50 protein-coding genes (1 of these 50 only partly in view) are annotated in these 56,895 nt (G+C 70.7%); 33 read left to right on the top strand and 17 right to left on the bottom strand.

The genetic code is table 11. From position 1 onward, the window contains the following. The 4 genes in view from ACFRMN_RS33420 to ACFRMN_RS33405 are tightly spaced (at most 5 nt apart) and all read left to right on the top strand, a layout consistent with a single transcriptional unit that may run on beyond the window. A protein-coding gene (locus ACFRMN_RS33420) for an ABC transporter substrate-binding protein (RefSeq protein ID WP_383026906.1) crosses the window boundary here: on the top strand, positions 1-752 show its 3' portion. The gene continues 571 nt to the left of window position 1, outside the view; the window shows 752 of its 1,323 coding nt (coding positions 572-1,323); its start codon lies off the left edge, out of view; the stop codon is at positions 750-752. Continuing rightward, positions 749-1,735 carry a carbohydrate ABC transporter permease gene (locus ACFRMN_RS33415; protein WP_383026903.1) on the top strand — a complete coding sequence of 329 codons (987 nt, stop codon included), beginning with the start codon at positions 749-751 and terminating at the stop codon, positions 1,733-1,735. Before ACFRMN_RS33420 ends, ACFRMN_RS33415 begins: the two co-directional genes overlap by 4 nt. Continuing rightward, on the top strand, positions 1,735-2,613 hold the full coding sequence (locus ACFRMN_RS33410; RefSeq protein WP_383026900.1) for a carbohydrate ABC transporter permease: 879 nt from the start codon (positions 1,735-1,737) through the stop codon (positions 2,611-2,613). Before ACFRMN_RS33415 ends, ACFRMN_RS33410 begins: the two co-directional genes overlap by 1 nt. Before the next feature lie 5 nt (positions 2,614-2,618). Beyond that, the gene (locus ACFRMN_RS33405) at positions 2,619-3,227 is read left to right on the top strand and encodes a hypothetical protein (protein ID WP_383026897.1); all 609 of its coding nucleotides are present in this window, start codon (positions 2,619-2,621) and stop codon (positions 3,225-3,227) included. 33 nt (positions 3,228-3,260) lie between these two features. Here ACFRMN_RS33405 and ACFRMN_RS33400 read toward each other — a convergent pair whose 3' ends face one another. The 4 genes from ACFRMN_RS33400 to ACFRMN_RS33385 form a co-directional block, all read right to left on the bottom strand. After that, entirely contained in the window at positions 3,261-4,220 is a 960-nt protein-coding gene (locus tag ACFRMN_RS33400; RefSeq protein ID WP_383026894.1) for an ABC transporter substrate-binding protein, read from the bottom strand. Then, the gene (locus ACFRMN_RS33395; protein ID WP_383026891.1) at positions 4,217-5,050 is read right to left on the bottom strand and encodes an ABC transporter permease; all 834 of its coding nucleotides are present in this window, start codon (positions 5,048-5,050) and stop codon (positions 4,217-4,219) included. Before ACFRMN_RS33395 ends, ACFRMN_RS33400 begins: the two co-directional genes overlap by 4 nt. Then, a complete protein-coding gene (locus ACFRMN_RS33390) occupies positions 5,047-5,727 on the bottom strand; it encodes an ABC transporter permease (protein ID WP_383026888.1) in 681 nt (226 codons plus the stop codon). The genes ACFRMN_RS33395 and ACFRMN_RS33390 overlap by 4 nt, the downstream gene beginning before the upstream one ends. Positions 5,728-5,875: 148 nt before the next feature. Then, complete coding sequence (locus ACFRMN_RS33385) at positions 5,876-7,636, bottom strand: coagulation factor 5/8 type domain-containing protein (protein ID WP_383026885.1); 1,761 nt, start codon at positions 7,634-7,636, stop codon at positions 5,876-5,878. Between the two features lie 373 nt (positions 7,637-8,009). Between ACFRMN_RS33385 and ACFRMN_RS33380 the strand changes: the two genes are divergently transcribed. Beyond that, on the top strand, positions 8,010-9,878 hold the full coding sequence (locus ACFRMN_RS33380; protein WP_383026883.1) for a discoidin domain-containing protein: 1,869 nt from the start codon (positions 8,010-8,012) through the stop codon (positions 9,876-9,878). 73 nt (positions 9,879-9,951) lie between these two features. Then, a complete protein-coding gene (locus ACFRMN_RS33375; RefSeq protein WP_383026880.1) occupies positions 9,952-11,004 on the top strand; it encodes a LacI family DNA-binding transcriptional regulator in 1,053 nt (350 codons plus the stop codon). Between the two features lie 6 nt (positions 11,005-11,010). On the opposite strand, the gene ACFRMN_RS33370 is transcribed toward ACFRMN_RS33375, so the two are convergent. The 4 genes from ACFRMN_RS33370 to ACFRMN_RS33355 form a co-directional block, all read right to left on the bottom strand. Then, positions 11,011-11,817 (bottom strand): fibronectin type III domain-containing protein, encoded by an 807-nt coding sequence (locus ACFRMN_RS33370; protein WP_383026877.1) that lies wholly within the window; start codon positions 11,815-11,817, stop codon positions 11,011-11,013. A gap of 11 nt (positions 11,818-11,828) precedes the next feature. Next, positions 11,829-12,431 carry a hypothetical protein gene (locus ACFRMN_RS33365; RefSeq protein WP_383026874.1) on the bottom strand — a complete coding sequence of 201 codons (603 nt, stop codon included), beginning with the start codon at positions 12,429-12,431 and terminating at the stop codon, positions 11,829-11,831. A 185-nt stretch (positions 12,432-12,616) separates the two neighbouring features. Next, positions 12,617-14,023 carry a dihydrolipoyl dehydrogenase gene (gene lpdA, locus ACFRMN_RS33360; protein WP_383026871.1) on the bottom strand — a complete coding sequence of 469 codons (1,407 nt, stop codon included), beginning with the start codon at positions 14,021-14,023 and terminating at the stop codon, positions 12,617-12,619. Positions 14,024-14,148: 125 nt separating this feature from the next. After that, on the bottom strand, positions 14,149-14,562 hold the full coding sequence (locus ACFRMN_RS33355) for a DUF6221 family protein (RefSeq protein ID WP_383026868.1): 414 nt from the start codon (positions 14,560-14,562) through the stop codon (positions 14,149-14,151). 214 nt (positions 14,563-14,776) lie between these two features. Between ACFRMN_RS33355 and ACFRMN_RS33350 the strand changes: the two genes are divergently transcribed. Then, on the top strand, positions 14,777-14,854 hold the full coding sequence (locus ACFRMN_RS33350) for a 50S ribosomal protein bL37 (protein ID WP_372486533.1): 78 nt from the start codon (positions 14,777-14,779) through the stop codon (positions 14,852-14,854). A gap of 136 nt (positions 14,855-14,990) precedes the next feature. On the opposite strand, the gene ACFRMN_RS33345 is transcribed toward ACFRMN_RS33350, so the two are convergent. Further along, a complete protein-coding gene (locus tag ACFRMN_RS33345) occupies positions 14,991-16,772 on the bottom strand; it encodes a PucR family transcriptional regulator (protein ID WP_383026866.1) in 1,782 nt (593 codons plus the stop codon). Between the two features lie 250 nt (positions 16,773-17,022). Between ACFRMN_RS33345 and dnaK the strand changes: the two genes are divergently transcribed. From dnaK to ACFRMN_RS33310, 7 genes are all read left to right on the top strand, one after another. Further along, on the top strand, positions 17,023-18,912 hold the full coding sequence (gene dnaK, locus ACFRMN_RS33340; protein WP_383026863.1) for a molecular chaperone DnaK: 1,890 nt from the start codon (positions 17,023-17,025) through the stop codon (positions 18,910-18,912). Between the two features lie 9 nt (positions 18,913-18,921). Next, on the top strand, positions 18,922-19,446 hold the full coding sequence (locus ACFRMN_RS33335) for a nucleotide exchange factor GrpE (protein ID WP_383026860.1): 525 nt from the start codon (positions 18,922-18,924) through the stop codon (positions 19,444-19,446). Positions 19,447-19,452: 6 nt separating this feature from the next. Further along, positions 19,453-20,388 (top strand): DnaJ C-terminal domain-containing protein, encoded by a 936-nt coding sequence (locus tag ACFRMN_RS33330; protein ID WP_383026857.1) that lies wholly within the window; start codon positions 19,453-19,455, stop codon positions 20,386-20,388. After that, positions 20,385-20,741, top strand: a complete 357-nt coding sequence (locus tag ACFRMN_RS33325; RefSeq protein ID WP_383026854.1) for a chaperone modulator CbpM — start codon at positions 20,385-20,387, stop codon at positions 20,739-20,741. The genes ACFRMN_RS33330 and ACFRMN_RS33325 overlap by 4 nt, the downstream gene beginning before the upstream one ends. Next, complete coding sequence (gene clpB / locus ACFRMN_RS33320; RefSeq protein ID WP_383026851.1) at positions 20,732-23,368, top strand: ATP-dependent chaperone ClpB; 2,637 nt, start codon at positions 20,732-20,734, stop codon at positions 23,366-23,368. The genes ACFRMN_RS33325 and clpB overlap by 10 nt, the downstream gene beginning before the upstream one ends. An 87-nt stretch (positions 23,369-23,455) precedes the next feature. Further along, positions 23,456-23,689 (top strand): UBP-type zinc finger domain-containing protein, encoded by a 234-nt coding sequence (locus ACFRMN_RS33315; protein WP_383026966.1) that lies wholly within the window; start codon positions 23,456-23,458, stop codon positions 23,687-23,689. 109 nt (positions 23,690-23,798) lie between these two features. Further along, entirely contained in the window at positions 23,799-24,044 is a 246-nt protein-coding gene (locus ACFRMN_RS33310) for a hypothetical protein (protein ID WP_383026848.1), read from the top strand. A 62-nt stretch (positions 24,045-24,106) separates the two neighbouring features. On the opposite strand, the gene ACFRMN_RS33305 is transcribed toward ACFRMN_RS33310, so the two are convergent. Next, entirely contained in the window at positions 24,107-26,581 is a 2,475-nt protein-coding gene (locus ACFRMN_RS33305) for a SpoIIE family protein phosphatase (RefSeq protein WP_383026845.1), read from the bottom strand. Positions 26,582-26,665: 84 nt separating this feature from the next. Continuing rightward, complete coding sequence (locus ACFRMN_RS33300; RefSeq protein WP_383026842.1) at positions 26,666-27,424, bottom strand: DeoR/GlpR family DNA-binding transcription regulator; 759 nt, start codon at positions 27,422-27,424, stop codon at positions 26,666-26,668. A gap of 321 nt (positions 27,425-27,745) precedes the next feature. Here ACFRMN_RS33300 and ACFRMN_RS33295 point away from each other — a divergent pair, with 321 nt between their 5' ends. From ACFRMN_RS33295 to ACFRMN_RS33255, 9 genes are all read left to right on the top strand, one after another. After that, positions 27,746-28,036 (top strand): hypothetical protein, encoded by a 291-nt coding sequence (locus ACFRMN_RS33295; protein WP_383026839.1) that lies wholly within the window; start codon positions 27,746-27,748, stop codon positions 28,034-28,036. Positions 28,037-28,245: 209 nt separating this feature from the next. Then, positions 28,246-29,586 carry an ABC transporter substrate-binding protein gene (locus ACFRMN_RS33290; RefSeq protein WP_383026836.1) on the top strand — a complete coding sequence of 447 codons (1,341 nt, stop codon included), beginning with the start codon at positions 28,246-28,248 and terminating at the stop codon, positions 29,584-29,586. Positions 29,587-29,596: 10 nt separating this feature from the next. Then, positions 29,597-30,649 (top strand): carbohydrate ABC transporter permease, encoded by a 1,053-nt coding sequence (locus tag ACFRMN_RS33285; RefSeq protein ID WP_383026833.1) that lies wholly within the window; start codon positions 29,597-29,599, stop codon positions 30,647-30,649. After that, entirely contained in the window at positions 30,646-31,563 is a 918-nt protein-coding gene (locus ACFRMN_RS33280) for a carbohydrate ABC transporter permease (RefSeq protein WP_383026831.1), read from the top strand. The genes ACFRMN_RS33285 and ACFRMN_RS33280 overlap by 4 nt, the downstream gene beginning before the upstream one ends. Positions 31,564-31,630: 67 nt before the next feature. Beyond that, on the top strand, positions 31,631-32,620 hold the full coding sequence (locus tag ACFRMN_RS33275) for a carbohydrate kinase family protein (RefSeq protein ID WP_383026828.1): 990 nt from the start codon (positions 31,631-31,633) through the stop codon (positions 32,618-32,620). Next, positions 32,620-33,948 (top strand): alpha-glucosidase/alpha-galactosidase, encoded by a 1,329-nt coding sequence (locus ACFRMN_RS33270; RefSeq protein WP_383026825.1) that lies wholly within the window; start codon positions 32,620-32,622, stop codon positions 33,946-33,948. The genes ACFRMN_RS33275 and ACFRMN_RS33270 overlap by 1 nt, the downstream gene beginning before the upstream one ends. Before the next feature lie 74 nt (positions 33,949-34,022). Further along, positions 34,023-34,916, top strand: coding sequence for an SIS domain-containing protein (locus ACFRMN_RS33265; RefSeq protein WP_383026822.1), 894 nt, complete (start codon positions 34,023-34,025; stop codon positions 34,914-34,916). 126 nt (positions 34,917-35,042) lie between these two features. Next, entirely contained in the window at positions 35,043-35,894 is an 852-nt protein-coding gene (locus tag ACFRMN_RS33260; RefSeq protein WP_383026821.1) for a ketose-bisphosphate aldolase, read from the top strand. A gap of 84 nt (positions 35,895-35,978) precedes the next feature. Next, positions 35,979-37,322: a Gfo/Idh/MocA family protein gene (locus tag ACFRMN_RS33255; protein ID WP_383026819.1), complete on the top strand. Its 1,344-nt coding sequence runs from the start codon at positions 35,979-35,981 to the stop codon at positions 37,320-37,322. Here ACFRMN_RS33255 and ACFRMN_RS33250 read toward each other — a convergent pair. Then, on the bottom strand, positions 37,270-37,674 hold the full coding sequence (locus ACFRMN_RS33250) for a DUF5997 family protein (RefSeq protein WP_383026816.1): 405 nt from the start codon (positions 37,672-37,674) through the stop codon (positions 37,270-37,272). The two genes, ACFRMN_RS33255 and ACFRMN_RS33250, sit on opposite strands and share 53 nt — an antisense overlap. Before the next feature lie 58 nt (positions 37,675-37,732). On the opposite strand from ACFRMN_RS33250, the gene ACFRMN_RS33245 reads away from it, so the two are divergent. The 8 genes from ACFRMN_RS33245 to argB all read left to right on the top strand — a co-directional run bounded on the left by ACFRMN_RS33245 (position 37,733) and on the right by argB (position 47,482). Continuing rightward, positions 37,733-38,527: a LysR substrate-binding domain-containing protein gene (locus ACFRMN_RS33245; protein WP_383026813.1), complete on the top strand. Its 795-nt coding sequence runs from the start codon at positions 37,733-37,735 to the stop codon at positions 38,525-38,527. A gap of 126 nt (positions 38,528-38,653) precedes the next feature. Further along, positions 38,654-39,898 carry an MFS transporter gene (locus tag ACFRMN_RS33240; protein WP_383026810.1) on the top strand — a complete coding sequence of 415 codons (1,245 nt, stop codon included), beginning with the start codon at positions 38,654-38,656 and terminating at the stop codon, positions 39,896-39,898. Positions 39,899-40,041: 143 nt separating this feature from the next. Beyond that, entirely contained in the window at positions 40,042-41,274 is a 1,233-nt protein-coding gene (locus ACFRMN_RS33235) for a styrene monooxygenase/indole monooxygenase family protein (protein ID WP_383026807.1), read from the top strand. 251 nt (positions 41,275-41,525) lie between these two features. After that, positions 41,526-42,044 (top strand): HdeD family acid-resistance protein, encoded by a 519-nt coding sequence (locus tag ACFRMN_RS33230; RefSeq protein WP_383026805.1) that lies wholly within the window; start codon positions 41,526-41,528, stop codon positions 42,042-42,044. Positions 42,045-42,288: 244 nt separating this feature from the next. Continuing rightward, a complete protein-coding gene (locus ACFRMN_RS33225) occupies positions 42,289-43,074 on the top strand; it encodes an ABC transporter ATP-binding protein (protein WP_383026963.1) in 786 nt (261 codons plus the stop codon). A gap of 8 nt (positions 43,075-43,082) precedes the next feature. Further along, entirely contained in the window at positions 43,083-44,057 is a 975-nt protein-coding gene (locus ACFRMN_RS33220; protein ID WP_383026802.1) for an ABC transporter substrate-binding protein, read from the top strand. Positions 44,058-44,059: 2 nt separating this feature from the next. After that, the gene (locus tag ACFRMN_RS33215; protein WP_383026799.1) at positions 44,060-46,183 is read left to right on the top strand and encodes an iron ABC transporter permease; all 2,124 of its coding nucleotides are present in this window, start codon (positions 44,060-44,062) and stop codon (positions 46,181-46,183) included. A gap of 432 nt (positions 46,184-46,615) precedes the next feature. Continuing rightward, positions 46,616-47,482, top strand: a complete 867-nt coding sequence (gene argB / locus ACFRMN_RS33210; protein WP_383026961.1) for an acetylglutamate kinase — start codon at positions 46,616-46,618, stop codon at positions 47,480-47,482. 70 nt (positions 47,483-47,552) lie between these two features. On the opposite strand, the gene ACFRMN_RS33205 is transcribed toward argB, so the two are convergent. The 5 genes from ACFRMN_RS33205 to ACFRMN_RS33185 all read right to left on the bottom strand — a co-directional run bounded on the left by ACFRMN_RS33205 (position 47,553) and on the right by ACFRMN_RS33185 (position 52,909). Next, positions 47,553-48,092: a GNAT family N-acetyltransferase gene (locus ACFRMN_RS33205; RefSeq protein WP_383026796.1), complete on the bottom strand. Its 540-nt coding sequence runs from the start codon at positions 48,090-48,092 to the stop codon at positions 47,553-47,555. A gap of 173 nt (positions 48,093-48,265) precedes the next feature. Then, on the bottom strand, positions 48,266-49,846 hold the full coding sequence (locus ACFRMN_RS33200) for an amidohydrolase (protein ID WP_383026958.1): 1,581 nt from the start codon (positions 49,844-49,846) through the stop codon (positions 48,266-48,268). A 20-nt stretch (positions 49,847-49,866) separates the two neighbouring features. Continuing rightward, complete coding sequence (locus tag ACFRMN_RS33195) at positions 49,867-50,745, bottom strand: ABC transporter ATP-binding protein (RefSeq protein WP_383026793.1); 879 nt, start codon at positions 50,743-50,745, stop codon at positions 49,867-49,869. Beyond that, positions 50,742-51,845, bottom strand: coding sequence for a FecCD family ABC transporter permease (locus tag ACFRMN_RS33190; RefSeq protein WP_383026790.1), 1,104 nt, complete (start codon positions 51,843-51,845; stop codon positions 50,742-50,744). Before ACFRMN_RS33190 ends, ACFRMN_RS33195 begins: the two co-directional genes overlap by 4 nt. Then, positions 51,842-52,909, bottom strand: coding sequence for a FecCD family ABC transporter permease (locus ACFRMN_RS33185; protein ID WP_383026788.1), 1,068 nt, complete (start codon positions 52,907-52,909; stop codon positions 51,842-51,844). The genes ACFRMN_RS33190 and ACFRMN_RS33185 overlap by 4 nt, the downstream gene beginning before the upstream one ends. Positions 52,910-53,190: 281 nt before the next feature. Here ACFRMN_RS33185 and ACFRMN_RS33180 point away from each other — a divergent pair, with 281 nt between their 5' ends. Together ACFRMN_RS33180 and ACFRMN_RS33175 are read left to right on the top strand one after the other, a co-directional pair. Next, positions 53,191-54,888 (top strand): ABC transporter ATP-binding protein, encoded by a 1,698-nt coding sequence (locus ACFRMN_RS33180; protein ID WP_383026785.1) that lies wholly within the window; start codon positions 53,191-53,193, stop codon positions 54,886-54,888. An 83-nt stretch (positions 54,889-54,971) separates the two neighbouring features. Further along, entirely contained in the window at positions 54,972-56,762 is a 1,791-nt protein-coding gene (locus tag ACFRMN_RS33175; protein ID WP_383026782.1) for an ABC transporter ATP-binding protein, read from the top strand. Positions 56,763-56,895 lie beyond the last annotated feature (133 nt).

Raw genomic sequence — 56,895 nt, 5'->3', positions numbered from 1 at the left:
TCAGCGCGCTCGGGCTGAAGGGCCCGGACGGACGTCCGTACACCGGTCTCACCGACATCGGGGTGAACGAGGACGCGTTCGAGAACTGGCTGCGCGGGCACGGCAAGAAGCTCTACGCCTCCCAGCACCGGCTGGGCTTCACCGCCGAGGATCTCACCGAGTTCTGGACCTTCACCAACGGTCTGCGCGAGGAGGGCACGGCCTCGCACGCCAAGGACACCTCCCAGATCGGCGGAGCGATCGAGGACGGCCCGATGGGGCGCGGTCTGGCCGCCACCGACTTCAACTGGGACGGGCCGTTCCTCGGCTATGCGCCGCTGATGGGCGACGACGTCCATCTCGCTCCCGTCCCCACGGTGGACGGCAGGGCGGGACAGTACTTCAAGCCCTCCGTCCTGATCGGGGCAGGCGCCAACACCGAACACCCCAAGGAGGCGGCGGCGTTGACGGACTTCCTGCTCAATGACCCCGAGGCCGGGAAGATCCTCGGGGTCACCCGCTCCACCCCGCCCAACCGCGATATCGCGCGGTCGATCGGCACGGACCTGCGGGGGCCGGAGAAGGAGGCCTTCGACTACGGCAAGAAGATCGCCGCGTACGGTGTCGATCCCCCGCCGATGGCACCACCCCGGGGTGATGTGGTGCTCCAGGTCTCCTTCACCCGGGTCTACCAGCAGGTGATCCACGGCATGCGGAGTCCCGCCGAGGCGGCCCGGGAGTTCGTCGCCGAGGCGGAGAGGGAGCTGCGATGAGCCTCACCGGAGATCCACGGCGGACCGTGTCCTCGGTTCCGCCCCCGGCCACCGCGCGCGAGCCCCGGCGTACCACCCGCGAGCCCCGGCGTGCCCCGCGCCGTGAACGCCAGGGCCCCGCCTATGTCTTCCTCTCCCCCTGGATCCTCGGCGTCGTCCTGCTGACGCTCGCGCCGATGGCCGTTTCGCTCTATCTCTCCTTCACGGACTACAACCTCTTCGACGCCCCCACATGGGTCGGGCTGCGCAACTACACGGACATGCTCTTCGAGGATCCCCGCTACTGGCGTTCGGTCGGCACCACGCTGGTCTTCGTGGTGGTGGCGGTCCCGCTGAAGCTGGCCCTCGCCCTCGGGGTCGCGCTGCTGCTCAGGAACATGCGCTCCGGCAAGGGCTTTTACCGCTCCGCCTTCTACGCCCCGTCCCTGCTCGGTGCCAGTATGTCGATCGCGCTGGTGTGGCGGGCGCTGTACAACGACGGCGGTACGGTCGACGATCTGCTCTCCCGGATCGGTATCCACACCGGGGGCTGGGTCGCCGACCCCGATCTGTCGGTCCTCGTCGTGGCGCTGCTGGCCGTCTGGCAGTTCGGCGCGCCGATGGTGATCTTCCTGGCCGGGCTCCAGCAGATACCGGGCGATCTCTATGAGGCGGCGGCGCTCGACGGCGCCGGGCGGTGGCGGCAGTTCGTCTCCGTCACCCTGCCCATGCTCTCCCCGGTCCTCTTCTTCAATCTGGTGCTGGAGACCATCCAGTCGTTCCAGGTCTTCACCCCCGCCTTCGCGATCAGCGGGGGCAAGGGCGGCCCCGCCGACTCGACCATGTTCTACACGCTCTATCTGTACGAACGCGGCTTCTCCGCCTCGCACATGGGCTATGCCTCCGCCATGGCGTGGGCGCTGCTGCTCGGGATCGGAGCGGTGACCGTCGTGCTCTTCAGGACGTCACGCTCCTGGGTCTTCTACGCCAACGAGGGGGCCTGATGTCCACCGCCGCCATCGGCAAGCGGAGCGCCCGTACCGGTACCGGTCACCGCGGCCGCCGTATCGCCCCGCATCTGGCCGCAGCCCTGATTCTGCTGGTCCTGCTCTATCCGCTGGTGTGGCTGCTCGCCACCTCGCTCAAACCGGCCGACGAGGTCCTGACCAGTCTGAAACTGCTGCCGAGCCGGCTGGAGTGGAGCAACTACAGCACCGCCCTGGACGGGGTGAGCGGGGTGAAGGTCTCCACTCTCCTCACCAACTCGCTGCTGATCTCAGCGGGTTCGGTGCTCGGCAATGTCATCTCGTGCTCGCTGGCCGCGTACGCCTTCGCCCGGCTGCGGTTCCGGATGCGTGGTGTCATGTTCGGCTTCATGGTCGCCACGATGATGCTTCCGCACCACGCGGTGCTGATCCCGCAGTACATCATCTTCAACCAGCTCGGCATGGTGGACACCTACTGGCCGCTGGTACTGCCGAAGTTCCTGGCCACGGAGGCGTTCTTCGTCTTCCTGATCGTGCAGTTCATGCGAGGGCTGCCCCGCGAGCTGGAGGAGGCGGCCAGGATCGACGGCTGCGGGCCGTTCCGCTCCTTCCGGTCCGTGGTGCTGCCGCTGACCCGTCCGGCGCTGATCACCACGGCGATCTTCACCTTCATCTGGAGCTGGAACGACTTCTTCACCCAGCTGATCTATCTGTTCGACCCGGAGAAGTTCACCATCACCCTGGCTCTGCGGAACTTCGTGGACCAGTCGAGCCAGTCGGCGTTCGGCCCGATGTTCGCGATGTCGGTGATCTCGCTGCTGCCGATCGTGCTCTTCTTCGCCGCGTTCCAGCGCTATCTGGTACAGGGCATGGCGACCTCCGGGCTGAAGGGATGAGCGCCATGGGCATCCGTCCGGCCGCGTCCACGCCGTACGACCGCCGCGAGGCCGGGGAGCTGTTCGGCCCGCGCTTCGCGCTCTTCGCCGACATGCTCGCCGTCGGTCTGTTCACGACGGTGGCGAGTCTGCCGCTCGTCACCGCCCCGGCCGCGCTGGCCGCCGGCTCCCGCGTACTGCGGGACCGCGCCCGTACGGAACGGACGGCGACCGCCGGCCGGTACCGGGACGCGCTCCGGGCACACGGCGTCGCCCGTACGCTCACCGCCGGCGCGGTGGCGCTCGCGCTCGGTGCGCTGTTCCTGCTGGATCTCGCGCTGGCCGGGGCCGGACTGCCGGGGGCCGCCGCCGTCTCGGTCGCGCTGGCCGCCGTCGGGGCGGGGGCGCTGGTCGTGGGGGTACGGGCCGCCGCGCACCCGGCGGCGCGGCGCAGCTGGCCCGCGGCCGTACGGGGCGCCGCCCGCCGCTCGGCCGCCGATCCGGCCGGGTCCGTACTGATCGCGGTGGCTCTGGTGCTCTGCGTCGCGATCGTCTGGGCGCTGCCGCCGCTGGCGCTCCTCGCGCCCGGACCGCTGGCGCTGGCCGCCGTCTCCGTTGAGCTGCGCCGGTCATGAGCCCCGGCCGGGGACAGCCCCCGCGCCGGGGACTCAGTGCGAGGCCGGGATCAGCCTTTTCGATTCCAGATAGGTCCGTGCGACGTCCTCGGGGAGCCGGCGCCAGCTGTCCACCCGCTGGTTCAGCGACGCCAGGTCGTCGGTGGTGAGCACGGTGTTCAGCTTGTCCAGTGCCGTGGTCACGCCCTTGCCGCCGGCCCGCGCGCGGTTGACGACGGGCACGAGGTAATCGGCGTTCTGGAGATGTCTGTCGTCGGCGAGGAGCACCAGGCCGAACTGGTCGAGCGTCGCGTCGGTGGTCGTGGTCAGGACCATCTGGTCCTGACCGTTCTGCACGGCCCGCTTCGCCGGCGTCGTCCCCACCCCCTTGGGGTCGACGGCGGTGATGTCGATGCCGTACGTCTTCTTCAGACCCGGCTCGCAGTAGGGGCGCCGTACGCACTCGTCGCCCGCCGCGAGCCTGACCGGCAGCCGGGAGCGGCCCAGGTCGCTGAGTGTTCTGAGCCGGTGCTTCCTGGCGTAGGCGGTGGTGACGGCGAAGGCGTTCTGGTCGACGGCGCGGCCCGGATCGAGGACGGTCAGCCCGCGCGGCTCGGCGAGGGAGCGCAGCGCCTTCATCGTCGCGCCCAGATCGGGTGAGCCGACGGGTTTCGCGTCGGGGCCGTGGGCCTTGGCGTTCAGCCAGTCGGCGAAGGTCGCCGCGTACTCCGGTACGACATCGATCTGGCCGCTCTCCAGGGCCGGTTCGTAGATCTCCCGGTTGGTGACGGAGAGGATCCGGGTGTGGTACCCCGCGCTGTTCAGCAGGAGCGCGTACATCTGGGCGAGCAGATCGCTCTCGGTGAAGCCGGCCGAGCCGATGGTCAGCTGCTTGCTGTCGCCGGGCGGTGCGGTGACATCGCCCCGGTTCTCCAGGGACGGTCCGGTGGCGCAGCCGGTGGCCAGGAGGAGCGCGGCGACCAGGGCGGCGGCGCCGGTACGCGCCGCTCTCATCCCGCGCCCCTCACCCCACGCGGCCCTGGGCCCTCTCGTCCGGGTCTTGCCGGGCTCGCGTGCCCCGGTGCCGCGCCTCGCCGCGTTGTCGTCGGTCGCCGATGCTCCGCGTCGGCTCCCTTCTCCGCCTTGCGATTCACGGCACCGGACCCCGCTCCCTGATCCGGCCTGATCCAAACGAAAGGCCCCAGCCGCCGCGCCAGCTCGAACACCCCCTCCACCAGCAGCGCGAACAGGGCGACGAGCACCGCGCCCGCGACCACCTGGGGCGTGTCGGCGAGATTGAATCCGGCGGTGATGATCCGGCCGAGCCCGCCGCCGCCCACCAGGGCCGCGAGGGTCGCGGTCGCCACCAGTTGGACGGCGGCGATCTGTACGCCCGTGAGGATCAGCGGCAGGGCGAGCGGCGCCTCGACCCGCCGGAGCAGCTGACTGCCCGTCATCCCCATGCCTCGGGCGGCCTGGACGACATCACGGTCCACCCCGCGCATGCCCACGTAGGCGTTGGTGAGCAGCGGCGGGATCGCGAACAGCACCAGCGCGATGATCGTCGGCCACTGTCCATGTGTGCCGATCGGGGTGAGCAGCAACAGGACGAGAACGGCGAAGGTCGGCACGGCCCGGCCGACATTGGAGATATTGACGGCCAGCGCGCCGCCCCTGCCCAGATGGCCGAGGACCAGCGCGACGGGCAGCGCGATCGCACAGCTGATGACCAGACAGACGACGGTGAGGAACAGATGCTCGCCGAGCCGGTTCCAGACCCCGCCGGACCCGGCCCAGTTCGAGGCGCTGGTGAGCCAGGACCAGGCCGCCGCGAGGGTGTTCACGCGCGGCGCTCCCTCGCCCAGGGGGTGAGCAGCCGCTGGAGTCCGAGCAGCAGCAGATCGGCGGCGACGGCGATGATCACGCAGAGTACGGAGGCGGTGAGCACCTGCGCCTTGAAGAAGGTGTTCATCCCGGCGTAGATGAGATTGCCGAGCCCTCCGTAGCCGACGATCGCCCCGATGGTGACGAGGGAGACGGCGGAGACGGTCGCGATCCGCAGCCCGGCCATGGCGGCGGGGAGAGCGAGTGGCAGCTCGACGGTGAGCAGCATACGGACCGGTCCGTATCCCATCCCCCGGGCGGCCTCCAGGGTCTCCTCGGGAACGGCGCGCAGTCCGGCCAGGATGTTCCGTACGAGCAGGGTCAGCGAGTAGAGGACCAGCCCGGCGACGACGAGCGAGGCGGCCAGTCCGTACAGCGGCAGCAGCAGGGAGAACATCGCGAGCGAGGGGATGGTGTAGAGGATGGTCGTGATGCCGAGCACGGGCCCGACCGCCCAGTTCCAGCGGCGGGCGGCCAGGGCCAGGGGGACGGCGATGACCAGCGCGAGCAGGATGGCGAGGAAGGTCAGATGGAGATGCTGGAGCACCGCGTCCCACAGGATCGTGCGGCGGGTGGAGAGGTAGTCGCCGCAGATCCACTCGTTGCGCGCGAGGCAGTCGTCCGGAGGCGCGGTCACCCGTCCATTGGACGCCCGCGTGCGGTCGGCCGCGCGCGGTGTTGGACCGTACGGATGGCGGACCCGCCGGGGCCCGCCCGCCGGGCGCCGTACCGTGACAGCGCGCGCCGCGAGCGGTCCTGCCGCTCACGGCGCGCGCTGCTCGCCGTCAGGGGAAGGACACCACCGTCGAGGGCACCGTGGTCGTGCCCGAGGTGGCGGCGCCGATGGCGTTGATGACGTGGTCGTACTGCCCATTGCCGCTGAGCGAGACGACGAGCAGGCCGTGGAACTTCACGCCCGGGACCGCGGGCGCGGCGAAGCCGTGGGCCTGGCGGATGCTCGGGTCGACGTTGTAGTAGCAGTAGCTGCCCAGGCCCCAGCCCTCGTGCGTGGTCACGGTGTCGGCGACCTTGTAGGCGGCGTAGCCCCTGGTGGCGCCGTTCTGGATGGCGGCCTGGTTGGGGGCGTCGTAGGCCTTCTCGTTCTGGAAGAAGATGGTGCGGCCCCGCTGGCCGTTCCACTGGACGTCGTACTTGTTGAAGTGCTCGACGAACAGCCCGGTCGCCAGCACGTCGTCGCCGTTGACGATCACACCGTAGTCGGCCCGGTTGGTCTCCCAGCCCACGCCGTCCCCGTGGTCGGCGCGCCAGACCCAGGTGTGGTCGATGATGGTGTGCCGGCTGTTGACGACCATGCTGGTGGTGGCCTTGCCGGGACCGGCGCCGCCGATCCTGATGAAGACGTCCTGCACGGTGGTCGGGTTGGCGGAGTGGTCGGTGGAGGTGCCCTGCGGCCCGATCTCCAGCAGGGTGGCGGAGTTGACGGTTCCCGCGTCGATCAGGAAGCCCGCGAGCCGTACCCCGTCGACATCGGCGACCCTCATCGCCGTCACCCCGTTGTCCGGCACGAGCGTGGCGTAGCCGAGGCCGAGGACCACCGTGTTCGCGCGCTCGACGCGGACGGTCTGGTCGAGGTGGTAGACGCCGGGCGTGAACAGCAGGTTGAGCCCCTGTGTGAGCGCCTCGTTGAGGGTGGCCGCGGAGACGCCGGGCTTGGCGACGTAGAACTGGGTGAGCGGCAGGGACGTACCCCTGGGCGTGCCGCTTCCCCAGGTGGTGCCGCGCGCGTTGGTGCGCAGCTCCGGCAGGAAGACCTTGTAGTCGGCGCCGTCGAGGTAGAGGAAGGGCTTTTCGCGTGAGACGGGGGTGTTGTTGAGGGTGGTGTAGGGCGGGTTGGGGAAGCTTTGGGCGGGGGCGCCTTCGACGCCGGAGAAGGTCATGTTCCAGACGGCGTTGGTCCAGCCGCCGACGGAGCTGTCGCGGGTGTACCACTGCTGCTGGGAGTAGGGGCCGACGGTGCCGTCGACGCGGCTGTCGGCGATGTAGCCGCCGCTGGCCCAGCCGTATCCGTTGGGTGCGAGGTTGAGGCCGCCCTTGACGTGCATTCGGCGGAAGGGGGCTGCCTGGGCGACGGCCCACCGGTTGGTGCCGCTGACGGGGTTGAGGGCCAGGTTCTCGGCGGAGCGCCAGAAGTTCTGGGTGGCGTTGCCGTTGAACCAGCCGGCGTCCACGGTCACATCACCGTTGAAGGTGGTGTCGTCGGGCGAGAGCCCGAGTCCGGAGATCGAGGTGTAGAAGCCGAGCTGCGCGTTGATGTTGTTGTACGTGCCGGGCTTGAACAGCAGCTGGTAGCGGCCCGGGCCGAACTGCGCCGACTCCTGCTGCCGGAAGATCTCGTCCAGCCTGCCCTGGATGTTCGGCGTCGACGGATCGAAGACCAGCACGTTCGGCCCCAGATCACCACCGCCGGGCAGGGCCGCGGCGCCGGTACGCGCGGACGCGGGCGAGGACAGGGCGAGCACGCTCGGCGCGGACGCGGCGGCTGCCATGACGCCAAGAACCGTACGGCGTGTGGGGGGAGTAGGCATGGCGGCTCTCCTTGTTCAGAATGTGAACGGTGGGGGTGGTGGGGAGCGCTCTCTCACTCAGGCATGTTCACGGCATGTGAACAGCTCGTCAAGGGAGATGACCGGTTCCGCAACGCGTCGGCTCCCAACCCGCCCTGGAATAGCGGGATATGAAGGGCTATCAGGGCTGATCGAGCATGCTTCCCGGTGTGCGGGGTTGTATTCACGAAGTGACGATTCCACTGGACGGGAATCTGCGTGCCGCGGGTGCCTTGACACCTTACGGGGCTGCTTCTACGTTCCACGAGAGCGCTCTCTCGCTGTGGTCTCCTCAGCCCCGCCTCTTCCCCGCGGGCTGTGTTCCGAGCTCCCTCACCCCTCTCGAAGGAGAGCCATGCGCCCACGTCTTCTCTTCGCCTCCGCCGCCGCTGTCGTCGCCGCGTTGACGGCGGCGACGGCTCCGAGCGCGACCGGCGCCCCCCGGGCCGCGGCCGCGGCCTGGGACAGTGACCTCGCGGCCGAGGCCCAGAGCGCGAACCCGGCCGCCGCCACCGCGTCCGGCAGTGAGAGCGCCGACCTGGGGCCCGGCGCCGCCTTCGACGGCAACGGCGCGACCCGCTGGTCGAGCAACGCGGCCGACGACGCCTGGATCCGGGTCGATCTGGGCCAGACCCTCCGTATCGACCGGGTCACCCTCGACTGGGAGGCCGCCTACGGCAAGAAGTACGTGCTGGAGGTGTCGGGCGACGGCACCAGCTGGCGGCCCTTCTACACCGAGGACGCGGGCACGGGCGGGACCGTCACCGCCCACACCTATCCGCAGGAGATCAGGGGCCGGTACGTACGTCTGCGCGGCGTCGAACGCGCCACGCCCTATGGCTACTCGCTGTACTCCTTCAAGATCTACGGCGGCACCCCGGCAGCCGCCTCCACCACCCGCGCCAATCTCGCGCTCCACCATCCGGCGTACAGCAACCTCTACCAGCACGCGGGCAATTCGCCGGCGTTCGTCACCGACGGCGGCTGGCCCGCCGCCCTCAAGGGCGACCAGACCCGGTGGGCGAGCGACTGGAACGCCGATCGCTGGGTCTCCGTCGACCTCGGCGCGTCCTCCACCATCAACAGCGTTGACCTGTACTGGGAAGCCGCGTACGCCGTCGACTTCGAGATCCAGGTCTCCGACGACAACAGGACCTGGCGCACCGTCCACCGCCCGTCCGCCGCCGAGGTCGCCGCGCGCCGCGCCGACATCAAGTCCCCGGCCGAGGCGGCCGGGCGCCATGACACCGTCACGCTCTCCACACCCGCCACCGGGCGCTATGTACGTATGCTCGGCAAGGAGCGGCGTTCCTTCTACAACCCGGCGCCCGCCACGGCCCAATTCGGTTACTCGCTCTACGAGTTCCAGGTGTGGGGCACCGGCGGCAGCGCGGCGGCGGCCTATCCCGCGCTCCCCGGCGAGCAGGGGGGCACGTACCGTACGACGTTCTTCGACGACTTCACGGGAGCCTCGCTCGACCGCTCCAAGTGGCGGGTCGTCAGGACCGGCCAGGAGATGGGCTCGGTCAACGGTGAGGCCCAGGCGTATGTCGACTCCCCCGACAACATCCGTACCGCGAACGGCAGTCTGATCCTGACCCCGAAGTACTGCAAGGGCTGCACCCAGGCGGGCGGCGGTACGTACGACTTCACCTCGGGGCGTATCGACACCAACACCAAGTTCGACTTCACGTACGGCAAGGTCAGCGCCCGTCTGAAGCTCCCGGTGGGCGACGGCTACTGGCCCGCCTTCTGGCTGCTCGGCAGCAATGTCGACGATCCGGCCGTGTCCTGGCCCGCCTCGGGCGAGACGGACATCATGGAGAACATCGGCTACGGCAACTGGACCAGCAGCGCCCTGCACGGGCCGGGCTACTCCGCCGACGGCAACATCGGCGCGCAGCAGTACTACCCCGGCGGGGGAAGCGCGGACCAGTGGCACACGTACGCGGTCGAGTGGACGCCCACCACCATGCGGTTCTTCGTGGATGACCGGATCGTCCAGGAGACGACCCGCAACAAGCTGGAGTCCACGCGCGGCCAGTGGGTCTTCGACCACAACCAGTACGTGATTCTCAACCTCGCTCTCGGCGGCGCCTATCCGGCCGGCTGGAACAAGGTCACCACGCCGTACTGGGGTCTGCCGCAGTCCAGCGTCGACCGCGTCGCCCAGGGCGGCGTCCAGGCCGAGATCGACTGGGTGCGGGTCGAGCAGAAGGGCTGACGCGGAAGGGCCGATACGGACGGCCACTGCCCGCCGGTGCGCCGACGAGAAGGGCGCGGATATAAAAGACTCCATGGATGCCGACTCCCCGCGCCCTTCCCGCCCGGTGACACTGGAGGACGTGGCCCGCGTCGCCGGTGTGTCCCGGGCCACGGTGTCCCGGGTCATCAATGAGACCCCCACGGTGGACCGGACGCTCCGGCACGCCGTGGAGAACGCCGTGGCCGCCACCGGGTACGTACCCAACCGCGCGGCCCGCTCGCTCGTGACCCGGCGGACGGGTTCGGTGGCGCTCGTGGTCTCGGAACAGGAGAAGCGCCACGCCGCCGCCCCCTTCCTCGGCCGGGTGTTCACCGACCCGCACTTCGGGCGCGTCGTCAGCGGACTGGTCGATGTGCTGCGGCCCGCGGGCGTCCATCTCGTCCTGATGCTGGTCGACGACGAGGCCTCCCGTCTCCAGACCCTCTCGTATCTGCGTCAAGGACATGTGGACGGGGTGGTGTTGATCTCGTCGCATGTGGACGACCCGCTGCCGCGGCTGCTCGCCGACACCCGGCTGCCCGCCGTTCTGTCGGGGCGTCCGCGGCGCGATTCCTCGCTCGCGTTCGTGGAGGCCGACCAGCGCGCGGGAGCCCGGCTGGCCGCCGACCATCTGGTGTCGCTGGGCCGCACCCGGATCGGCTCGGTGGCCGGACCGCAGGACATGCCCGCGGCACGGGAGCGCCTGGAGGGGTTCCGCGCGGCTCTGGCGGAGCGCGGCATCGATGAGGTCCCCTGGGCGGAGGGCGACTTCACCCACACGGGGGGCGCCTCGGCCGTACGGGAGCTGCTCGCTCGGCGGCCGGATCTGGACGGACTGTTCGTGGCGTCCGACCTCATGGCGCTCGGCGCGCTGCCGGTCCTGCAGCGCGCGGGCAGGGACGTGCCGCGGGACGTGGCGGTGGTGGGCTTCGACGACAGCCATGCCGCCCAGTCCTGCGACCCGCCGCTGACCACCGTGCGGCAGCCGGTCGAGGAGATGGCCTCCGCGACGGCCCAGCTCCTGCTGCGCAGGATCGCCCGGCCGGGCCAGGCCGTACGGTCGGAGCTGTTCGCGCCCGAGCTGGTGGTCAGGGCGTCCGCCTGACAGCATCTAACGCTGATCCGCCGCCGGCTCTCCGGTTGTCAGCCGGGGGACGTTCGACCGCGCGCCGTAGGTGAACGCGCGGACGCGGTACGAGGCCCGTTTCTCGGTGGGGAGCGTGATCAGACCGCAGGAGTTGATGTCGGGGTCGAGGACGGCGACCGGCGCGTAAGCGGAACCGCCCCGGGTGCGTGCCTCCAGCAGGAACCCCTCTTCGTCCGTGGCGTGATCGGTCCAGGTGAAGAGAATGCCGTTCGCATGCTTGACCACGGCCTTGAGCCCGGAGGGTGCGGCGGCTCCTCCGGCCCGGACGGAACGACCGGTCGCGGACCGTCCGGGGTCCTTGCGCGGAGCCAGCCAGTCGTGGCCGGACTCCTGGTCCTCCGTGGTCAGTTCGCCCGGCGGCAGGGCGACGTCGACCGGCGCCGACGCCGGACCGTCGAAGGTCCGGAGGCGGTAGAAGAAGGTCGTGCGCGGCATCAGATCGGGGTGACGGTAGCTCGTCACGCCCGGTGGCAGGTACTGGAGGACGGTGTACGGGCCCGCCTCGTCGGTCGCGAACTCCAGCACATGGCCAAAGGCGCCGGGCCCGCCGCCCCGCCAGCTGAGATCGATATCGGTGGGTGTGGTGAGGACCGCGCGGAGCGTGGCGGCCGCTCCGTCGCCGGTCGGCGGCTTTCGCGGGGTGGCGGTGGCCCCGCCCGGGGACGTGGCGGGTCCCCGGGCGGGGCGCTCGGCCGGCGGCTGCGTGGAACACGCCGCTGCCGCGAGCGCGAGCGCGACGGCCGGCACCGCCGCTCGGATCGCTGGACGCACGGGCGGGTCCGCTACTTGCGCCAGAAGCGGACGTCGCTCCAGACCACCGTGGCCGGTCCGTTGCCGCTGTTGGTCCGATAGGCGCCGAACTTGTCGTAGAAGCTGCCGCCGGGGCTGTCGTAGGTGTGCTTGAGCGACCCGTTGATGTACGTGCGGTGCGAGGTGCCGACCTGGTGGACGGTGTTGACGCGGACCGTCGCACCGACGGTGCCCGCGTTCGAGAGCGTGTCGCCGCCGTGGACCGCGTACAGCCGCCCGCCCCGCTCGGCGGCCAGCATGAAATAGGGGCCGGCCGCCGACTCGTTGAACGTCTGCTTGAGGCTGATGCGTGTACCGCTCAGGCTGCTGATGCGGAAGTAGCCCTCGAACTGCCGGGTGCCCCCGGTGTAGGTGGCGTACCTGCGTTCGGCGCGCTGGTCGCCGCTCGCGGTGGAGCAGGTGAGCGTGAACGTCAGACCGTCGACCTGGCCGCACCCTCGCTCCTGGACCGTGAAGGTGGGCGAGACGGAGGTCCACCCGCCGGGCTCCACCTCGGCGGAGGCGTGCGGGGCGGCGAGGAATGAGGAAGCGCCCACTGCGGCGAGAACCGTGAACGTCCGAAGGCGTGTGAACATGTCTCACTTACCTCTCTGGTGGGGGGACGCGATCAGAGCCCGCACTTCACATACATGAACGCTGGCTCAGATTTTGAATGGTTGAGTGGAAGATAGGACTGGACCAACCACCCGTCAAGAGCCCTCCGGCAGAGGGGCGTTGACGATACGGAACCAACCCCTCTGCCCCACCCCCGCCGCTGGGCTCAGAAATTGATCATGTGTCCCGCCAGACCGTGGACAGCCTCCTTGACCGCTTCGCCCAGCGTCGGATGGGCGTGCACATTGCGCGCCACCTCATGGACCGTCAGATCCCACTGCTGGGCGAGCGTCAGCTCCGGCAGCAACTCGGTGACCTCGGGGCCGATCAGATGCGCGCCGAGCAGTTCGCCGTACCGGTTGTCGCTGATCAGCTTCACGAAACCGACCGGGTCGCCCAGACCATGGGCCTTGCCGTTCGCGGTGAAGGGGAACTTCACCACCTTCACGTCATGGCCCTGTTCGCGCGCCTGCTCCTCGGTCCAGCCGAAACTGGCGATCTGCGGCTGACAGTAGGTGGCGCGCGGGATCATCACGAAGTCCAGCTCCATGGTCTCCGCGCCGGCGATCGTCTCGGCCGCGATCACCCCCATGGACTCCGCGGCGTGGGCCAGCATCAGCTTCGCCGTGACATCCCCGATCGCGAAGATGTGCGGCACGCTGGTACGGCCGCGTCCGTCCACGTCGATCGCTCCGCGCTCGGTCAGCCGAACGCCGGTGTTCTCCAGGCCGTAGCCGGCGGTACGTGGCGCGAAACCGATCGCCTGGAGGACCTTGTCGGTCTCCAGCACCTGCCGCTGTCCGTCGCGCGAGACGGTGACCCGTACCTTCGCCGACGGATCGCTGTCGTCGATCGCCTCGACCCGGGTGGAGGTCAGCACCTCGATGCCCAGACGCCGGTAGCGTTTGGCGAGTTCCTTGGAGATCTCGGCGTCCTCCAAGGGCACGAGCCGGTTCAGGAATTCGACGATCGTGACCTTCACCCCGTAGTTGTGCAGCACGTACGCGAACTCGACGCCGATGGCGCCCGCCCCGGCGATGACGATGCTCTCCGGCAGCGTGTCGGAGAGGATCTGCTCCTCGTACGTGACGACCCGCTCGCTCAGGGAGGTCCCCGGCAGCAGCCGGGTCGTGGTCCCCGTCGCGACGACGCAGTGGTCGAACGTCAGGGTCTCCGTACCACCCTCCGACAGCGCCACCTGAAGGGTGCGGTCGTCGATGAACGTGCCGCGGCCGTCGTACTCGGCGATGTCGTTCTTCTTCATCAGATAGTGCACACCGGCCACCCGGCCGTCGGCGACCTTACGGCTGCGCTTGAACGCCTCCGTGTAGTCGAAGCTGACCCGGCCCTCCACCCGGATTCCGAAGGTCTTCGTCTCGTGCGTGAAGATGTGCGCGAGTTCCGCGTTGCGCAACAGCGCCTTCGAGGGGATGCACCCCACGTTCAGACAGACACCGCCCCAGTACTTCGCCTCGACGACTGCCGTCCGCAGCCCGAGTTGCGTCGCGCGGACCGCTGCGGTGTATCCGCCCGGTCCCGCGCCGAGGACCACGACATCAAAGTGTGTACTCATGATCCACACCATAGGCACCGGAAGCGCCGCCCGAGCACATCTCGGGGCAGGCGTGCTGCCCCTCACACAGCACGCCCTGAGGGCTGTCCCGTAATCCCTGGCGGGCGCGGATTACGGGACAGCCCTCAGGCCCTGTCCCAGCGGACGAACCGGGGCAGCCACTTCGCCCGGTAGCCGGGATGGCCCGCGTGTTCCGCCGCCATCTGCCGGACGACGAACCCCAGTCCGACGGCGCGGCCTGACGGGAAGTCGGCCGCCGGACGGTCGGTGTCCAGGTGGGACACCTCCGCGTACTCGTCGAGGAGGACCCTGCTCGTCTCGATCCGCCGGAGGGTGTACTCCGGGTTCTGGAGGGCGATGTGCTCGTCGTAGCCGCGCGTCCGCACCGTGAACGCGATCCCGCCGGTACGGTCGTGGATCTCGCCCGGCATCTCGGGCGGACACCGCCAGCGCTCCCCGCCCGCCTCCCGCGCGCGTCCTGCCTCCTCGTCGAGGCGCGCCCGCACGAACGCCAGCAGGTCCGCGTTGTCGTCAGTCATCAGCTCTCGGTCCTTTACCGTCACGGGCACGGGAGAGAAAGATCTCTGTCCCGGGCACGTTCTACCGTCCAGCTGAGGATGCCGTACACACGGCACGGCGCATGAGGATCACGAGCGTGGGGTAAGCGCTCCGTGGCCGCCGGATGAAAACACGGTAGAACGGTGCGTATCCGCACATATCTGGCAAGGATCACCACTCGCGAGAGGAGACGTCATGTCATCGAAGCGGCGCCGCAAGAAGAAGGCGCGTCGTAAGAACGGCGCCAACCACGGCCGACGCCCCCAGTCCTGAGCGGAAGACTCCTCCGTACGGACTACCGTCCAGTGGCCCCCGCGCGTGCGGCACGCCGCCGTACACCGACCTCGGGGGCCACTACCCCGGCCCCGCGCGGACCGGACGCGAACTCGCCGCGCGGGACGACGAGCGGTCAGGCCTCGCCGCCCAGGACCTTCCACACCCGGGTCGCCACATGCAGATTGAGGCGCGTCTCGACATCGCCCAGGTCGTGCCCCCCGATCTCGCGCAGACGCTGGAGCCGGTAGCGCAGCGTGCTGCGGTGGATGCCGAGGGCGGAGGCCGCGCCGTCGTAGTTTCCGCCCGCCTCGAAGTACTGCGAGAGGGTACGGACCAGATCGCCCCGGTGGGCCGCGTCGTAGTCGAGGAGGGGGCCGAGCCATTCACGGACGTACCCCTCGATCTCCCGGTAGTCGTCGCCCGTACCGATGATCCGGTACAGGCCCAGGTCGTCGAACGAGGTCGCGCCGTGGGGTACGCGCGAGCGCTGCCGTACCTCCAGTGCCCGCAGTGCCTCCTGGTAGGAACGCGGGATCTCGGCCGGGGAGTCGCAGCGGCTGCCGAGCCCGATCGCTCCCGCGCGCGAGCCGAGTTCCTGGGCGACCGCCAGATACAGCTCCTCGCCCTTGGGGCGTCCCTGGACCACCAGGACCGCCCGGCCCGAGCGTCTGGCCACCAGCGACCGGAGCCCCAGGCCGGCCGCCGCACCGGCCACCGCCTGTACGAACGCGTCGTCGGCGGTCAGCCCCGTCCAGGCCACCGCGACCAGGTGCTGTGCGCCGTGCAGATCGTGGCCGACGGCCGCGGAGCGTGCGAAGGCGCTCTCGTCGTCCGTACCGGTGATCAGATCGTCGACCAGCTCGCGGCGCAGCCGTAGCTCCATCTCGGCCAGGCTGCGCAGATGCGCCATCTCCAGGGCCAGCGCGTCGCACGCGTGACCGAGCGCGAACTCCTCCCGCTCCCCCGCGGCGCCCTCGGGGTCGACCAGGGAGACGGTGCCCAGGATCTCGCCGCGGTGGCGGGCGACGGCGGTGAGCCGGTGCCCGACATACACCGGGCGCGGGTCCCGGATCGCGTCGAGGATCAGCTGCTCCTGACGTCCGGGGTCGGGCTTCGGGTACGGGTCGGGGCAGCCGGGGCCGGCCCAGGCCCGCAGATTGCCGAACTGGTCCTCCACCACGGCGGAGAAGCCGGTCAGCCGGTGGACCGTCCACGCGATCCCCGCCTCGGTGTCCCCGGTGGCCGTGGCGCCGCTCAGCGCGTCGTGCACCGACCGCCGGTACGTCAGTTCGGACTCCACGGCGGCCAGCCGCGCACGGGCCGCGCTCCCGTCCTGCCTGGCCCGGTTCAGCTCAGCGGCGTACTCCCGCTCCCGGCGGTGGGCGGCGGCGCCCGCCAGGGCCGCTCCGGTCTGCCGCGCCAGCAGCCCGAGCAGCGCGATGTCGTCGTCGCCAGGCCGTTGTCCGGCGCTCACGACCAGATATCCGGCCGGGGGGTTTCCGGCTCGCCCGCCGGGCTCCCGGAGCGCGAACGCCCATGACCACTCACGGCCGGGGAGCCGGACGGCGCCGTCCCGGCCGCCGAGTCCGTTGACCTGGCTGTCCAGCGCCCGGCTCGGGGCGCAGGAGCGCGGCGGAAGACACGAGTCCGGGGGACGGGAGGAATGCGGGGGCGGGAAGTCCGGGGGCGGGGAGGAGTCCAGCGGGCAGCGGACCAGCCGCCCGTCGGCCGGGAGATAACCGGCCTCGGTACGCCACGGCCCGAGCCGCGCGACGCCGGAGGCGGCCAGCCGCAGCACCTCGCGCCCGTCATGGCCGTCGGACAGGGCGCCCGACAACGCCATCAGACGGTGGAGGCGGGAGGACCGGCTGCCCGGGGTGTCCGGTGCTCCGGCTCTTCCGGCGGCCGTGCTCATCCCCTGGACCGCAACCTTCCCGAAGAGAGTCGCCCCCCAGAACAACTTTACCGAGTGACCGGGGACGCGCATCCGGTCCGCCCCGGGGCGGACCGGCCTGTACCGGCAGGTCCAGTCACCGCCTGGATTTCGACCTCTCAGGCGCAGGAATCAGCACGGCGCCGCCGCCAAGCTGGAGAGGACGTGACCCTGCCCCGAGGGCAGCGGACGGAGCCAGCGAACGAAGGCAGTGGACGCAAGGGAGCACCTCATGGCCAAGGCAGTCGGCATCGACCTGGGCACCACCAATTCGGTGATCGCCGTGTGGGAGGGCGGTGAAGCGACGGTCCTCCCCAACGCCGAGGGCTCCCGCACCACCCCCTCCGTCGTCGGCTTCACCGACTCCGGCGAACGGCTCGTGGGCCAGCTGGCCCGTCGGCAGGCGATTCTCAATCCCAAGGGCACCATCTACTCCGCCAAGCGGTTCATCGGCCGGCACTTCGACGAGGTCGCGGACGAGATCAAGGCGGTGACGTACGACGTCGTACCGGGCGAGAACGGCGTCGCGCGGTTCGACATCCGCGGCAAGCAGTACGCGCCGGAGGAGATCAGCGCACTGGTGCTGCGCAAGCTCGCCGAGGACGCCTCGAAGTCGCTGGGCGAGCGGGTGACGGAGGCCGTCATCACCGTACCGGCGTACTTCAACGACGCCCAGCGCACCGCGACCAAGGACGCCGGGCGGATCGCCGGCCTCGAAGTGCTGCGCATCATCAACGAGCCGACCGCGGCGGCCCTGGCGTACGGCCTGGACAAGAAGGAGCACGAGACGGTGCTCGTCTTCGACCTCGGCGGCGGCACCTTCGACGTGAGCATCCTGGACGTCGGGGACGGTGTGGTGGAGGTACGTTCCACCGCGGGCGACACGCACCTCGGCGGCGACGACTTCGACCGCCGGCTGGTGGACCATCTCGCGGACACGTTCCAGCGGGAGAACGGGATCGACCTGCGCGAGGACACCCAGGCGCTGCAACGGCTGTTCGAGGCGGCGGAGAAGGCCAAGACGGAGCTGAGTTCGGTGACCCGGACTCAGGTCAGCCTGCCGTTCATCACCGCCGACGCCACCGGCCCCAAGCATCTGACGGAATCCGTCATGCGCTCCACCTTCGAGCAGATCACCGCCGATCTGGTGGACCGCTGCCTGGGCCCCGTCCAGCAGGCGCTGTCCGACGCGAAGGTGACCGACAGCGACATCGACGAGGTCATCCTGGTCGGCGGCTCGACCCGGATCCCCGCCGTGCAGGCGCTGGTCCGGCGGCTGACCGGCGGCAAGGACCCGAATATGAGCGTCAACCCGGACGAGGTGGTGGCGCTGGGCGCCGCCGTACAGGCCGGGGTGCTCAAGGGCGAGGTCAAGGACGTACTGCTGCTGGACGTCACCCCGCTCTCGCTGGGTGTGGAGACACGCGGCGGTGTGATGACGAAGATCGTCGAACGGAACACCACGATTCCGGTGCGCCGCACCGAGACCTTCTCCACGGCCGAGGACAACCAGCCCGCCGTCGATGTCGTCGTCCTCCAGGGCGAGCGCGAGCGCGCTGCCGACAACCGGGTCCTCGGCCGCTTCCAGCTCACCGACATCCGGCCCGCGCCGCGCGGGGAGCCGCAGGTCGAGGTCACCTTCGACATCGACGCCAACGGCATCCTGAATGTCACCGCACGCGACAAGGACACCGGCAAGGAACAGGGCATCACCCTCAGCGAGGGTTCCAACCTGGAGCGGTCCGAGGTGGAGCGCATGATCTCCGAGGCGGAGCGCAACCGCGGCGAGGATCAGGCCCTGCGGCAGGCCGTGGACGCCCGCAATGAGCTGGACGCCATCGCCTACCAGGTGGAACGGAGGCTGGGCGAGCTGGGCGAGAACGCGCCCGAACACGAGCGGGCCCGCGCTCAGCTGCTGGTCTCCGATGCCCGCCAGGCGGTGAAGGGCGAGGAGACGCTGGACCGGGTCAGGTCGCTGACCTCCGAACTCCAGCAGGTCTACCAGGCGCTGGCCGCCCGGCCGACCGGTCCCGCCGGCCCGTCGGAGCCCGGTGGCCCGCCTCCGGCGAGCGGCACCGGAGGCGATGACGACGTCGTGGACGCCGATTTCGACCGGAGCTGAGGTCACACCATGGCCACCGAGCCGGAACCGGTACCGCCGCCGGACGAACCGGACGCCGCGCCTCCGCGGGAGGCCCGGACGGACGGTCAGCCGGACGACATCCAGAAGGACCTGGCCGAGGCACAGGACGCCTGGCGGCGCGCGCTCGCCGATCTCGACAACCTGCGCAAGCGCCATGCCCGGGAGCTGGAAGGGGTACGGGAGGCCGAGCGCGCCCGTACCGCCGCCGAATGGCTCCCCGTGATCGACCATCTCGAACTGGCCCTGGCGCACGCCCACGCCGATCCCGCCTCGGTCCTCCAGGGCGTCGAGGCCGTACGGGACCAGGCCGTGGACGTACTGGCGCGGCTCGGCTACCCGCGCCAGGAGGAGAGCGGTGTGCCGTTCGACCCGAGCAGACACGAGGTGGTCCGGGTCGTCGATGATCCGGACACCGAGCCGGGGACCGTCGTGGAGGTCCTGCGTCCCGGATACGGGGATGACGGGCGCCAGCTGCGTCCGATGGCCGTGGCGGTCAGTCAGCGACAGGGGTGACGGCGCATGGCACAGGACTACTACGAGGTCCTTGGCGTCCCCCGCTCGGCGAGCCAGGAGGAGATCCAGCAGGCCTATCGGAAGCTGGCCCGTCGCCACCACCCGGACGTGAACAAGGACCCGAAGGCGGAGGAACGCTTCAAGGACGTCAACGAGGCGTACAGCGTCCTGGCCGACCCGGACACCCGGGCGCGCTACGACCGGTTCGGCCCGGACTTCCGGCAGATCCCCGAGGACTACGACGAGCGGGTGGCCGCGGGGGCCGGGCGCGGCGGTGGGGGCTGGGCCTCCACGGGCGGCGGGGTGCGGTTCGCTCAGGGCGCGGGTGGCGCCTACCAGGACGTGGACTTCGAGGATCTCTTCGGCGGCCTGTTCGGCGGGCGCGGCGGGCCCCGCCGGACCGTTCCGGGCGCCGACCAGGAGGCCGAGGTGGAGCTGTCCGTGGAGGAGGCGTATCGCGGCGGGCGGCGTGGGGTCAGCCTCGCCGGGCCGGACGGCCGGCGCGACTACCAGGTCACCATTCCCCGGGGGGTGCGGGACGGGCAGCGGATCCGGCTGGCGGGCGAGGGCGGCCGGGGCAGTCGTGACGCGCCCGCCGGTGACCTCTATCTGCGGGTACACGTCAAACCCCATGAGCGCTACCGGCTGGAGGGCCGCGACATCCATGTCCAGCTGCCCGTGACGCCCTGGGAGGCGGCGCTCGGCGCGACCGTGCCGCTGGCCACCCCGGGCGGCACCGCCAAGGTCACCGTCCCGCCCGGCTCCTCCAGCGGGCGCCGGCTGCGGCTGCGCGGTGAGGGCATGCCCCATCCGCGCGGCACCGACGGCGACCTCTACGCCGAGCTCCGGGTGATGGTCCCGCCGCACCCCACCGACCGTGAACGCGAGCTGTTCGAAAACCTGGCGGCCGCGTCCGACTTCGACCCGAGGAGGCCGGGATGACGCCCGATCAACGGCAGCGACGGCCGGACGCGCCGGCCGTCCGGGTCTACGAGCTGGCGCCCGTCAGAAGGCTCAGTCTGGAGAGCGTGGCCCGCCGCTCGGGCCTGCACCCGGACATGGTCCGGCGCATGGTGACGCTGGGGCTGGTGGACGCCACCCGTGACCCCGCGGGCCGGCTCTGGTTCGATCTGTCCGCCCCGCGCACGCTGGCCCGTATACAGCGGCTGCGGGCCGGACTCCCCCTCAACTACGCCTCCATCGGGCTGGTACTGGACCTGCTGGACCGGATCAGTCTGCTGGAGACGGCGCTGCGCCGCACCGGCGCGAGGAGTGACGACGTGCCATGGACATGAACCGCCTCACCCAGAAGTCCCAGGAAGCCCTGCAAGAGGCCCAGAGCGCGGCCGTACGCCTCGGGCAGACCGAAGTGGACGGTGAGCATCTGCTGCTCGCGCTGCTCGACCAGCGGGACGGGCTCGTACCCCGGCTGCTCGACCAGGCCGGTGTCGAACCGTCCGCGCTGCGCACGGCGGTGGAGGGCGAGCTGTCGCGCCGGCCCAGGTCGACCGGCCCCGGAGCCGCGCCCGGCCAGGTGTTCGTCACCCAGCGGCTGTCGCGGCTGCTGGAGAGCGCCGAGCAGGAGGCCAAGCGGCTCAAGGACGAGTATGTCTCCGTCGAGCATCTGATGATGGCGCTGGCCGACGAGGGCTCCGCGACCGCCGCGGGGCGTCTGCTCAAGGACCACGGGCTCACCCAGGAGGCGTTCCTCTCGGCGCTCACCCGGGTCCGGGGCAATCAGCGGGTCACCTCCGCGACCCCGGAGGCCGCGTACGAGGCCCTGGAGAAGTACGGCCGCGATCTGGTCGCCGAGGCCCGTAGCGGCAGTCTGGACCCGGTGATCGGCCGGGACGCGGAGATACGGCGGGTGACCCAGATACTCAGCCGCAAGACCAAGAACAACCCGGTGCTGATCGGCGATCCGGGGGTGGGGAAGACCGCGATCGTGGAGGGACTCGCCCAGCGGATCGTCCGCGGCGATGTGCCCGAGGGGCTGCGGGACCGTACCGTCTTCGCGCTCGACATGGCCGCGCTGGTGGCCGGGGCCAAGTACCGCGGTGAGTTCGAGGAACGGCTCAAGGCGGTGCTCGGCGAGGTCAAGGCGGCCGGCGGACGGATCCTGCTCTTCCTCGACGAACTGCACACCGTGGTCGGCGCGGGCGGCGCCGAAGGGGCGGTGGACGCCGGGAACATGCTCAAGCCGATGCTCGCCCGCGGTGAGCTGCACATGATCGGCGCCACCACCCTGGACGAGTACCGCAAGCACATCGAGTCCGACGCCGCGCTGGAGCGCCGCTTCCAGCAGGTCCTGGTGGACGAGCCGAGCGTGGAGGACACCGTCTCCATCCTGCGCGGACTGCGCGAGCGTCTGGAGGTCTTCCACGGCGTGCGGATCCAGGACACGGCGCTGGTCGCCGCGGCGACGCTCAGCCACCGCTATATCTCGGACCGGTTCCTGCCCGACAAGGCGATCGATCTGGTGGACGAGGCCTGCGCCCGGATGCGTACCGAGATCGACTCCATGCCCGCCGAACTGGACGAGCTGACGCGGCGGGTGACCCGGCTGGAGATCGAGGAGGCGGCCCTCGCCAAGGAGACCGACCCGGCCAGCGTGACCAGGCTGGAGGAGCTGCGCAAAGAGCTGGCCGATGTACGGGCCGAGGCCGACGCCCGGCACGCCCAGTGGGAGTCCGAGCGCCAGGCCATCCGCAAGGTCCAGGAGCTGCGCCAGGAACTGGAACGGGTCCGTCAGGAGGCCGACGAGGCCGAACGGGCCTACGACCTCAACCGCGCCGCGGAACTGCGCTACGGGACGCTCACCGATCTGGAACGCCGCCTCGCCGCCGAGGAGGAGCAACTGCGCGCCAAACAGGGCGAGACCCGGCTGCTGCGCGAGGTGGTCACCGAGGACGAGATCGCGGAGATCGTCGCCGCGTGGACCGGCATTCCGGTGAGCCGTCTCCAGGAGGCCGAGCGCGAGAAGCTGCTGCGGCTCGACGAGATCCTTCAGGAGCGGGTGATCGGGCAGGACGAGGCCGTACGGCTGGTGGCCGACGCGATCATCCGGGCCCGGTCCGGGATCCGTGACCCGCGCCGTCCGATCGGGTCGTTCATCTTCCTCGGCCCGACCGGTGTGGGCAAGACGGAGCTGGCGAAGACCCTCGCGGCGGCGCTCTTCGACTCCGAGGAGAGCATGGTCCGCCTCGACATGAGCGAGTACCAGGAGCGGCACACCGTGAGCCGGCTCGTCGGCGCCCCGCCCGGATACGTCGGGTACGAGGAGGGCGGCCAGCTCACCGAGGCCGTTCGCCGCAAGCCGTACTCGGTGGTCCTGTTCGACGAGATCGAGAAGGCCCACGCCGATGTCTTCAACACCTTGCTCCAGGTCCTGGACGACGGCCGGATCACCGACGCCCAGGGGCGGACCGTCGACTTCCGCAACACCGTCGTCATCATGACCTCCAACATCGGCTCCCCGTATCTGCTGGACGCGAGCGCGGACGGCGAGATCAAGCCCGACGCCCGCGCGCAGGTGATGTCCGAACTCCGCGCGCACTTCCGGCCGGAGTTCCTCAACCGGGTGGACGACATCGTGCTCTTCAAGCCGCTCGGCCTGACCCAGATCGAGCGGATCGTCGATCTCCAGTTCGACGAACTGCGCCGGCGTCTCGCGGAGCGCAGGATCACGGTGGAACTCACCGAGCCGGCCCGCGAACTCATCGCCCACCAGGGCTTCGACCCGGTGTACGGGGCCCGGCCGCTGCGTCGCTATATCTCGCACGAGGTCGAGACGCTGGTCGGACGGGCGCTGCTGCGCGGTGAGGCGGCGGACGGATCGCACATCAAGGTGGACGCCCAGAACGGCGAGCTGGTCGTGACGTATCAGGACCCGCCCGGGTCCGAGGCACAGCGGGCAGCGTGAGGAAAGGTGAGGGCCGTGACCGGGAAAGCGGGTTCGGTGACGGGGGAGGTGAGGGCCGTGACCACGGACTCCGACTGGCACCTCTCCATGGTGCGACCCGTCACCCCCCGTACCCCCGACGGATGCGAGGAGTGCCTGCGACTCGGCGCGCCCTGGGAGCAGCTGCGCCTCTGTCTGACCTGCGGCCATGTCGGATGCTGCGACTCCTCCCCGCTACGGCACGCCCGCGCCCACGCCGCCTCCCTCGGTCACCCGCTCGTGGCGTCCCTGGAGCCCGGGGAGGACTGGCGCTGGTGCTATATGCACGACGCGTTCGTCTGACACTCCGCCGCCCGGGACCGTTCCCCGGGTTGCCGTGCGCGCCCGGGCACCGGAGCCTGTCAGAACGGACCGCACACGCCGTTCAACCGTTGAGGCAGAGGTCGACTTCATGGCAGAGAGTGAGAAGCCGCGGTTCGCCTACGCGCCAGTGGTCGTGCTGCCTGTTCAGGAGGGTGAACCGCCCTTCCGGCTGGTGGAGATTCACGGCGAGCTGGCCGGCAAGGCGTTCTCGATCGAGGATGTTTTCGAGTACGCCTTCGCGTTGGGCCTGAAGGGCGCCGATCTGGACGACCCGGAGGTGGTCCGGTGGGTGGGCGGCGACCAGTTCACCTGGACCGTCCGGCACTGGCGCTGAGACCCGGCCCGCACTGAGACCCGGCCCAGTGGAAAAGACACCCCGTGCGCGCGGGGGCGGAGTCACAACAGTTCTTGTTCCGCCCAGATGATCTTGCCTTCGGGTGTGTGCCGGGTGCCCCAGCGGTGGGCGAGCTGGGCGACGAGGAAGAGCCCGCGGCCGCCTTCGTCGGTGGTACGGGCGTGCCGGAGCCGGGGAGAGGTGCTGCTCGCGTCGGCGACCTCGACGATCAGGCGGGACTGGCGCATCAGCCGGAGCCGGATCGGGCCTGTGCCGTACCGGACCGCGTTGGTGACCAGTTCGCTGACGATGAGTTCGGTCGTCATGACAAGCTCGTCCAGGCCCCATTCCTCCAGTTGGCGGGTCGCCAGATTGCGGATGCCCGCGACGGCGGCGGGATCGGACGCCACGTTCCAGGAGACGACATGCTCGACGCTCAGGCCACGGGTACGCGCCAGCAGCAGCGCCACGTCGTCGGGTTGCGTCTCGGCGGTCAGCCGCTCCACGGCGGCGGCGCACAGTGCCGTGAGGGAGAGGCCGGGCTGGGCCAGGGCGTGCGAGAGACGGGACATGCCGAGGTCGATGTCCCGGTCGGCGGCCTCGATGAGGCCATTGGTGTAGAGACCGAGCAGGCTGTTCTCGGCGAGCTCGATCTCGGCCGACTCGAAGGGCAGCCCGCCCAGTCCCAGCGGCGGTCCGGCCGGCAGCTCCAGATAGCTGACGTGCCCGTCCGGAGTGACGACGACGGGCGGCGGATGCCCGGCACGGGCCAGCGTGCAACGCCGGGTGACCGGATCGTAGACGGCGTAGAGACAGGTGGCACCGACCACGGTCGTACGGAACGGGTCGGGCACCTCGTTGGCCGGCTCCTCCTCGCTGAGGCGGAGCACCAGATCGTCGAGGTGGGCCAGCAACTCGTCCGGGGGCACGTCCATGTCGGCGAGTGTCTGCACCGCGGTGCGCAGGCGCCCCATGGTGGCGGCGGCGCTGATGCCGTGCCCGACCACATCGCCCACGACCAGGCCCACGCGGGCGCCGGACAGGGGAATCACATCGAACCAGTCCCCGCCCACACCGTCCCCCGCGCCCGCGGGCAGATAGACGGAGGCCACGTCCACGGCGGCACCGCCGGCCAGGGTGTGCGGCAGCAGGCTGCGCTGAAGCGTCACGGTCGCGTTGTGTTCACGGGTGTAGCGGCGCGCGTTGTCCACACACACCGCCGCGCGCGCGACGACTTCCCGGGCCAGCAGGACATCGTCCGGCTTGAAGGACACCGGGTTCAGTGAGCGGAAGAACGTGGTGACGCCCAGCACGGTGTCCCGCGCCCGCATCGGCACGGAGATGAGCGAGTGGAGTCCGTACTCGCGGATGGCCGTGGTCCTGGCGGGCTGCCGTGTCACCCACTGGGGATCGGTGGGGTCAAGGACCTCGATGAAGATCGGCTCGCCGTTGATCAGGAGGTCAGGGCCGTGCGGCGGGGGGATCGAGTCCACCCGGTCACCGATCCGGGCAATGGCCTCCGGGCACCCTTCCCGTACGGAGCTCATGCCCGCCCGGCGCAGTGTCGCCCGGCTGACCGCCGGTCCCGCGTCGGTCAGCCAGGTCCCCTGCCCCTCGTTGCTGAGGATCGGTTCCAGCAGGTCGACGGTGACGAAGTCGGCGAAGCGGGGCACGGCGAAATCGGCGAGTTCCTGGGCCGTCCGAGTCACGTCCAGGGTGCTGCCGACCATGGCTCCCGCGTCGTTGACCATGGCCAGCAGCTCGCGGGCGTTCCACCGGTCGGTCACATCGAGAACGATGTAGCAGACGCCTGTGACGGCTCCATCGGCACCGACCAGGGGAAAGAACGAGGTGGAGTAGGCGTGCTGCCGATGCGGATCCGCCCAGCTCCAGCCCAGGTACTCGTAGTCGGTGACCGGCACGCCGTTCTGCGACACCTTGCGCATCAGGTCTTCGATGATGTCGGCCTGGAGGCCCGGCAGCAGTTCGCTCAGACGGCGGCCCAGGCGCTGCTCACGGGGCACACCGCCGAACCGTTCCAGGGTGTCGTTGAGCCAGATGTAGCGCAGGTCCGTGTCCATGACCGCCATGCCGACGGGCGACCGGGTCACGAACCCGTCCAGCACGGACTGGCCCATCGTCCATTGGGTCCTCTGCGCCCATGCCGAGATCAGAAAGCACTCATCGCCACCGATACGGAACGAGGCGGAGACGCGCAGGTTCATTTCGAAGCGCCGGCCGTCGCGGTGCAGCAGCGTGACGACCCCGCTCCACCCGGCCCCCGCGCGACAGCGTTCGGCGATGGCCACCGCACGCACCCGGTCGCCCGGATCACCCAGGAGCAGAGCGGCGGACCGGCCCACCACCTCCACGGGTGGGTAGCCAAGGATCTCCTCCGCCCCCCGGGTCCAGGCGACGACCCTGCCCGCCGCGTCCACCACCACGGTCCCGCCATTGGATGCGTCCAAAGGAACCTCCGAACGCGCGGGAGGCTGAGCTCCGGGACTCGGGCTCGACTGCCTGCGCGCCGCTGACATCCGCCTCACCATCCCCTTGTGCCCCCCATAATCCCACCGCGTCACGCGATGCGCACGGACGCGCGATCTTCATGCCCGGACAGGTCAGACCTCCGTCACCGCGACGCCCGCGTCGGCGATGCGTGCCAGGGGGTCGGCCGGGGCTCCCCTGTCGGTGACGAGGTGGTCGATGTCCGTCAGGGGGCAGATCTTCGCGAAGGTGACCTTCCCGATCTTCGAATGGTCCGCCACGACGACGGTCCGGCCGCTGTTGGCGGCGAAGGCGCGGTCCGTCGCCGCTTCGAGCTGGTCGTGGGTCGTGCAGCCGTGGGCCGCGCTGATCCCGTCCACCCCGAGGAATGTCATGTCGGTGTGGTGGTCGGCCAGTGTCTTCTCGGCGATGGGGCCGACGAGTTCGTAGCTCGCGGTACGGGCATAGCCGCCGACGACGACGAGCGTCACATCCCTGTGCGGCACCAGTTCGGCGGCGATGTTGACGGCGTTGGTCACGATGGTGACGGGGCCGCGCGCGGCGAGCACACGCGCGATCTCGGCGACGGTCGTGCCACCGGTCAGGCCGACGACCGCACCCTCCGGCACCAGTTCGGCCGCGGCCCGTGCGATGGCCTGCTTCTCGGGCCGGCAGCGCTCCGTACGGTGGTGGACCGGAAGCTCCGCCGCGACGCTGCCGACCACCGCTCCGCCGTGCGTACGGCGCAGCAGGTTGAGCCGGCTCAGGTGCTGCAAATCGCGCCGGACCGTGGCTCCCGAGACATTCAGCAGCCGCGAGAGTTCATTGACGTCGGAGCCGCCTCGCGCGGAGACATGCTCAAGTATCCGCGCATGGCGCTCAGTTTTCAGCATGAGATGAGCATAGCCCCGCACGGGAACGCGCAGCTCGGGGAATTCTCGGGCCCTCGGAGCACCGAACCCACTGCCCATATGCGCAAAGTGCGCAGCTTCGAACTGTTGACATGCCGAAACTTGCTCGCTTTACTCCATGCAACGCCAGAGTTGAGCACCCGGCGCCAGAGGTACGCCCAGCCGGTAACGCGGCCCACGCGCCGTAAGCCCGGACTGAGTCGCCAGGACCCCCCCGTGGAGATCGCGGAGTCCGAGGCGGGGACGTACCCCCCATCTTCTGGAGCTCAAGATGCCCCTCATGAACCGTGTCCGGTCTCGTCGGTGCGTCACCGCCGCGGCGGCCGTGGCAGCGCCGGTGACCACCCCGCCGCTCGCCTCCTCCACCGCGAGCGCGGCCGCCCGGGCCGTGCCCCTCCTCCGGTACACGCCAACTTCGACTACCAGATCGGCGAGCCCTGCACTCCGCCGGCCGGAGTGAAGGTCGTGATCGAGTACAAGGAGAAATACTTCAAGGAGACGTGCGCGGGCTTCGGTGACCGGCTGAGTGCCGTTCTGCGCGACGTCGACGTCACCGCCCCCGGCAACAGCGCGTACGTCCGCAAGACCTGCTGAACCCGCCCGTCCGATCAGCCCGCCGAGCGGTTCTGACCGGCTCGGCCCACCCCGGTCTCGGGCCGGGGTGCACCGAGCCGCCGCTCCCCGCCCCCACGCGGCGCACTCCTGGACACCACCTCACAGCACACCACTTCACAGCACACCACCCACCGTGCCGAGACGCTCCCCGCATGACGTCCCGTGCCGCGTTTCCCTTGGGGGCTCACATGGCCGCAGCACACCGCATTCCCGGCACTCCCGCCGGGCTCTCGCGCCGTACGGTCCTGCGGCGGGGCACAGGTCTGGCGCTCGGCGCCGCCGCCACGGCGGCCCTGCCCGGATGCGGTACGGACACGAGCGACGGCGTCGGAGCCGACGGACGGGTCCTGGTCGAACTCTGGCACGGACAGACGGACACCGGCCGTGCGGCGATCGAGAAACTGGTCGCGGAGTTCAACCGCACCCATCCCGGTATCCGTGTCGATTCCGGCGGGGGCGTGCTGGCCGACGCGATGTTGCAGAAGATCACCGCGGCGCTCGCGTCCGGCTCCTTCCCCGACGTCGCCTACGTCTTCGGCTCGGACCTGGCCAGCGTCGCGCGCAGCCCCTCCGTGGTGGATCTGACCGACACGGTCCGTTCCGGCCCCCTCCCCTGGAACGACTTCTGGGCTCCCGCCCGCGAGGCCGTCACACTCAACGGACAGGTACGGGCGGCTCCCGCACTGATCGACTCGCTCGCCGTGGTCTGCAACAAGAAGCTCTTCCGCGACGCCGGCCTGCCCCTTCCCGAACCGGGCTGGACCTGGGCGGAGTTCGTGGCGACGGCCAAGAAGCTGACCGATGGAGGGCGTGGCACCTTCGGCACGGGCTGGCCCGGCGTGGGCGACGAGGACACGGTGTGGCGGCTGTGGCCGATGGTGTGGGACCTGGGGGGCGATGTCGTCGGCGCGGACGGGCAGCGGATCGGGTTCGCGGACGTCGGCGTACAAGCCCTGGAGACGGTGGCGGCTCTCGCGAAGGACAAGAGCGTCTACGTCGACCCCAAGCCGGGCAGCGAGCAGATGTACCAGGTCTTTCTCTCGGGCCGGATGGGCATGGTCGTCACCGGACCGTGGCAGCTGCCCGACGTGCGGCAGGCGAAGATCGACTACCACGTGGTGCCGCTGCCCAGCTACAGCGGCAAGCCGATGACCATTTCGGGACCCGACACGTGGACCGTGTTCGACAACGGTCCGGCGCGTGTACGGGCGGCACGTACCTTCGTCACCTGGCTGTCGCAGCCCGCCCAGGATGTGCGCTGGGACGTCATGGCCGGCAGCCTGCCGCTGAGCCGGAGTACGGAGGCCCTGCCCGCGTGGCAGGCGCAGGCGGCCAGGACGGAGGGGCTGCCGGTGTTCACCCGGGCGCTGGATACGGCGCGTGTACGTCCAGTACACCCGGCGTATCCGCAGATCTCGCAGGCGCTCGGACAGGCCATCGCCGCCGTACTCCTCGGCAGGAGTACCCCCGTCAAGGCCCTGCGCGCGTGCGCCGACGAGGCCAACGCCGCTCTGCTCATCCCGCGTTGAGAGGAATACGATGTCGCGCCTGCCCACTCCGCTCACGCTTCCGGACCACGGCCACGAGCACAACAAACACAACGACTCCACAACCGATGCCCACGGCGATGAGAACAACCGCGACGCGGTGTCGAGCGCCACTGGGAAGAGGCCACGACCGGGCGCTCCACGGCGCCGGCGGCGCGGGGAGACCGCGACCGCCTGGGCGTTCGTCTCGCCCTCGGTCCTGATCATTCTCGGTCTGAGTGTCATCCCCGTGGCCTGGTCGCTGCTGCTCTCCTTCCAGGCCGACGACCTGGTCACACCCAGCCGCTGGGTCGGTCTCGGCAACTACCACGCACTGGTGCGGGACCCGCATTTCAGCCAAGCGGTGCGCAACACACTGCTGTACACGGCGCTGTATGTGCCGCTGAGCATCGGTCTGGGGCTGCTGCTCGCCCTCGTACTGAACCAGCGGATCCGGCTGGTGGGTGTGTACCGCACACTGATCTTCGTGCCGTTCGTCATCTCGGCGACGGCGCAGGGGGTGCTGTTCTCCTTCATCCTCGACCCGGAGTTCGGTGCGGCCAACTCCCTACTGCACAAGCTCGGTATCTCTTCCCAGGGCTTCCTCACCGACCCCGGACAGGCTCTGCTCGTTCTGGTGGCGATCTCACTGTGGAGCGGCACCGGCTTCTGCGTGGTGGTCACTCTCGCCGCGCTCCAGGACGTGCCACCGTCCCTCATCGAGGCGGCGCGGCTGGACGGCGCCGGACGATGGCACCTGCTGCGGCATGTCATCCTGCCCGCGATCACACCGGTCACCGTGTTCCTCCTGCTGTGGCAGACCATCAACGCGCTTCAGGTCTTCGACCTGGTGTACGTGACGACCAAGGGCGGACCCCTCGGCTCCACCACCGTGATCGTCTACTTCATCTGGGAGCAGGCGTTCAAGAACTTCACCGCCGGTTACGGCGCGGCTGCCGCCTACGCGCTGGCGCTCGCGCTGCTCCTGGTCGCCGCGGTCCCGCGGGTGGCACGGGGCGTACGGGGCCGACGCGAGAACCACCGCCTCGAAGGAGCCGCACGATGACGGCCACATCCACCTCCGCCTCTGCCTCGTCTTCTGTTTCCTCTCCCGCCTCCTCTTCCGTTTCCGCCCGGCCGGCCGCCGGACCTCCGCGAGGCCGTCGGTGGCTGCCGTTCAGCCCCTGGCATCTGCTGCTCGCCCCTCTCACCCTGATCTTCGCGATCCCGCTGATCTGGCTGCTGCTCAGCTCCGTGATGAGCAACGCGGAGATCAACCGCTTCCCGCCGGCCCTCTGGCCGTCGGGGATCGACCTGGGCGGGTACCGGTATGTGCTCGGCAACGCGATGTTCCCGCGCTGGTTCGCCAACTCACTGATCGTCTCGGTGGTCGCGGTGGCGTCCAATCTGCTGCTCGGCTCGCTCGGCGGCTACGCCTTCGCCCGGATGCGGTTCGCCGGCTCCCGTGTCCTGCTTGGCCTGATGCTGGCCACGATGGCGATCCCGTTCCAGCTGACGATGATCCCCACGTTCCTGGTGATGAAGCGTCTCGGACTCATCGACACACTGGGCGCATTGATCGTCCCGTCGCTGGTCACACCGTTCGCCGTGTTCCTTCTGCGCCAGTTCTTCCTTTCCCTGCCCAGGGAACTGGAGGAAGCGGCCTGGATCGACGGCTGCTCACGGCTACGGGTGCTGTTCCTCATTGTGCTGCCGCTGTCGCGACCGGCCCTGAGCACCGTGGCGGTTCTGACCTTCCTGACCACCTGGAATGACCTGACCTGGCCGTTGATCGCCATCAATCACGACACCCAGTACACGCTCCAGCTCGGCTTGACGACCTTCCAGGGGCAGCACCACACCCAGTGGTCCGCCGTCATGGCGGGCAATGTGATCACCGTTCTGCCGGTGCTGCTCGCCTTCCTCTTCGCGCAGAAGTCCTTCATCCAGTCCATCACGTCCAGCGGTCTCAAGGGCTGAGTCCCGCTCCCGCCCTCCGTACACACCACACAACAACACACCACACGCCGCAATCACGGGAAGCCGCATGCCGCACACCTTCGACCTGCTTGTCATCGGGGACGCCAACCCCGACATCGTTCTGGGACCGCTCGACGCGCCGCTCGCCTTCGGGCAGCGCGAACAACTCGTCGACAGCGGCCTGCTCACGCTCGGCGGCTCCGCAGCGATCATGGCGTGCGGAGCCGCCCGGCTCGGGCTGAAGGTCGCCTTCGCCGGGCGCGTCGGGGACGACGAGGCGGGGCGTTTCATCCGTACGGCACTGAATGCCCGGGGCGTCGACACCGACGCCCTGCGCGTCGATCCCGGCCTGCCGACACCGCTCACGGTGGTCGTGACACGCGAGGACGGCGACCGTACGATCCTCACCTCCCCCGGCACCCTGTCCGCCACGGGGCCGGACGACGTTCCCGAGGCGCTGCTCACCAGCAGCCGGCATGTGCACGCAGCCTCCTACTTCCTGCTGCCCAAACTCGCCGACGCGCTGCCCGAACTGCTGGCCACAGCACGGGCGCACGGCATCACCACCTCGCTCGACACCAATGACGACCCCTCCGGCGCGTGGGCGCCCGGAAGTATCGACGCGACGCTCGCGGTCACCGACTTCCTGCTTCCCAACGCGCGGGAGGCGCTGGCTCTCGCGTCCGCCGCCGCTTCTCCGGACGCGGCCGGCTCGCCCGCCACCGCGGATGCCCTGGAGGCGGCGGCCGGCGCACTCGCGGCCCACGGGCCGCGGGTGGTGGTCAAGAACGGGGCGGACGGCGCCCTCGTACACGACGGCCGCACCCTGCTGCGTACCCCCGGGATCGCTGCCGGGCCGCTGGACACCGTCGGCGCCGGCGACAGTTTCGACGCCGGTTTCATCGCCGCGTTCCTGCGCGGCCTGTCCATCGCCGAGGCACTCGAAATCGCCGCCGCGTGCGGCGCTCTGTCCACCCGGGCGCACGGCGGCACCGCCGCCCAGCCCACCTGGGACGAGGCCACATCGGCCCTCGCCCGCAACGGAAAGAACCTCTGATGACCATCACCACCCCGAAGATCGCATTCATCGGCGCGGGAAGCGTCGTATTCACCCAGGGCCTGCTGGCGGACCTGTTCGCGTTTCCGGAGCTCAAGGGCGCCCATATCGCCCTGCACGACATCGACGCCGAACGGCTCGCCACGGCCCACGGCGCCGCCCGCCATATCGCGGACCGGCTGACCGGGGCGAGCGGCACCACGCCCCGTATCACCGCCCACGCCGAGCGGCGCGCGGCCCTCGAAGGCGCCGACTTCGTCATCAACATCGTCCAGGTCGGCATGCGCGAGTCGACCCGTACCGACTTCGACATTCCCGCTCGCTACGGCGTGCGCCAGACCATCGCGGACACCCTCGGCGTGGGCGGGATCTTCCGCGCGCTGCGCACCTTCCCGCTGCTCAAGTCGCTCGGCGAGGACATCGCCGAGGTCTGCCCCGACGCCTGGCTGCTCAACTACACCAACCCCATGGCGATGAACGTCCAGTACCTCACCCGGGCCACCGGGCTGACCCGCGTCGTCGGCCTGTGCCACTCGGTGTACTGGACCATCCGCGACCTCTCGGATCTCCTGGGCGTCCCGCACGAGGAGGTCACCTACCGGGCCGCCGGAGTCAACCACCAGGCGTGGGTGCTGCGTCTCGAACACCAGGGGAACGACCTCTACCCGCGGCTCGACGCCCTCGTCGCGGAGAACCCCGAGCTACGGCGCCGGGTACGCGTCGACATGTACCGGCGCCTCGGCTACTACCCGACCGAGACCAGCGAGCACTCCTCCGAATACGTGCCCTGGTATCTGCACCACGACAGCGAGATCGAGCGGCTGCGCCTGCCCGTCGGCGCCTATCTCGGCATCGTCGACGAGAACATCGCCGAGTACGAGCGGACCCGTGACGCGCTGGCCTGCGGAGCCCCACTGGCTGTCGAGGGCACCATGGAGTACGCCCCCCAGATCATCCACAGCATCACCACCGGCACGCCCCGCACGGTCTACGGCAACGTCCCCAACCACGGGCTGATCGACAATCTCCCGTCGGCCGGTACCGTCGAAGTGCCGTGTCTGGTGGACGCCCTGGGCGTGCAGCCCACCCGGTTCGGCTCGCTGCCCGCCCAGTGCGCCGCGCTCAACCGGGGCTATCTGAGCATGAACGAACTGGTCGTCCGGGCCGCTCTGGAGGACGACCCGCGCTCCATCCGGCAGGCGGCCATGGCCGACCCGGCCACCGCGGCTGCCCTGCCCGTCGAACGGATCTGGGACCTGTGCGACGACATGGTGCGCGCGCACGCGGATCTGCTCCAGCCGTCCCTGCGTACGACGCTCGGCCACTGAGCGCTCCCCGCCGCCCGCTCCCCCTCGCTCCGGAACCCCCGTACCCCCGCACTCTCACACCTCGTCGGAGAATCATGTCGCAGCACCACACCAGCCACGAAATCGCCTCCCAGCCCGCCTGCTGGGAGCGCGCCCTCAAGGAACTTCCCGAGCACGCCCCTGCCCTGCCCGCACCGGGCGAGCGCGTGGCGGTCATCGGCTGCGGGACCTCGCTGTTCATGGCGCAGGCGTACGCCCACCTCCGGGAGGAGGCCGGGCTCGGGCTCACGGACGCGTACCCGGCCTCGGAGGTGAGGCCACACCGCGCCTACGACCGGGTGCTCGCCCTGACCCGTTCCGGCACGACCACCGAAGTCCTCGCCGCGCTCGACCGGTTCGCGCCCGGCGTGCGTACGACCGTCGTCACCGCCGTCGGCGACTCCCCCGCGGCCGCCGCCGCCCACGATGTGATCTGCCTCGACTACGCGGACGAGCGGTCCGTCGTCCAGACCCGCTTTCCCACCACTCAGCTCCTGCTGCTCCGAGCCCACTTGGGCCACAGCACCGTCCGCGCGCTCGCCGATGTCGAAACGGCCCTCACCACCGAGATCGAGCCCGAGCTGCTCCGGGCCGGGCAGATCTCCTTCCTCGGCGCGGGCTGGAGCGTCGGTATCGCGGCGGAGGCGGCGCTCAAGGTGCGGGAAGCGGCGGCCTGGTGGACCGAGTCGTACTCCGTCATGGAGTACCGGCACGGCCCCATCGCCGTGGCCGCGCCGGGCCGGGCGGTCTGGGGGCTCTCGTCCCTGCCCGGGCCGCTCGCCGACCAGATCCGTGCCACCGGCGCCCATCTGCGTCATCCCCGGCTCGACCCGCTGGCCGAACTCGTCGTCGTACAGCGTCTGGCGGTCGAGCTGGCCACCGCGGCGGGCCGTGACCCCGACCAGCCCGCTCATCTGACGCGCTCGGTCGTCCTGGAGCGGACGGGCTGACACCGGCGACGCGACGGGGCACCTCCGTCCGTCGTTCCCCCTCCGTCACTCACATCCCTCATCCGACGTCCCCACATCCACAGCCCCACATCCGCCCCCCACCTGTCCATCACGGGAACCCAGAACATGCCACTCGTCCCCACCGGCGACATCCTCGGCGAAGCGACGCACGGCGTCGGCGCGTTCAATGTCGTCCTCCTCGAACAGCTTGAGGCCGTCCTCGCGGGCGCCGAGCAGGCGAACGAGGCCGTCATCGTCCAGATCAGTGAGAACGCCGTCGCGTACCGGGGCGCCCTCGGGCCGCTCGCCGCCGCCGCGCAGGAGGCCATCGCCGCCGTCTCCGTACCCGTCGCGCTGCACCTGGACCACGCCACCCGGCCCGATCTGATCAAAGAGGCGGTCCGACGCGGCTTCACCTCCGTGATGTACGACGGCGCTCATCTGCCCTGGGAGGAGAACGTCGCCCGTACCCGCGAGATGAGCGACTGGTGCCACACGTACGGCGTATGGGTCGAGGCGGAACTCGGCGCGATCGGGGGCAAGGACGGCGCCCACACCCCCGGCGTACGCACCGACCCCGGCGAGGCGGCCCGATTCGTCCTCGACACCGGTGTCGACGCACTCGCCGTCGCGGTCGGATCGTCACACCAGATGACCCGGCGTACCGCGCTGCTCGATCTGGATCTCATCCGTGACCTGCACGCGGCGGTGCCCGTCCCGCTGGTGCTGCACGGTTCGTCGGGGGTGGACGACAGCCACCTCGCCGCCGCGGTACGGGCGGGGATGCGCAAGATCAATATCGCCACGCATCTCAACACCCTCTTCACCGCGTCGGCGCGCGACTGGCTGTCCGCGCGGCCGACGGCCGTCGATCCGCGCGCCTATCTCCGTCCCGCGCGGAAGGCGGTGGCAGACGAGGTCGCCCGTCTGCTGCGGCTGATCGGACAGGGCCAGGACGGCCGCGTCCCCAGCAACTGAGCACTCAGGGACTCAGGGACTCAGGGACTCAGCGAATTCAGCGGAACTCACGAGTACTCAACGGACTCAAGAAAGGGGAAGCCCATGTCCCAGGTGACGATGGTCCTCGTCGGAGCCGGACTCCGCGGAATGACATACGCCCGGCACGCCCTGGCCACGGGAGCGGGACGGGTGGTCGCGGTGGCCGAGCCCGACCCGCGGCGCCGGGCGCGGGCGGCGGAGGAATTCGGGGTAGCACCGGAGCGGGTGTACGCGGACTGGAGCGAGGTGGTGGCGGCGGGCAGGCTGGCCGACGCCTGCGTCATCGCCACCCAGGACCGGCTGCACACCGGACCGGCGGTGGCACTGGCCGATCTCGGCTACCACATTCTGCTGGAGAAACCGATGGCGACCAGCGAGGACGAGGCTGCGGCGATCGCGGACGCGGCGCGGCGCAACGACATCCTGCTGGCCGTCTGCCATGTGCTGCGCTACACCCCGTACACCCGGCTGCTCAAGCGGCTGCTGGAGAGCGGCCGCATCGGCGGTCTGGTCAGCGTCCAGCACCTGGAGCCCGTCGGCTGGTGGCACCACGCCCATTCGTTCGTACGGGGGAACTGGCGCCGCCAGGACACCTCCGCCCCCATGCTGCTGACCAAGTCCTGCCATGACATCGACTGGCTGGTCCACCTGTTCGGGCGTACGCCCCGGAAGGTCGCTTCCTTCGGCAGCCTGACGCACTTCCGCCCCGAGGGCGCCCCGGCCGGCGCGACCGAGCGCTGCCTCGACTGCCCGCTGGAGACGGGCTGTCCGTACTCGGCCAAGCGGCTGTACCTGGGCTGTCTGGGCAATCCGGACCAGGAATTCTGGCCGCTGTCGGCGGTGACCGACGACCACACCGAGGCGGGTGTGCTGGACGCGCTGCGCGGCGGGCCGTACGGCCGCTGTGTGTACGCGTGCGACAACGATGTGGTCGACCATCAGGTGGTCACCATGGAGTTCGACTCCGGCGCCACCTGTTCGTTCACCATGAGCGCCTTCACCCCCATGGAACAGCGCCGCACCCGGCTGCTGGGCACACACGGCTTCATCGACGGCGACGGAAGCACACTACGGCTGGTCGATTTCCGCGACGGTTCCGAGGAGACCATCGACACACGGACGCGTCCGACGGGGAGCCCGGGGCCTTCGTCCGAGGACGGCCACGGAGGCGGGGACGAGGCACTGACCGACGCCTTCCTCGGCGCCGTCGCCGCCGGTGACGCGTCCCCGCTGCTGTCCGACGCCGCCGAGAGTCTCGCCACCCACCGTGTGGTGTGGGCGGCGGAACGGGCCCGGGTGACCGGCGCGGTGGTCGAACTCGACGTCCACGACCACGCGCCGACGGCGGGAACGGTCAGGAACCCGGTCGGCGGGCTTGGTCGCCTCGCTCCGCGTTCTTCTCCTTGATGCGCAGCGCTTCCTTCCTGACCTCGGCCTGCGTGGCGCGTTCCTGCCGCAGCCACCCGGGGTTGTCGCTCTTCAGCGCCTCGATCTGCTCCGTGGTGAGGGCGTCCGTCACTCCGCCGCGCGCGAGACCCGAGATGGAGACACCCAGCTTCGCGGCCACCACCGGCCGAGGGTGCGGGCCGTCGCGTCGCAGCTCCAGCAGCCACTGGGGCGGATCGGCCTGCAGCGCGTTCAGCTCGGTGCGCGAGACGACACCCTCCTGGAACTCGGCGGGGGTGGCCTCAAGGTACACACCCAGCTTCTTCGCCGCGGTCGCGGGCTTCATCGTCTGGATGGTCTGGTGCGACGTCATGGTGTCAAGAGTAGCGAGCGTGTGCGATACCTCCGACCACGGCCGGTAGCCTGGTGGCGTGACAGGCTCGGAAGTACCCCCTTCGTTCCGGCTCGCGTACGTCCCGGGCGTGACCCCCACCAAGTGGGTGCGGATCTGGAACGAGCGGCTGCCCGACATCCCGCTGACCCTCGTCACGGTGTCCGCCGCCGAGGCGCCGGGTCTCCTGAGGGACGGCGGCGCCGACGCCGGTTTCGTACGGCTGCCGATCGACCGGACGGACCTCAGCGCGATTCCCCTCTACACCGAGACGACGGTGGTCGTGGTCCCGAAGGACCATGTGGTGGCAGCGGTCGACGAGGTGTCCGCCGAGGATCTGGCCGACGACATCGTGCTGCATCCCCTCGATGACACCCTCGACTGGCCGTCCCGGCCGGGACGGCCCGCGAACGCGCGCCCGGCCACGACGGCGGACGCCGTCGAACTGGTCGCGGCGGGGGTGGGACTGCTCGTCGTCCCGCAGTCGCTGGCCCGCCTGCACCACCGCAGGGACCTTACGTACCGGCCGGTCCTGGACGCTCCCGAGTCGCGCGTCGCTCTGTCGTGGCCGGAGGACGAAACCACCGAACTGGTGGAGGACTTCATCGGGATCGTGCGCGGGCGCACGGTCAACAGCTCACGGGGGCGTCCGACCTCGCCACAACCGAAGCGTGAGCGCCCCGACACGGGCGGCGCACGGCGGAAGCCGGCGGCCGGTAGGTCGACCGGTAAATCGGCAGGTAAATCGGCCGGCAAGCCGACCGGCAAGAGTCCGCGGAGCGGTTCCGGCGGTCCCAAGGGCGGTCGGCGCGGCAAGCCCGGCCGTCGGTCGTAGTTCCTCCTCCCCCCGGTCACGGCGCACAACGGCCGCTGCTATCTCCCGCGCGCCGGCCGACAGCCTGCTGACATACTGCGCGGCGCCACTCGTACGGGGTGGACGTCGCGCGGCAGATGGGCGGGGATGGTGGTAGGGAAGTCGCTGGGCCGGCAGTTCGGTTGGCTGTGGGCGGCGTACGGGGTCAGTACGTTCGGCACGTGGCTGGCGTTCGACGCGTTCCCCCTGATCGCGATCCTCGTGCTGCACGCCGGTACGACCGAGGTGTCGCTGCTGGCGGCCGCGGGGCTGGCGGCCGGCGCGGTGGTCGCGGTGCCGCTCGGCCCGTGGGTGGAGTTCCGCCGTAAGCGGCCGGTGATGATAGCGATGGACCTGATCCGGTTCGCCGCGCTGATGAGCGTCCCCACCGCGTACGCGCTCGGCCTGCTCAGCTTCGCCCAGCTCCTGGTCGTAGCGGTCATCGTCGGCGCGGCCGACATCGCTTTCACGGCGGCCGGCGGCGCATGTCTGAAGGCGCTCGTGCGGCCGGAGGACCTGCTCGTCGCGAACGGGCGGTTCGAGTCCACGACGTGGACCGCGTCGGTACTCGGACCGCCGCTCGGCGGTGCCGCGATCGGGCTGCTCGGCCCGGTGATGACCGTGGTGGCCAATGCCGTCAGCTACCTGCTCTCGGCGGCGGGGATCCGCGCGATCGGCGGCGAGGAGCCGCGCCCCGTGCGAACGGGCGCACCACGCTTCCGAGTCGGCGACCTGTTCGACGGATGGCGGTACATCCTGGCCCACCCGGCGCTGCGTCCGCTGTTCTTCAACACGGTCCTGGTCAGCGGTCTGATCATGGCGACCTCCCCGGTGCTCGCCGTCCTCATGCTCAGCCACCTCGGGTTCGCGCCCTGGCAGTACGGCCTCGCCTTCGCCGCGCCCTGCGTCGGCGGTCTCATCGGCTCACGACTGTCCCGCCGACTCGTCGTACGGTTCGGACAGCACAAGGTCATGCTCACCGCCGGGGTACTGCGCGCGTGCTGGCTGCTCGGGCTGGCCTTCATCCGCCCCGGCGTCGGCGGGCTCGTACTCGTCATCGCCGTCGAGTTCGGGCTCATCATGTGCATGGGCGTGTTCAATCCGGTGTTCGCCACCTACCGGCTCGACCACACGGCGACGGACCGGGTCGCCCGCACCCTGTCCGCGTGGTCGGTCACCAGCAAACTCACCATCGCGGCCCTGACCGCCCTGTGGGGCCTGCTGGCCGGCCTCACGGGCCCCCGCACCGCGATCGCGATCGCCGGTCTCCTCCTCCTGACGACCCCGCTCCTGCTCCCCCGGCACGACACCGCGGCACACCACGAGCGGGTACAGGCTCAGCGCCACATCTGACACGCCGCGGTTGGCGCCGTCCTCGAACAGAGTCACCGGGGCGAGCCCGGCCGACCTGGTCCGTAACCGCCCGGTCGCGGAGATCGTTCAACCACCGGTGGGCGGATCCGGTCCCCTTTGGTGTCCGCGGTCAAGGAGACGGCATGCGTGAGATCGTGATCGTGGGGGCGGGACAGGCCGGACTCCAGCTCGCGCTGGGCCTGCTCGCGCGAGGCTATGACGTGACCGTGGTCGCGCCCCGTGACGCACGGCAGATCCGGTCGGGGCGGGTGATGTCGACTCAGGCCATGTTCGGGCCCGCGCTACGGATCGAACGTGAGGCCGGGTTGGACCTCTGGCAGCGGCAGGCCCCCGCGGTCCGGGCCATCCGGGCGACTGTCGCGGATGGCCCCGGCACCGAGGCGCTGGCGTTCACCGGGCCGCTGGACGAGGCACAGCAGTCCGTCGACCAACGGGTCAAGATGGCCGACTGGCTGGAGTTGTTCGAGGCCAGGGGCGGCCGGGTCATCCATCGGGCGATCGACGCGGCGGAGCTGGAACGCCTCGCGTCGGAACGGGACTTGACGCTGGTCGCGGCGGGCCGGGGCGAGCTGGCGGAGGTCTTCGCGCGGGACGACCGGCGGCCCCGGTTCGACAGGCCGCCGCGTACGCTCTCGTGCCTCTATCTGCACGGGGTACGGATGCCCGGCAGCCTGGCGCGGACCCAGGTACGTATCCATGTCGTGCCGGGTGTGGGCGAGGTTTTCCTTCAGCCGGCTCTGACCACCAGCGGCCCGTGCACCACCCTGCTGTGGGAGGCCGTGCCCGGCGGCCCGCTGGATTGCTGGCAGGACCGTCCGTCGCCGCGGGACCACCTCGCCCGGTCCCTCGACCTGCTGCGCACCTTCTTGCCGTGGGAGTACGAGCTCTGCGGAGCGGCCGAGCCGACCGACGCCCACGCCACCCTGTTCGGAGCGGTGACTCCCACGGTCCGGCACCCGGTCGCCCGTCTCTCCCCGGACACCCATGTGCTGGGCATGGCCGACGTCGTGGTCGTCAACGACCCGGTCACCGGGCAGGGCGCCAACAACGCGGCGCGCTGCGCGGACATCTACCTCCGCGCGATCCTCGAACGCGGCGAGGGCGCCTTCGATCCCGCGTGGATGCGGCGCACGTTCGACGCGTTCTGGGACCACGCCCGGCACACCACGGCCTTCACCACCATGATGCTGGGGCCACTGCCCGGGCACGTGCTGCGGGTCCTGTCCGCGGCCGTCACGCACGAGGCGGTCGCCCGCCGGTTCGCCAACGTGTACGCGGACCCTTCCGACTTCACGAACTGGCTCGCGGACCCGGCGGCGACCGACGCGTATCTGGCCTCGGCCACCGGCAGCTGACGTCGCGACGGCGATTCCGGTACAGCTCCTACCCCCGTCACACGAAGCTCGTGGCCGCCGCGATGCGGGGAAGCCCGAAGCGACAGAAGATGGGGGCGTCCTCATGTCACCAGGCTTGTCGACGAAAGGCGGGGGCCATGGCCTCCTTTTCCGGCGATGCATCAGGCGATGCATCAGGCGATGCATCAGGCGATGCATCAGGCGATGCATCAGCAGCGGGCGCGCTCGGCAGGCTCGGCAAGCACGCCTGGATGATCCTCCTCGCGGCGGGGATCGCCGCCATCGCCCTGGGCGTCTGCGTCCTCGTCTGGCCGGGCGCGACGCTGGCGGTGGTCGGCGTCCTCTTCGGTGCCTACCTGCTGGTCAACGGCGTCTTTCAGCTGACGGGCGCATTCGGGGCGCATGTGCCTGGCGGGATGCGGGTGCTGCATTTCGTCACCGGAGCGCTGAGTGTGCTGCTGGGACTGCTCTGTTTCCGCGGTGAGGCGCAGTCGTTGCTGCTCCTGGCCCTGTGGATCGGGTTCGGCTGGCTGTTCCGCGGGATCATGCTGATCGTCGTGGCGGCCTCCACCGAGGGGCTGCCGGCCCGCGGCTGGCAACTGTTCCTCGGGATCGTCACCCTGCTGGCCGGCGTGGTGCTGATCGTCTCCCCGTTCGGCTCACTCGCCGCCCTCGCTCTGGTGGCCGGCCTCTGGCTGATCATCCTGGGCGTGGCCGAGGTGGTTCACGCCCTCCGTCTCAGGTTCCTGGCAGCCCGCCACACCGCCTGAACCGGCTCGGCGGACACCCCCTGCGAGAGCACCGGCAGTCGACGCCCCCAGGTTCCTTTTTCAGCCATCGACCTCGGGTCGCAGGCCGATTCACAACCCTAATTTAGGTTAGGCTAACCTATGTCGGGTGATCGTGACTGCACCCGACAGAGAAGACACCCCGCGGCCTCGCCGTACCGTGGCCGACACCCCCGGCACATCCGCGAAGAGCGCCGGCGTTCCGTCCGGCCTCGCCGCCACGGGGATCACGGTCGCCTATGACGGCGTGGACGTCGTACACGAGGCGGACCTCCGTCTTCCGCGAGGGCGGGTCACCGCGCTCATCGGTCCGAACGGCAGTGGAAAGTCCACCCTGTTGCGTGCGCTCGCCCGTCTGCACCGGGCTCGCGCCGGCACGGTGACCGTAGGCGCCGAGCCGATCGACGCCCTCGCCCTCTCCCGTACGGAATTCGCCCGGCGCATCACGCTGCTCGCGCAGAGCCGCACCACCCCGGCCGGTCTCAGCGTCCGGGAGGTGGTCGGCTTCGGGCGACACCCGTACCGCGGCCGGCTGAGAGGGAGCGATCCGGACGGCGCGCGGCTCGTCGAGCACGCCCTGGCCGTCACGAACGTCGCCGGGCTCGCCGACCGCGGCGTCGAGAGCCTGTCCGGGGGGCAACTCCAACGCGTCTGGTTCGCCTGCTGTCTGGCACAGGACACCGAAGTGCTGCTCCTCGACGAACCGACGACCTACCTCGACCTGCGCTACCAGGTGGAGATCCTGGACCTCGTCCGGGATCTCGCCGACACACACGGCGTGACCATCGGCGTCGTCCTGCACGACCTGGATCAGGCCGCCGCGGTGGCGGACCAGGTCGTCCTGCTGTCCTCGGGGCGCGTCGCCGCCGCGGGGCCCCCGGCGCAGGTGTACGACCCCCAGCTACTGACCGACACCTACGGCATCCGTATCGAGGTCGAACCCGACCCCGCTACGGGCATCCCCCGCACCCGTGCGGTGGGAAGACACCACCTCCGTCTCGAAAGGCCCTGAAACACCTCATGACAAGCAAGCACTGGGCATGGCCCGTGATCGTCGGGACCGCCGCGATCGCCCTGGTCGGCTGCGGCACCTCCGAGGCTCCCGAGAAGGACTCCGCCTCGGACTCCACACTGACCGTCACCGACGCGCGCGGCACGAAGGTGACGCTCGACGGGCCGGCCGAGCGTGTCGTCGGCACCGAGTGGAACGTCGTCGAATCCCTCGTGACGCTGGGCGTCAACCCGGTCGGCGTCGCCGATGTGAAGGGCTACCGGGCCTACGACACCGCCGCGCCGCTGACCGGTGACGTCAAGGACATAGGTACCCGGGGCGAGCCCAGCGTGGACACGGTCGCCGCTCTCAAGCCCGACCTCGTCGTCGCGACGGACGACCTGCCGGACTCCGCCATCAAGCAGCTCTCCAAGGTCGCTCCCCTCATCGTGGTGCGGGCGGCGGATGCCGGTCGGCAGATCGACCGGATGACCGACAACGTGAACCTCATCGCCAGGGCCACCGGGACCGAGGACAAGGCCAAGGCCGAGATCGCCGCCTTCCGCGAGAAGATCGCCGACGGCAGGAAGGAACTCGCCGCCGCGGGCCTCGCCGGCGAAAAGGTCGCCTTCGCCGACGGCTGGCAGGAAGGAAGCCAGGTCTCGGTGCGCCCCTTCGTCAAGGGCTCGCTGATCACCGACATCAACACCGAACTCGGCCTGGTCAGCCCCTGGACCATGAAGGGCGACAAGGGCTACGGCCTGGCGGCCACGGATGTGGAAGGGCTCACGAAGATCGGCGACGCCCACTTCGCGTACATCACCAACACCGCCGACAACGGGGACCCGTTCGCCGACGGGCTCAAGGACAACGCGGTGTGGAAGTCGCTGCCCTTCGTCAAGGAGGACAACGTCCACCGACTCCCTGACGGCATCTGGATGTTCGGTGGCACGGCGTCGATGACGCAGTACATCGACGCGCTTGTGGACGCACTGACCAAGTGAGCGTGAGCACCCGCACCACGAAGGCCGCACGCGCGTCATCGACCGCCCCGGCGGGGGAAACACCCTCCGCCGGGGCCGGCGGGCCGGCACGCCGCGGCGCTCTTGCCCTTCTCGCGCTCGGCGCGCTCCTCGCGCTGCTCGCACTCGCGGTCACACACATCGGTCAGGGCACGGCGGCCGTCGGACCGCACACCCTCTGGCGTGCCTTCACCACCCTGTGGACCGACAGCGACGGTTCGGGCCAGGCGGACGCCGTGCTCGTCGCCTCGCGGCTGCCGCGGCTCGCCGCCGGGCTGGTCGTCGGCTGCACACTGGGCGCGGCCGGAGCCGTACTGCAGTCGGTGTCACGCAACGTGCTGGCCTCGCCCGACACACTCGCCGTGAACGCCGGCGCCTACCTCTCGGTCGTCGCCGTCGCGGCGTTCGGCATCACCCTGCCCGCCTTCCCGGCCGGCGGCACGGCACTGGTCGGCGGACTGCTCGCCGCCGCCGTCGTGTTGGGCCTCGCCCGTGCCGGGGCGGGCCCGACCCGGCTCGTCCTGGCGGGCTCGGCACTCGCCCTCGGGCTCAGTGGCCTGAGCCAGATGCTCCTCCTGCTACGCGCCCAGCAGACCACTGGCCTTTACGCGTGGGGCAACGGCTCCCTCGCCCAGACCGGCATGCAGACGATCGGCCGGCTCGCGCCGGTCGCGCTCGTGGCGCTGGTCGGGCTGGTCGTGCTCGGCCGGCGGCTCGATATTCTCGGGCTCGGTGACGACGAAGCCCGGATGGTCGGGGTCAGCCCCCGCCTGACGCGGGCCATCGCCGTCGTCCTCTCCGTGGTCCTCTCCGCCGTCTCCGTCACCGTCGCCGGCCCCATCGGGTTCGTCGGGCTGTGCGCGCCCGCGATCGTCCGGCTGGTGGGGGCCCGCGTACCCGCGCTCCTGCGGCATCGGGCGTTCATTCCCGCCTCGGCGCTGGCAGGCGTACTCGTCGTGCTCGGCGCAGATGTCCTCCTGCGCGCCCTGTTCGGGGCCCAGGCGGGTGCGGCTGTACCGACCGGCATTGTGACCAGCTTCTTCGGCGCCGTGGTACTCGTCGCCCTCGCCCACCGGGCCCGGGACGGGGGCTCCACCAGCCCCGAGGCGGCCTTCGACCGGCTGCGCGGCCGCCGTGCCTTCGTCCTCACCCTCTCGGTGCTGACCGCCGCTCTTCTCGCCGCGGTCGTCGCGGCGGCCCTCCTCGGCGACGCCGTCCTGTTGCCCGGCGATGTGGGGAACTGGCTCACGGGCCGGTCGGGGCAGCTCGTCACCTTCGTACTCGACACCCGTATGCCACGGATCGCCGCGGCGCTGCTCGCTGGTGCCGCGCTCGCGACGGCGGGCGCGGTGGTGCAGGCGGTCTCGCGCAATCCGCTCGCCGAACCGGGCATCCTCGGAGTGGTCGGAGGAGCGGGAGTCGGGGCGGTCATCACGTTGACGGTCGTCCCGCTCGCGAGCTTCTGGCTGATCGGCGGATCCGCGCTGGCCGGGGCGGCGGCCGCCGCCGCGCTGGTCTTCGGGCTCGCGGCACGGCACGGACTGGAGCAGAACCGGCTGGTGCTGACCGGTATCGGTGTCTCCGCGGGCGCGGCGGCGCTGGTCAGTCTGCTGATCGTGCTGACCGATCCGTACAACGGGACGAAAGCGCTCGTGTGGCTCTCGGGCTCGACCTATGGACGTACGTTCCCCGAAGTCCTCCCGGTGCTCGCCACTCTCGCCGTGTCGCTGCCGGTCCTCGCGGTGATGCGCCGCGACCTCGATCTCATCGGCCTTGACGCCGACACACCCAGACTGCTCGGCATCCGCCTCGGCACCACGCGTCTGGCGTTGCTCGGAGTCGCCGTCGTGCTCACCGCCGCGGCGGTCGCGGCGGTCGGGGTCATCGGCTTCGTCGGACTCGTGGCACCGCACGCGGCGCGCGCTCTGGTGGGCCGGCGTCATGCCCGGGTAATCCCGGTCGCCGCACTGATGGGCTCTCTGCTGGTGGTGGTCGCCGACACGCTCGGCCGGACAGTCATCGCGCCCGCTCAGATTCCCGTCGGAATCGTCACCGCGGTGATCGGTGCTCCCTACTTCGGCCGGCTGCTGTGGCGGTCCAGGACGTGAGTCGGGCCCGGGGCGGCCCCGGCCCTCCCGTACGGCGCGTAAGGAGTGGCCGCACATCCTCGGCCGCTGGAGGGCGAGTTGACCGATCTCTCGCACAAGTTAGGCTAGACTTAGCTAAGTTCATTCAGTGTGGCGTGGCCCGCACGACGGACGCGCCGCCGCGCGACCTGCCGCTCCGCGAGTCGACGCGGAACGCGTAGAGCCCTTTTCCGCCTCCCCCGTTCAACGGCTCCTCCGCGAGGAAGGCCCTCCGTGGGCCGGACGGGCGCTCAGGCAACAACTGCTCGGTGATGTCGCCCTCGGCCTGCCGGAACGGCTGGGCCTCGCCACGAATGGAGTGGATCCGTGAGTGTGACCGCTGCCCGTGGATTCCCTGCGAGCGGTGTGGCCGCCCGCATCGAGGAATCCGCCGATCGCGACCTGGCCCTCGTGATGAGCCGAGGGTCTTCGGGCAAGGCGCTCCAAGGCCGCACCGTGGTCGTCAAGTTCGGCGGTAACGCCATGGTGGACACCGCGCTCCACCGGACGTTCGCGCGGGACATCGTGGAGCTGCGGCGCGCGGGTCTGCGTCCGGTCGTCGTGCATGGTGGCGGACCACAGATCAGCGCGATGCTCGACCGCCTCGACCTGGAGGTGCGTTTCGAGGCGGGGATGCGTGTGACCACGCCCGAGATCATGGACGTGGTCCGCATGGTGCTGACCGGTCAGGTCCAGCGGGAACTGGTGGGCGCCCTCAACGCCCATGGCCCCTACGCCGTGGGCATGTCGGGCGAGGACGCGCACACCATGACAGCCGTACGACGCCCGGTGCGGGTGGACGGGCGGCCGGTGGACGTCGGTCTCGTCGGCGAGGTCGTGGCCGTGGACACCGGCATCATCGGCACACTGCTCAAGGAGGGCCGTATTCCCGTCGTCTCACCCGTCGCGCGCGGTGCGGACGGGGAGGTCTACAACGTCAACGCCGATCTCGCGGCGTCGGCGCTCGCGGCCGCGCTCGGGGCGGAGCGGCTGGTGGTGCTGACCGACGTCGAGGGGCTGTACGCGGACTGGCCGCACAGCACCGAGGTGATCGACCGGCTCACGGCCGGTGAACTGGACGCGCTGCTGCCGGAGCTCGCCAGTGGCATGCTCCCGAAGATGGAGGGGTGTCTGCGGGCGGTACGCGCGGGTGTCCGCAAGGCCCATGTGCTGGACGGCCGGGTGCCGCATGCCGTACTGCGCGGCGTCTTCGCCGAGGAGAGCCCGGGCACGACGGTCGTCCCGGACGAGGAACCGGGGGCCGATGAGGCCCGCGCATGACCGCCGACGGCAGCGCCCAACCGCCCGCGCACCACTGGAGCGTGGTCAAGTTGGACGTACGGGTACGTGGTCACAGGACGCGGGCGAGGACCTTCGCGCCGCGCCGCGGATCCAGCGACCGCGCCCAGGCATCCGGGGCGCGGTGCGGGGAGACCGGGGCGAAGCCGTGGTGGAGGAAGAGACGGCCGCTTCCGGTCGTCGCGGTGAACAGCGTGTCCAGTGCCCGCGAGCTCCCCTCGGCGAGGGCGGCGGTCAGGAGCCGTGCGCCCAGACCGCTGCCCTGTCTGCCGTGCGCGACGCAGAAGTTGTACAGAACCCCGGTCACACGCCCGTCGCACGCCGGTTCGGGGTGGACACGAAGCGCCAGGCAGCCGTCCAGCGTTCCGTCGGGCGCCTCGGCCACCAGGAAATCAGTGGCGTGCCGGGCGTAGACCTGGAACGGCCGGGCACGCAGTGCGCCGGAGCGGACGAACGGCTCGGAGAGAGCGGCGAGCGCCGGTGCGTCCCGGGGCCGGGCGGGACGCAGCGTGCTGACGGGCGCGGCAAGCGGACGTATCGGGTGGGGGGTGTCAGACAGCCGCGTCGCGGGGCGCGGCCTGGCCGTGATCAAGGCGTTCCTTCCTCGGCTCCATCGCGTGAGACGCCCTGTTGGTGCGCCGTTTCACTTCGACGAAACACAGTCGAGATTAGGTTAGCTTTACCTAAGTTCATAGCCAATTCGGGGCGGTCCGAGGTCCGTTCCCCGGAGGTGGGCGTACCGCTGGGGGCCGCCGGCCGGTGTGCTCACAACTTCCGTCCCTCCGTGGCCTCGTGTCCGTCCACGAAGGTCGCGACGACCTCGATGTCGCCGATCCTGGAGTGGTCGACGCGGCGCGGATCGTCGCCCAGGACGACGAAGTCGGCGCGCTTCCCGGGGGTGAGGCTGCCGGCGCTGTCGTCCCATCGCGAGGCGTACGCCCCGGCGAGGGTGTAGGCGCGCAGCGCCTCGTCCACGGTGACCGCCTCGTCGGGCCCGATCAGCTGCCCCGAGAGCGAGGCCCGCTCGACCATGAACTGAATGGCCCGCAGCGGCGATCCATCGGTGACGGGGCGGTCGGAGCTGCCGACGAGGGTCACGCCGTGGTCGAGAAAGGCCCGGCCGCGGTACATCCAGGGCGCACGCTCCGAGCCCATGATCGTCGCGTAGTCGTCGCCGAAGTAGCGCAGGAAGTTGGGCTGGATCACGGCGCTGAGTCCGAGCCGGGCGAAGCGGGGCAGTTGGTCGGGCCGTATGAGCCCGGCGTGCTCGATACGGTGGCGCGCGTCGGTGCGGGGCCGCGACGCCTGGGCCCGCTCCAGGGCGTCCAGGGCGAGATCCGCGGCCCGGTCGCCGATGGCGTGGACGGCGAGCTGCCATCCGGCCAGGTGGCCGTCGATGATGAGGGAGGTGAGGTGCTCCGGGTCGTCCTGGAGCTGACCCGTGTGGGTCATCCCCTCGTACGGGGCCGTGAGAGCGGCCGTACGCGCCATCATGCCGCCGTCGGTGTAGATCTTGAGAGCACCGATGGACAGCCAGTCGTCGCCGAACCCCGTCCGCAGGCCCAGGTCGAGCGCGCGCGGGATGCCGTCGTGCTCGTGCGCGCCGGGCGGCCGCAGAGTGTCCGCGCCCGGCATGAGCTGGACCCGCAGCGGCAGACGCGCCTGGTCGCGCAGGAGTTGGTACGCGCCGAGCTCGACGGGGCTGTGGCCCAGCAGGCCGCCGCCGATGCCGGCCTCGGCACAGCCCGTGACGCCTTCGGCGAGGCAGGCGCGTGCGGCGTACTCGATGGCGTCGGCGAGTTCCCGCTGGGAGTACGGCAGGCGCAGGCGCCGTACGGCGGCCATCGCGCTCTCCACGAGGACGCCGTTGTCATGGGGGACTTCGGCCGGCAGCAGGTCGAGCACGGCGCTGTTGACCACGCAGGCGTGGCCGGAATCGTGCATCACGAACACCCGGCGGCCGTGGCTGACCCGGTCGAGCTCCGCCGCCGTCAGATGCCGCCCGAGGGCTCGCTGGTCGTACCCGCCGATGTTCACCCACTCACCGGGTGCGCTCTTGCGGGAGACGGCGTCCTCCACGGCGGCGAGGACGTCCTCGACGCGTTCGAGCCCGGCGATGCTCGGGGAGCTCGCCTTGAGCCCCGTCCACGCCAGATGGACATGGCTGTCGATGAATCCCGGCAGGACGGTGGCGCCCTGGAGGTCGATCACCTCGCGGGCGGGCAGTGCGGTCACGGCCTCGTCCAGGCCCACGATCCGCCCCCGCCAGATGCCCAGGTCGTGAGCGACCGGCCGCTCCTGGTCCATGGTGACAATGCGCGCGTTCGTCAGCCTCGTGCAGAGCATCATGGGGAGTCCGTCCGTCCCTAGGAGGTTTCGGCGAGTATGGCGTCAGTGGCCGGGTCGGGGATGTCGGCCGCGCCGGTCTCCGGCTCGTACCGCCTGGGAGCGGCCGGAACCATCAGCGGAGTGCCGGTCTCGGGGTCGCCGATGATCCGGCAGGGCAGGCCGAACACGTCCTCGACGAGCTCGGCGGTCATGACGGTGGCGGGGTCTCCCTGGGCGGCGATGATCCCGCCCGGACGCATCACGATGAGGTGAGTGGCGTAGCGGCAGGCCTGGTTGAGGTCGTGCAGGACCGCGACGACGGTGTGGCCCTTACGGGCGTGTAGCTCGGCGCACAGGTCGAGCACTTCGACCTGATGGGCGATGTCGAGGTAGGTGGTCGGTTCGTCCAGCAGAAGGATGGAGGTCTGCTGCGCCAGCACCATGGACAGCCAGACGCGCTGCCGCTGTCCGCCGGAGAGGTCGTCCACGGGACGGTCGGCGAGTTCCAGTACGCCGGTCTGCCGCATCGCCTCGGTGACAGCCTCCTCGTCCTCGACGGACCACTGCTTCAGCAGCCGCTGGTGCGGGTACCGGCCGCGGGCCACGAGGTCGCCGGCCGTGATGCCGCCCGGCGCGCTGGAGGACTGCGGGAGCAGGCCGAGGCGGCGGGCGACCTCACGGGAGCGGTACGAGGCGATGGCGGCGCCGTCGAGGTAGACCTCCCCGGCCTTGGGCTTGAGCATCCGTGCCAGCGCCGCGAGCAGCGTCGACTTGCCGCAGGCGTTGGGCCCGATGATCACCGTGAAGGAGTGGTCGGGGATGTCGACGCTCAGGGACGTGGCCACCGTCCGCTGGTCGTAGGACAGGGTGACGTCCTCGGCACGCAGCCGGGGCTGAGGGCGGTTCGTTCCAGTCATGCGCGGCTCTTTCGCGATTCGGTGATCAGCAGCCAGATGAGGTACAGCCCGCCGATGGCGCCGGTCGCCGTGCCCACCGGAAGGAGCGCGGGTGCGAAGACCCGCTGCACGACGAGGTCGCTCAGGGCGAGCAGAACGGCGCCCATGAGCGCGGACGGCAGCAGCGCGGGGCCGGACGCCCCGGTGAGCCTGCGGACCACCTGGGGCGCGGCCAGGGCGATGAACCAGATGGGCCCGGTGACGGCGGTGGCGAACGCGGCGAGGGCGACGCTGATGATGAGAAGGACCGTGCGGGTGCGCCGCACGTCGACGCCGAGCGCCACGGCGGTGGTGTCGCCCATCTCCACCATGGCGAGACGGCGGGAGAGCAGGAAGGCCGGCGGCAGCAGGACGGCGAGGGCGAGACCGATGGCGTTCGCGTGCGTCCACAGCCGGTTTCCCAGGCTGCCGATCAGCCATGCCTGGGCCTCCAGCGCCTCCTGGAAGGTCGCCCGGGTGACCAGGTACGAGTTGACGGCGAGCAGCAGGGCGCTGACGCCGATGCCGATGACGACCAGCCGGAAACCCTGCAAACCGCGGCCGACCAGCAGGAGATTGACGACCAGGGCCGTGGTGAGACCGCCGACCAGCGCCCCGAACGCGATCTGGGTCATGCTGCCGTGCAGCACGATGATGACCACGAGCGCACCCACGGCGGAGCCGTTGGTGAAGCCGATGATGTCGGGGCTGCCCAGGGAGTTGCGGGTGAGGCTCTGCAGGATCGCCCCGCTCACCGCGAGGGCCGCGCCGACGAACACCGCGGTCAGGATGCGCGGCATGCGCAGGGTGTTGACGACGAAGTCGGCGGACGCGGATCCGTTACCGGTCAGGGCCTTGAAAACCTCCCCCACGGAGAGCGGGAAGTCACCGGTGGTCAGGGTGGTACCCACGACGACGATCAGCGCGCCGGTCAGCAGGGCGGTCACGGCGAAGGCACGGCCCCGCACACGCAGCGAGACTCCGCCCGCTCCGATGCGGACGACCCGGCCGCTGATGACGCGGGGAGCGGGGGTGTTGACGGATCCGGGCACCGAGGCTTTCGCCTTCTGGGCGGCGCTCACAGCATGACCAGCTTTCGACGGCGGCACAGCGCGATGAACAAGGGCGCGCCGATGAACGCGGTGACGATGCCGACCTGCACCTCGCCCGGAGCGCCGAGCACACGGCCCAGCACGTCCGAGCCGATGAGCAGGACGGGTGCGAGCAGCATCGAGTACGCGAGCACCCAGCGCTGGTCGGTTCCGGAGATGAACCGGGCGACATGCGGAACGGCCAGACCCACGAAACTGATCGGCCCGACGGCGGCGGTGGCGGCGCCGCACAGCAGCATCACGGCGACGGCCGCCAGCACGCGGGTACGGCCGACGTTCACGCCGAGGGCGCGCCCCAACTGGTCGCCCATCGCCAGCGCGTTGAGGGACGGGGCCAGGAGGAAGGCGACGACCGTTCCGACGCCGACGAACGGCAGGACGAGGAACACGATGTCGTAGTACCGGCCCGCGAGAGAACCCACCGTCCAGAAGCGGAACTGGTCGAACGCCTCCGGATCGAACAGCAGCACACCCCAGTTGAAGGCGTACAGCACGGCGGTCACCGCCGCTCCGGCGACGACGAGCCGGTCGGGGGTGGCCAGTTTCCGCCCGGAGGAGCCGAGGAGATGGACACCCACCGATGCCACGGCGGCCCCGGCGAGGGCGAACCACACATAGCCGAGAGGCGCGGCCACGCCCATGAACGCGATGGCCACGACGACGCCCGCGGAGGCGCCCAGGTTCACCCCGAGCAGTCCCGGGTCGGCGAGCGGATTGCGGGTCAGCGCCTGCATCAGGGCGCCGGACAGCCCGAGGGCCACGCCGACGAGGATGCCCAGGAGGGTACGGGGTATTCGGTAGTCGTGGACGATGACGGAGGCTTCCGACCCGTCAGGGCGCCACAGGAGGTCCCAGGTCGAGGTGAACGGAATCCCTCTGGTGCCCACCCAGACGCTGATCAGCGAGACGAGGACGAGCGCGCCGAGCGTCACGAGAAGCCCGAGACCGCGCAGGGCCGCCGCGGCCGGACGTGCGGGGGGCACGACGGGGCCACCGGTCCCGATTCCGGACGCCGCCCGGGCTTCGACAGACAAGGACCACTCCCCTGGCGGCGTCGTCGCGCCCCGCGAGTCGCGCGAGGCGTTGAACATGGATGTGCCGCGAGCGACATGACTAACGAACGATGAAACTTAGGTGAGCCTAACCGTACGTCCGCGACGGGGTCAACGCGACAGTGCCACCTGCGCCGATGCCCGCGCTCACAGGGCGCCGCCGGAGCCCGGCACACGCCCTTGGCACGGGTCGTAATTAAGCTAGGCTTACCTAACTATCCCGCTTACCTAACTATCCCGCCCTGTTCTTATGGAGGCGCCGCATGCCCGCTGGAGGACCAACGGGGGGCCATGTCCTCCGCAGAGCGCTCGCCGGCCAACGCCGCCGTGTTGTCGGTGCATCACTCCTCGGCATGGCGCACCAAGCCTGCGAGGCCCTTGTCCCGGTGGTCATCGGCCTGGTCATCGACGAGGCGGTGGCGACCGGATCCTCCGGCGCCCTGCTGCGTTGGCTGCTGGTCCTCGCCGGTCTCTTCCTCATGCTGTCCACGTGTTACCGGAACTCCGCACGGCTCACCGAAAGCGCCGGCGAGGGCGCCGCGCACCGGATCCGGCAGGACCTCGCCACCCGGGTGCTCGATCCGCGGGGCGGCGCCGACTCCGGGCGGCTGCCCGGCGCGCTGACCGCCGTCGCGACCGGCGACGCCCGACGCGTCGGCTCGGTCGCCTCCGCGCTGCCGTACGCGCTGTCCGCGGTCGCCGGGCTGGCGATCAGCGCGGTGGCGCTGCTCCGTATCTCCGTGCCGCTCGGCCTGCTCGTCCTCCTCGGCGTCCCGCCCATGCTGTGGATCGGCCATCTCATCAGCCGCCCGCTCGAACGGCGCAGCGAGGCCGAGCAGGAGCACGCGGCCCACGCGTCCGGGGTCGCCGCCGACCTGGTCGCCGGCCTGCGGGTACTGAAGGGGATCGGCGCCGAATCGGCGGCGGTCTCCCGGTACCGGGAGACGAGCCGGAGTTCGCTGTCGGCCGCCTTGCGGGCGGCCCGCAGCCGGGCCTGGCACGACGGCGCGATCCTCGCCCTGACGGGCGTCTTCATCGCGGTCATCGGGCTCGTCGGCGCTCATCTGGCGATGCGGGGCACCATCAGCGTGGGTGAACTGGTGGCGGCTGTCGGCCTCGCCCAGTACCTCCTCGGTCCTTTCCAGCTCCTCACCTTTGTCAACGGCGAGTTCGCCCAGGGCCGTGCGTCGGCCGACCGGATCGCCGGGATCCTCGCGTCGCCTCCCGCCGTCGTGGCCGGGACGGCCACACTCCCCGACCCGGTCGTCGGGCGGCTGCGGCTGGTGGGCGTCACCCAGGGCGCGCTGCGCGGTGTCGATCTCGACATCGCCCCCGGCCGCCTCGTCGGTGTGGTCACCCGTGACCCGGCCGCCGCGAACGACCTGCTGCTCTGTCTGGGCCGTGAACTCGACCCCGCCGAAGGCACCGTCGAGCTCGACGGCGTACCACTGACCGACCTCGACCCCGGCGACGTCCGCCGCGCGATCCTGGTCGCCCACCACGACGCCGACCTGTTCGAGGACAGCCTCCTCGCCAACGTACGAGCCGGAGCGGACACCGAGGGGCAGGACTTGAGCCCGGCGCTGGCCGCCTCGGCCGCGGACGACGTCGCCCGGGCGCTGCCCGAGGGGGTGGACACCGTCCTCACCGAACGGGGCCGGTCGCTGTCCGGCGGCCAGCGCCAGCGGGTCGCGCTGGCCCGGGCCCTGGCCGCCGACCCGGCGGTCCTCGTCGTCCACGACCCGACCACCGCCGTCGACACGGTCACCGAGGCCCGCATCGCGGCCCGGCTGCGGGACCTGCGCGCGGGCCGCACCACGGTCCTGGTCACCACCAGCCCCGCCCTGCTCGCCGGCGCCGACGTCGTGGTCATGCTCGACGACGGACAGGTGGCCGCCCAGGGCAGCCACCCCGAGTTGGCCGGCGCCCACGAGACCTACCGCGCGGCGGTGCTGGCATGACGACCGCCCAGAACAGAGACCAGGACCGAGACCCGCGGGACCGAGCCCCACGGGACCGAGACGAGAAGGACGACGGACGGACGATGAGCGGACCCGGCACGCCCGAACGCGAGCTCCTGCCCACCGCCACCGGCGCCCAGACGCTCTCCGTCGTCCGCGCACTTCTGCGCCGCCACCGGCCGCTCGCGGTGGGCGCGATGACCGTACTGGTCGTCGGCACGGGCATCGGGCTGCTGACGGCCCCGCTGCTCGGCCACGTCGTGGACCTGGTCGTGGACGAGCGCGGCACTGCCGCGCTGACCGTACCGATGCTGCTCCTGCTGGCGGTCGCCGTCGCCAGGGCCGTCGCGACCGCCATCGGCAAGTCCCTCGTCGCCAGGCTCGGCGAGACGGTCCTCGCGGACCTGCGGGAACAGTTCATCGCACGGGCGCTGCGACTGCCGCTGGAACGGGTCGAGCAGGCCGGTTCCGGCGACCTGACCTCGCGTGTGACAGGGGATGTCACCCTGATCGCGAGGGCGGTACGGCAGGCCCTGCCCGAGTTCATCGGTGCCTTCCTCACCATCGTGCTGACGCTGGGAGGGCTCGCCGTCCTCGACTGGCGCCTCCTGCTCGCGGTGCTGGTGTCCGTCCCGGTCCATGTCCTCACGGTGCGTTGGTACATCCCGCGCGCCACGAGCATCTACGCCGCGCACCGGGTGGCGACCGGCGCACTTCAGCACCAGCTGCTCGACAGCGTCGGCGGGGTGCGTACGGTACGGGCGTTCCGTCTGAACGGACGTCACGCGGAGCTGCTGGAGCAGCGGTCGCAGGCGGCCGTCGACCTGGCGGCGCGGGGCATGCGGCTCGTCTCGGGCTTCTTCTCCCGTCTGAACATCGCCGAGTTCATCGGTATGACGTCGATCCTCGTCACCGGATTCCTCCTCGTCGACAACGGCTCGGTGAGCATCGGTACGGCGACCGCGGCGGCGCTCTACTTCCACGGCCTGTTCAACCCGATCAACGCCGCGCTCTTCCTCATCGACGACGCCCAGTCCGCCGGGGCGAGCCTCGCCCGGCTCGTCGGCGTGTCGAGCCTCCCGGCCGAGCGGGAGCCCGACGGCCGGGCCGCCACGCCGGTGGACGGCTCGGTCAAGGTGGTGGACCTCGGCCACGCGTACGTGGACGGTCACCCGGTGCTCCGCGCGGTAGACCTGGAGGTGCGGGACGGCGAACGGGTGGCCCTGGTCGGTGCCAGCGGCGCGGGGAAGACCACGCTGGCGAAGCTGATCGCGGGCGTCCACGCCCCGGCGACAGGTGCGATCTCCCTGGGCGGCGTGGACTCCCGGGAGCTGGGCCCCGCCGGGGTCCGGCGGTCCGTCACCCTGATCAGCCAGGAGGTCCATGTCTTCGCCGGGCCGTTGTCCGAGGACCTGCGGCTGGCCCGCCCCGAGGCGACGGACGAGGAGCTGCGCGCCGCGCTGGCCCACGTGGACGCGGTGGACTGGGTCGACGCACTGCCCGACGGTCTGGCCACGGTCGTGGGCGAGGGCGGCCACCGCCTCACGGTGACCCAGGCCCAGCAACTCGCCCTCGCCCGTCTCGTTCTCGCCGACCCGCCCATCGCGATCCTGGACGAGGCCACTGCCGACGCCGGCAGCGCGGGCGCCCGCGTGCTGGAGACCGCCGCCCTGCGCGCGCTGGAGGGCCGTACGGGCGTGATGGTCGCCCACCGCCTTCCCCAGGCGGCGACGGCGGACCGCGTCGTCGTCCTGAACGAGGGCCGTGTCGTCGAGACGGGCACCCACGACGAACTCGTCGCGGCGGGAGGCCGCTACGCCGAACTCTGGTCGGCGTGGTCCGACAGCCGCCGGGAACCGGCGGTCCCGGCATAGGAACCCGTTCCCTCCGTACCTCGCGCGAAGCTCCCGCCCATGACATCCGGGCGGGAGCTTCGCGTTGACGGAGGACCGCGGAGACGGACCACGCACCGGGACGCCGCCGCCCGTGGAGAGGGTTCCCCACGGG

This window comes from Streptomyces sp. NPDC056835, assembly GCF_042789485.1.
Taxonomy (GTDB): Bacteria; Actinomycetota; Actinomycetes; order Streptomycetales; family Streptomycetaceae; genus Streptomyces.
The sequence above is the reverse complement of the archived record's forward strand: the minus strand, read 5'-3'. Positions and strand labels throughout refer to the sequence as shown.

Bases quoted from the DNA above. Each gene is read 5' to 3' on its own strand.
- ACFRMN_RS33415 (WP_383026903.1), top strand. From the start codon at position 749: ATGAGCCTCACCGGAGATCCACGGCGGACCGTGTCCTCGGTTCCGCCC.
- ACFRMN_RS33410 (WP_383026900.1), top strand. From the start codon at position 1,735: ATGTCCACCGCCGCCATCGGCAAGCGGAGCGCCCGTACCGGTACCGGT.
- ACFRMN_RS33405 (WP_383026897.1), top strand. From the start codon at position 2,619: ATGGGCATCCGTCCGGCCGCGTCCACGCCGTACGACCGCCGCGAGGCC.
- ACFRMN_RS33400 (WP_383026894.1), bottom strand. From the start codon at position 4,220: ATGAGAGCGGCGCGTACCGGCGCCGCCGCCCTGGTCGCCGCGCTCCTC.
- ACFRMN_RS33385 (WP_383026885.1), bottom strand. From the start codon at position 7,636: ATGCCTACTCCCCCCACACGCCGTACGGTTCTTGGCGTCATGGCAGCC.
- ACFRMN_RS33380 (WP_383026883.1), top strand. From the start codon at position 8,010: ATGCGCCCACGTCTTCTCTTCGCCTCCGCCGCCGCTGTCGTCGCCGCG.
- ACFRMN_RS33375 (WP_383026880.1), top strand. From the start codon at position 9,952: ATGGATGCCGACTCCCCGCGCCCTTCCCGCCCGGTGACACTGGAGGAC.
- ACFRMN_RS33365 (WP_383026874.1), bottom strand. From the start codon at position 12,431: ATGTTCACACGCCTTCGGACGTTCACGGTTCTCGCCGCAGTGGGCGCT.
- lpdA (WP_383026871.1), bottom strand. From the start codon at position 14,023: ATGAGTACACACTTTGATGTCGTGGTCCTCGGCGCGGGACCGGGCGGA.
- ACFRMN_RS33355 (WP_383026868.1), bottom strand. From the start codon at position 14,562: ATGACTGACGACAACGCGGACCTGCTGGCGTTCGTGCGGGCGCGCCTC.
- ACFRMN_RS33350 (WP_372486533.1), top strand. From the start codon at position 14,777: ATGTCATCGAAGCGGCGCCGCAAGAAGAAGGCGCGTCGTAAGAACGGC.
- ACFRMN_RS33345 (WP_383026866.1), bottom strand. From the start codon at position 16,772: ATGAGCACGGCCGCCGGAAGAGCCGGAGCACCGGACACCCCGGGCAGC.
- dnaK (WP_383026863.1), top strand. From the start codon at position 17,023: ATGGCCAAGGCAGTCGGCATCGACCTGGGCACCACCAATTCGGTGATC.
- ACFRMN_RS33335 (WP_383026860.1), top strand. From the start codon at position 18,922: ATGGCCACCGAGCCGGAACCGGTACCGCCGCCGGACGAACCGGACGCC.
- ACFRMN_RS33330 (WP_383026857.1), top strand. From the start codon at position 19,453: ATGGCACAGGACTACTACGAGGTCCTTGGCGTCCCCCGCTCGGCGAGC.
- ACFRMN_RS33325 (WP_383026854.1), top strand. From the start codon at position 20,385: ATGACGCCCGATCAACGGCAGCGACGGCCGGACGCGCCGGCCGTCCGG.
- clpB (WP_383026851.1), top strand. From the start codon at position 20,732: ATGGACATGAACCGCCTCACCCAGAAGTCCCAGGAAGCCCTGCAAGAG.
- ACFRMN_RS33315 (WP_383026966.1), top strand. From the start codon at position 23,456: ATGGTGCGACCCGTCACCCCCCGTACCCCCGACGGATGCGAGGAGTGC.
- ACFRMN_RS33310 (WP_383026848.1), top strand. From the start codon at position 23,799: ATGGCAGAGAGTGAGAAGCCGCGGTTCGCCTACGCGCCAGTGGTCGTG.
- ACFRMN_RS33305 (WP_383026845.1), bottom strand. From the start codon at position 26,581: ATGTCAGCGGCGCGCAGGCAGTCGAGCCCGAGTCCCGGAGCTCAGCCT.
- ACFRMN_RS33300 (WP_383026842.1), bottom strand. From the start codon at position 27,424: ATGCTGAAAACTGAGCGCCATGCGCGGATACTTGAGCATGTCTCCGCG.
- ACFRMN_RS33290 (WP_383026836.1), top strand. From the start codon at position 28,246: ATGGCCGCAGCACACCGCATTCCCGGCACTCCCGCCGGGCTCTCGCGC.
- ACFRMN_RS33285 (WP_383026833.1), top strand. From the start codon at position 29,597: ATGTCGCGCCTGCCCACTCCGCTCACGCTTCCGGACCACGGCCACGAG.
- ACFRMN_RS33280 (WP_383026831.1), top strand. From the start codon at position 30,646: ATGACGGCCACATCCACCTCCGCCTCTGCCTCGTCTTCTGTTTCCTCT.
- ACFRMN_RS33275 (WP_383026828.1), top strand. From the start codon at position 31,631: ATGCCGCACACCTTCGACCTGCTTGTCATCGGGGACGCCAACCCCGAC.
- ACFRMN_RS33270 (WP_383026825.1), top strand. From the start codon at position 32,620: ATGACCATCACCACCCCGAAGATCGCATTCATCGGCGCGGGAAGCGTC.
- ACFRMN_RS33265 (WP_383026822.1), top strand. From the start codon at position 34,023: ATGTCGCAGCACCACACCAGCCACGAAATCGCCTCCCAGCCCGCCTGC.
- ACFRMN_RS33260 (WP_383026821.1), top strand. From the start codon at position 35,043: ATGCCACTCGTCCCCACCGGCGACATCCTCGGCGAAGCGACGCACGGC.
- ACFRMN_RS33255 (WP_383026819.1), top strand. From the start codon at position 35,979: ATGTCCCAGGTGACGATGGTCCTCGTCGGAGCCGGACTCCGCGGAATG.
- ACFRMN_RS33250 (WP_383026816.1), bottom strand. From the start codon at position 37,674: ATGACGTCGCACCAGACCATCCAGACGATGAAGCCCGCGACCGCGGCG.
- ACFRMN_RS33240 (WP_383026810.1), top strand. From the start codon at position 38,654: ATGGTGGTAGGGAAGTCGCTGGGCCGGCAGTTCGGTTGGCTGTGGGCG.
- ACFRMN_RS33235 (WP_383026807.1), top strand. From the start codon at position 40,042: ATGCGTGAGATCGTGATCGTGGGGGCGGGACAGGCCGGACTCCAGCTC.
- ACFRMN_RS33230 (WP_383026805.1), top strand. From the start codon at position 41,526: ATGATCCTCCTCGCGGCGGGGATCGCCGCCATCGCCCTGGGCGTCTGC.
- ACFRMN_RS33220 (WP_383026802.1), top strand. From the start codon at position 43,083: ATGACAAGCAAGCACTGGGCATGGCCCGTGATCGTCGGGACCGCCGCG.
- argB (WP_383026961.1), top strand. From the start codon at position 46,616: ATGAGCCGAGGGTCTTCGGGCAAGGCGCTCCAAGGCCGCACCGTGGTC.
- ACFRMN_RS33200 (WP_383026958.1), bottom strand. From the start codon at position 49,846: ATGCTCTGCACGAGGCTGACGAACGCGCGCATTGTCACCATGGACCAG.
- ACFRMN_RS33195 (WP_383026793.1), bottom strand. From the start codon at position 50,745: ATGACTGGAACGAACCGCCCTCAGCCCCGGCTGCGTGCCGAGGACGTC.
- ACFRMN_RS33180 (WP_383026785.1), top strand. From the start codon at position 53,191: ATGCCCGCTGGAGGACCAACGGGGGGCCATGTCCTCCGCAGAGCGCTC.
- ACFRMN_RS33175 (WP_383026782.1), top strand. From the start codon at position 54,972: ATGAGCGGACCCGGCACGCCCGAACGCGAGCTCCTGCCCACCGCCACC.